59 protein-coding genes (2 of these 59 only partly in view) are annotated in these 54,524 nt (G+C 63.1%); 26 read left to right on the top strand and 33 right to left on the bottom strand.

Annotated features, from left to right (window positions below; all coding sequences use genetic code 11):
* Positions 1–85 carry the 5' portion of a hypothetical protein gene (locus RA25_RS08815; protein ID WP_039171599.1) on the bottom strand. The gene continues 458 nt to the left of window position 1, outside the view, so the window shows 85 of its 543 coding nt (coding positions 1–85); its start codon is at positions 83–85; its stop codon lies beyond the left edge, outside the window.
* 170 nt (positions 86–255) lie between these two features.
* On the opposite strand from RA25_RS08815, the gene RA25_RS08810 reads away from it, so the two are divergent.
* Complete coding sequence (locus tag RA25_RS08810; protein WP_019296687.1) at positions 256–663, top strand: universal stress protein; 408 nt, start codon at positions 256–258, stop codon at positions 661–663.
* Between the two features lie 12 nt (positions 664–675).
* Here the strand turns inward: RA25_RS08810 and RA25_RS08805 are convergent, their stop codons facing one another.
* Positions 676–1,284 carry a hypothetical protein gene (locus RA25_RS08805; RefSeq protein ID WP_039171597.1) on the bottom strand — a complete coding sequence of 203 codons (609 nt, stop codon included), beginning with the start codon at positions 1,282–1,284 and terminating at the stop codon, positions 676–678.
* A gap of 152 nt (positions 1,285–1,436) precedes the next feature.
* Here RA25_RS08805 and RA25_RS08800 point away from each other — a divergent pair, with 152 nt between their 5' ends.
* A complete protein-coding gene (locus RA25_RS08800; protein ID WP_019296685.1) occupies positions 1,437–1,721 on the top strand; it encodes a TFIIB-type zinc ribbon-containing protein in 285 nt (94 codons plus the stop codon).
* Positions 1,722–1,772: 51 nt separating this feature from the next.
* Here the strand turns inward: RA25_RS08800 and RA25_RS08795 are convergent, their stop codons facing one another.
* Positions 1,773–2,240, bottom strand: a complete 468-nt coding sequence (locus RA25_RS08795) for an aminoacyl-tRNA deacylase (protein ID WP_039171595.1) — start codon at positions 2,238–2,240, stop codon at positions 1,773–1,775.
* A 299-nt stretch (positions 2,241–2,539) separates the two neighbouring features.
* On the opposite strand from RA25_RS08795, the gene RA25_RS08790 reads away from it, so the two are divergent.
* Together RA25_RS08790 and RA25_RS22690 are read left to right on the top strand one after the other, a co-directional pair.
* Positions 2,540–2,842 (top strand): hypothetical protein, encoded by a 303-nt coding sequence (locus tag RA25_RS08790; RefSeq protein ID WP_039171593.1) that lies wholly within the window; start codon positions 2,540–2,542, stop codon positions 2,840–2,842.
* A 355-nt stretch (positions 2,843–3,197) separates the two neighbouring features.
* Complete coding sequence (locus tag RA25_RS22690) at positions 3,198–3,974, top strand: SMODS-associated NUDIX domain-containing protein (protein ID WP_152612178.1); 777 nt, start codon at positions 3,198–3,200, stop codon at positions 3,972–3,974.
* Positions 3,975–3,981: 7 nt separating this feature from the next.
* On the opposite strand, the gene uvrB is transcribed toward RA25_RS22690, so the two are convergent.
* Both uvrB and RA25_RS08780 read right to left on the bottom strand, forming a co-directional pair.
* Complete coding sequence (gene uvrB / locus RA25_RS08785) at positions 3,982–6,177, bottom strand: excinuclease ABC subunit UvrB (protein WP_039171590.1); 2,196 nt, start codon at positions 6,175–6,177, stop codon at positions 3,982–3,984.
* Positions 6,178–6,261: 84 nt separating this feature from the next.
* Positions 6,262–6,717 carry a MarR family winged helix-turn-helix transcriptional regulator gene (locus tag RA25_RS08780; protein ID WP_039171588.1) on the bottom strand — a complete coding sequence of 152 codons (456 nt, stop codon included), beginning with the start codon at positions 6,715–6,717 and terminating at the stop codon, positions 6,262–6,264.
* A gap of 86 nt (positions 6,718–6,803) precedes the next feature.
* Between RA25_RS08780 and RA25_RS08775 the strand changes: the two genes are divergently transcribed.
* On the top strand, positions 6,804–7,460 hold the full coding sequence (locus tag RA25_RS08775) for a glutathione S-transferase family protein (RefSeq protein ID WP_039171586.1): 657 nt from the start codon (positions 6,804–6,806) through the stop codon (positions 7,458–7,460).
* Between the two features lie 115 nt (positions 7,461–7,575).
* Positions 7,576–7,887: an ETC complex I subunit gene (locus RA25_RS08770; RefSeq protein WP_039171584.1), complete on the top strand. Its 312-nt coding sequence runs from the start codon at positions 7,576–7,578 to the stop codon at positions 7,885–7,887.
* Between the two features lie 184 nt (positions 7,888–8,071).
* Here RA25_RS08770 and pdxR read toward each other — a convergent pair whose 3' ends face one another.
* Entirely contained in the window at positions 8,072–9,553 is a 1,482-nt protein-coding gene (gene pdxR / locus RA25_RS08765) for a MocR-like pyridoxine biosynthesis transcription factor PdxR (protein ID WP_052254208.1), read from the bottom strand.
* Positions 9,554–9,714: 161 nt separating this feature from the next.
* On the opposite strand from pdxR, the gene RA25_RS08760 reads away from it, so the two are divergent.
* The 3 genes from RA25_RS08760 (at position 9,715) to RA25_RS22115 (ending at position 14,742) form a co-directional block, all read left to right on the top strand.
* A complete protein-coding gene (locus RA25_RS08760; RefSeq protein ID WP_019296676.1) occupies positions 9,715–11,298 on the top strand; it encodes an ABC transporter substrate-binding protein in 1,584 nt (527 codons plus the stop codon).
* Between the two features lie 494 nt (positions 11,299–11,792).
* Positions 11,793–13,928, top strand: a complete 2,136-nt coding sequence (locus tag RA25_RS23420; RefSeq protein WP_052254207.1) for a calcium-binding protein — start codon at positions 11,793–11,795, stop codon at positions 13,926–13,928.
* 88 nt (positions 13,929–14,016) lie between these two features.
* Entirely contained in the window at positions 14,017–14,742 is a 726-nt protein-coding gene (locus RA25_RS22115; protein ID WP_052254206.1) for a hypothetical protein, read from the top strand.
* 22 nt (positions 14,743–14,764) lie between these two features.
* Here the strand turns inward: RA25_RS22115 and maiA are convergent, their stop codons facing one another.
* The 7 genes from maiA to hmgA all read right to left on the bottom strand — a co-directional run bounded on the left by maiA (position 14,765) and on the right by hmgA (position 21,645).
* Entirely contained in the window at positions 14,765–15,397 is a 633-nt protein-coding gene (gene maiA / locus RA25_RS08745; RefSeq protein ID WP_039171582.1) for a maleylacetoacetate isomerase, read from the bottom strand.
* Positions 15,398–15,455: 58 nt separating this feature from the next.
* Positions 15,456–15,998 (bottom strand): VOC family protein, encoded by a 543-nt coding sequence (locus RA25_RS08740; RefSeq protein WP_019296672.1) that lies wholly within the window; start codon positions 15,996–15,998, stop codon positions 15,456–15,458.
* Positions 15,995–16,210, bottom strand: a complete 216-nt coding sequence (locus RA25_RS08735) for a DUF2783 domain-containing protein (protein WP_036762139.1) — start codon at positions 16,208–16,210, stop codon at positions 15,995–15,997. The genes RA25_RS08740 and RA25_RS08735 overlap by 4 nt, the downstream gene beginning before the upstream one ends.
* A gap of 5 nt (positions 16,211–16,215) precedes the next feature.
* Complete coding sequence (locus RA25_RS08730; RefSeq protein ID WP_039171580.1) at positions 16,216–17,826, bottom strand: FAD-dependent oxidoreductase; 1,611 nt, start codon at positions 17,824–17,826, stop codon at positions 16,216–16,218.
* Between the two features lie 139 nt (positions 17,827–17,965).
* Positions 17,966–18,916, bottom strand: a complete 951-nt coding sequence (locus RA25_RS08725) for an MBL fold metallo-hydrolase (RefSeq protein WP_019296669.1) — start codon at positions 18,914–18,916, stop codon at positions 17,966–17,968.
* An 11-nt stretch (positions 18,917–18,927) separates the two neighbouring features.
* The gene (fahA, locus tag RA25_RS08720) at positions 18,928–20,184 is read right to left on the bottom strand and encodes a fumarylacetoacetase (RefSeq protein WP_039171579.1); all 1,257 of its coding nucleotides are present in this window, start codon (positions 20,182–20,184) and stop codon (positions 18,928–18,930) included.
* A gap of 105 nt (positions 20,185–20,289) precedes the next feature.
* A complete protein-coding gene (gene hmgA, locus RA25_RS08715; protein WP_019296667.1) occupies positions 20,290–21,645 on the bottom strand; it encodes a homogentisate 1,2-dioxygenase in 1,356 nt (451 codons plus the stop codon).
* Between the two features lie 71 nt (positions 21,646–21,716).
* Between hmgA and RA25_RS08710 the strand changes: the two genes are divergently transcribed.
* A complete protein-coding gene (locus RA25_RS08710) occupies positions 21,717–22,157 on the top strand; it encodes a MarR family winged helix-turn-helix transcriptional regulator (RefSeq protein WP_019296666.1) in 441 nt (146 codons plus the stop codon).
* A 51-nt stretch (positions 22,158–22,208) separates the two neighbouring features.
* Positions 22,209–23,441, top strand: coding sequence for an adenylate/guanylate cyclase domain-containing protein (locus RA25_RS08705; protein ID WP_019296665.1), 1,233 nt, complete (start codon positions 22,209–22,211; stop codon positions 23,439–23,441).
* Positions 23,442–23,459: 18 nt separating this feature from the next.
* On the opposite strand, the gene RA25_RS08700 is transcribed toward RA25_RS08705, so the two are convergent.
* The 4 genes from RA25_RS08700 to rplS form a co-directional block, all read right to left on the bottom strand.
* Entirely contained in the window at positions 23,460–24,269 is an 810-nt protein-coding gene (locus RA25_RS08700) for a division plane positioning ATPase MipZ (protein WP_019296664.1), read from the bottom strand.
* Positions 24,270–24,380: 111 nt separating this feature from the next.
* Positions 24,381–26,471 carry a DEAD/DEAH box helicase gene (locus RA25_RS08695; RefSeq protein WP_039171577.1) on the bottom strand — a complete coding sequence of 697 codons (2,091 nt, stop codon included), beginning with the start codon at positions 26,469–26,471 and terminating at the stop codon, positions 24,381–24,383.
* 114 nt (positions 26,472–26,585) lie between these two features.
* Positions 26,586–26,807, bottom strand: coding sequence for a 50S ribosomal protein L31 (gene rpmE / locus RA25_RS08690; RefSeq protein ID WP_039147194.1), 222 nt, complete (start codon positions 26,805–26,807; stop codon positions 26,586–26,588).
* Between the two features lie 11 nt (positions 26,808–26,818).
* Positions 26,819–27,193 carry a 50S ribosomal protein L19 gene (gene rplS, locus RA25_RS08685; RefSeq protein WP_019296661.1) on the bottom strand — a complete coding sequence of 125 codons (375 nt, stop codon included), beginning with the start codon at positions 27,191–27,193 and terminating at the stop codon, positions 26,819–26,821.
* 394 nt (positions 27,194–27,587) lie between these two features.
* Here rplS and RA25_RS08680 point away from each other — a divergent pair, with 394 nt between their 5' ends.
* Positions 27,588–29,666 carry a hypothetical protein gene (locus RA25_RS08680; protein WP_039171575.1) on the top strand — a complete coding sequence of 693 codons (2,079 nt, stop codon included), beginning with the start codon at positions 27,588–27,590 and terminating at the stop codon, positions 29,664–29,666.
* Between the two features lie 38 nt (positions 29,667–29,704).
* Here RA25_RS08680 and RA25_RS08675 read toward each other — a convergent pair whose 3' ends face one another.
* The 12 genes from RA25_RS08675 to RA25_RS08620 form a co-directional block, all read right to left on the bottom strand.
* A complete protein-coding gene (locus RA25_RS08675; RefSeq protein ID WP_019296659.1) occupies positions 29,705–30,040 on the bottom strand; it encodes a YegP family protein in 336 nt (111 codons plus the stop codon).
* 106 nt (positions 30,041–30,146) lie between these two features.
* Positions 30,147–30,956, bottom strand: a complete 810-nt coding sequence (gene trmD / locus RA25_RS08670; protein ID WP_039171570.1) for a tRNA (guanosine(37)-N1)-methyltransferase TrmD — start codon at positions 30,954–30,956, stop codon at positions 30,147–30,149.
* Between the two features lie 173 nt (positions 30,957–31,129).
* Positions 31,130–31,633, bottom strand: a complete 504-nt coding sequence (rimM, locus tag RA25_RS08665; RefSeq protein ID WP_039147187.1) for a ribosome maturation factor RimM — start codon at positions 31,631–31,633, stop codon at positions 31,130–31,132.
* Between the two features lie 153 nt (positions 31,634–31,786).
* Positions 31,787–32,425 carry a 5,6-dimethylbenzimidazole synthase gene (gene bluB, locus RA25_RS08660; protein WP_039171567.1) on the bottom strand — a complete coding sequence of 213 codons (639 nt, stop codon included), beginning with the start codon at positions 32,423–32,425 and terminating at the stop codon, positions 31,787–31,789.
* 4 nt (positions 32,426–32,429) lie between these two features.
* Positions 32,430–32,798, bottom strand: coding sequence for a 30S ribosomal protein S16 (gene rpsP / locus RA25_RS08655; protein WP_019296654.1), 369 nt, complete (start codon positions 32,796–32,798; stop codon positions 32,430–32,432).
* A 60-nt stretch (positions 32,799–32,858) separates the two neighbouring features.
* A complete protein-coding gene (locus RA25_RS08650) occupies positions 32,859–33,167 on the bottom strand; it encodes a chorismate mutase (RefSeq protein WP_019296653.1) in 309 nt (102 codons plus the stop codon).
* Between the two features lie 114 nt (positions 33,168–33,281).
* Positions 33,282–33,884, bottom strand: a complete 603-nt coding sequence (locus RA25_RS08645; RefSeq protein ID WP_039147184.1) for a GNAT family N-acetyltransferase — start codon at positions 33,882–33,884, stop codon at positions 33,282–33,284.
* A gap of 61 nt (positions 33,885–33,945) precedes the next feature.
* Complete coding sequence (locus tag RA25_RS08640; RefSeq protein WP_241477384.1) at positions 33,946–34,524, bottom strand: GNAT family N-acetyltransferase; 579 nt, start codon at positions 34,522–34,524, stop codon at positions 33,946–33,948.
* A 128-nt stretch (positions 34,525–34,652) separates the two neighbouring features.
* Positions 34,653–35,198, bottom strand: coding sequence for a GNAT family N-acetyltransferase (locus tag RA25_RS08635; RefSeq protein WP_039171564.1), 546 nt, complete (start codon positions 35,196–35,198; stop codon positions 34,653–34,655).
* Position 35,199: 1 nt separating this feature from the next.
* The gene (ffh, locus tag RA25_RS08630; RefSeq protein WP_019296649.1) at positions 35,200–36,720 is read right to left on the bottom strand and encodes a signal recognition particle protein; all 1,521 of its coding nucleotides are present in this window, start codon (positions 36,718–36,720) and stop codon (positions 35,200–35,202) included.
* A 219-nt stretch (positions 36,721–36,939) separates the two neighbouring features.
* Positions 36,940–37,431, bottom strand: a complete 492-nt coding sequence (locus tag RA25_RS22650; RefSeq protein WP_152610497.1) for a hypothetical protein — start codon at positions 37,429–37,431, stop codon at positions 36,940–36,942.
* A gap of 142 nt (positions 37,432–37,573) precedes the next feature.
* A complete protein-coding gene (locus tag RA25_RS08620) occupies positions 37,574–38,089 on the bottom strand; it encodes a hypothetical protein (protein WP_019296647.1) in 516 nt (171 codons plus the stop codon).
* A gap of 274 nt (positions 38,090–38,363) precedes the next feature.
* Here RA25_RS08620 and RA25_RS08615 point away from each other — a divergent pair, with 274 nt between their 5' ends.
* Both RA25_RS08615 and RA25_RS08610 read left to right on the top strand, forming a co-directional pair.
* Positions 38,364–40,271, top strand: a complete 1,908-nt coding sequence (locus RA25_RS08615; protein WP_039147173.1) for an elongation factor G — start codon at positions 38,364–38,366, stop codon at positions 40,269–40,271.
* A 141-nt stretch (positions 40,272–40,412) separates the two neighbouring features.
* Positions 40,413–40,940 (top strand): prolyl-tRNA synthetase associated domain-containing protein, encoded by a 528-nt coding sequence (locus tag RA25_RS08610; protein ID WP_039171562.1) that lies wholly within the window; start codon positions 40,413–40,415, stop codon positions 40,938–40,940.
* Here RA25_RS08610 and RA25_RS08605 read toward each other — a convergent pair.
* Together RA25_RS08605 and RA25_RS08600 are read right to left on the bottom strand one after the other, a co-directional pair.
* Positions 40,937–41,689 carry an aspartate/glutamate racemase family protein gene (locus RA25_RS08605; RefSeq protein WP_039171560.1) on the bottom strand — a complete coding sequence of 251 codons (753 nt, stop codon included), beginning with the start codon at positions 41,687–41,689 and terminating at the stop codon, positions 40,937–40,939. The two genes, RA25_RS08610 and RA25_RS08605, sit on opposite strands and share 4 nt — an antisense overlap.
* 123 nt (positions 41,690–41,812) lie before the next feature.
* Positions 41,813–42,394, bottom strand: a complete 582-nt coding sequence (locus tag RA25_RS08600; protein ID WP_039171558.1) for an FMN-dependent NADH-azoreductase — start codon at positions 42,392–42,394, stop codon at positions 41,813–41,815.
* A gap of 124 nt (positions 42,395–42,518) precedes the next feature.
* On the opposite strand from RA25_RS08600, the gene RA25_RS08595 reads away from it, so the two are divergent.
* The 3 genes from RA25_RS08595 to RA25_RS08585 all read left to right on the top strand — a co-directional run bounded on the left by RA25_RS08595 (position 42,519) and on the right by RA25_RS08585 (position 44,812).
* A complete protein-coding gene (locus RA25_RS08595; RefSeq protein ID WP_019296642.1) occupies positions 42,519–43,397 on the top strand; it encodes a LysR family transcriptional regulator in 879 nt (292 codons plus the stop codon).
* The gene (locus RA25_RS08590) at positions 43,385–44,290 is read left to right on the top strand and encodes a DMT family transporter (protein ID WP_446720369.1); all 906 of its coding nucleotides are present in this window, start codon (positions 43,385–43,387) and stop codon (positions 44,288–44,290) included. Before RA25_RS08595 ends, RA25_RS08590 begins: the two co-directional genes overlap by 13 nt.
* A 111-nt stretch (positions 44,291–44,401) precedes the next feature.
* Positions 44,402–44,812 (top strand): universal stress protein, encoded by a 411-nt coding sequence (locus RA25_RS08585; RefSeq protein ID WP_039138014.1) that lies wholly within the window; start codon positions 44,402–44,404, stop codon positions 44,810–44,812.
* Positions 44,813–44,824: 12 nt separating this feature from the next.
* Here the strand turns inward: RA25_RS08585 and RA25_RS08580 are convergent, their stop codons facing one another.
* Positions 44,825–45,169: an ArsR/SmtB family transcription factor gene (locus RA25_RS08580; protein ID WP_019296639.1), complete on the bottom strand. Its 345-nt coding sequence runs from the start codon at positions 45,167–45,169 to the stop codon at positions 44,825–44,827.
* A gap of 90 nt (positions 45,170–45,259) precedes the next feature.
* Here RA25_RS08580 and RA25_RS08575 point away from each other — a divergent pair, with 90 nt between their 5' ends.
* The 7 genes from RA25_RS08575 to RA25_RS08545 all read left to right on the top strand — a co-directional run bounded on the left by RA25_RS08575 (position 45,260) and on the right by RA25_RS08545 (position 50,210).
* Positions 45,260–46,156 carry a DMT family transporter gene (locus RA25_RS08575; RefSeq protein WP_039171555.1) on the top strand — a complete coding sequence of 299 codons (897 nt, stop codon included), beginning with the start codon at positions 45,260–45,262 and terminating at the stop codon, positions 46,154–46,156.
* Between the two features lie 195 nt (positions 46,157–46,351).
* Entirely contained in the window at positions 46,352–46,696 is a 345-nt protein-coding gene (locus RA25_RS08570) for an AtpZ/AtpI family protein (protein WP_175392902.1), read from the top strand.
* A gap of 40 nt (positions 46,697–46,736) precedes the next feature.
* A complete protein-coding gene (locus RA25_RS08565) occupies positions 46,737–47,537 on the top strand; it encodes a F0F1 ATP synthase subunit A (RefSeq protein ID WP_039132155.1) in 801 nt (266 codons plus the stop codon).
* Between the two features lie 88 nt (positions 47,538–47,625).
* Positions 47,626–47,862, top strand: coding sequence for a F0F1 ATP synthase subunit C (locus tag RA25_RS08560; protein WP_008553903.1), 237 nt, complete (start codon positions 47,626–47,628; stop codon positions 47,860–47,862).
* Positions 47,863–47,945: 83 nt separating this feature from the next.
* Positions 47,946–48,473 (top strand): F0F1 ATP synthase subunit B', encoded by a 528-nt coding sequence (locus tag RA25_RS08555; protein ID WP_039147162.1) that lies wholly within the window; start codon positions 47,946–47,948, stop codon positions 48,471–48,473.
* Positions 48,474–48,477: 4 nt separating this feature from the next.
* A complete protein-coding gene (locus RA25_RS08550; protein WP_019296634.1) occupies positions 48,478–49,035 on the top strand; it encodes a F0F1 ATP synthase subunit B in 558 nt (185 codons plus the stop codon).
* A 272-nt stretch (positions 49,036–49,307) separates the two neighbouring features.
* Complete coding sequence (locus RA25_RS08545; RefSeq protein WP_152612177.1) at positions 49,308–50,210, top strand: hypothetical protein; 903 nt, start codon at positions 49,308–49,310, stop codon at positions 50,208–50,210.
* 84 nt (positions 50,211–50,294) lie between these two features.
* Here RA25_RS08545 and RA25_RS08540 read toward each other — a convergent pair whose 3' ends face one another.
* Positions 50,295–51,065, bottom strand: a complete 771-nt coding sequence (locus tag RA25_RS08540) for a FadR/GntR family transcriptional regulator (protein WP_039171547.1) — start codon at positions 51,063–51,065, stop codon at positions 50,295–50,297.
* Positions 51,066–51,220: 155 nt separating this feature from the next.
* On the opposite strand from RA25_RS08540, the gene RA25_RS08535 reads away from it, so the two are divergent.
* Both RA25_RS08535 and RA25_RS08530 read left to right on the top strand, forming a co-directional pair.
* Complete coding sequence (locus tag RA25_RS08535; RefSeq protein ID WP_039171545.1) at positions 51,221–52,429, top strand: aminotransferase-like domain-containing protein; 1,209 nt, start codon at positions 51,221–51,223, stop codon at positions 52,427–52,429.
* Between the two features lie 165 nt (positions 52,430–52,594).
* Positions 52,595–54,524, top strand: the 5' portion of a protein-coding gene (locus tag RA25_RS08530; protein ID WP_039171541.1) for a chromosome segregation SMC family protein. 1,526 nt of this gene lie beyond the right edge of the window; 1,930 of the gene's 3,456 nt are visible here — the first part of the coding sequence; it begins with the start codon at positions 52,595–52,597; its stop codon lies beyond the right edge, outside the window.

Genomic DNA, 54,524 nt, shown 5'->3' with positions numbered 1-54,524 from the left:
TGCCCTGCGGTACTGACGGGCTGGCGCCTGCGGGCAGGGCCAGGGCCACGGCCAGACAACCGGCGGAGAGGGATTTCAAAATCATCCGGGTCCCTTTCAAAGACTATCTCAGCGCACCGCCGGGCGGGCCCATGACTGGAACCTTATGCGGTCTGGGGCGTTGCGGACAAGCCTGGGCTCTGCACGCCGCGGATGATCATGGTCAACGCGCCGGGCGGAAAAAGGGTGTAGACTGGCAAAGAAGGGAGAACAGACATGTATCACAATATTCTGGTGCCGATCTCATTTGACCCGGAGCGCGACGTGACTGGGCCGCTCAAGGTGGCGCGGCTGCTGTCGGCGCCGGGGGCCAAAGTGACGCTGCTGCATGTGATCGAACAGGTGCCGGCCTATGCGATTTCCTATATCCCGGCGGACTTTATGGAGGACACCCGTACCGCGCTGCAGGCGGAACTGGACGGGCTGGCCAAGACCCTGCCCGATGCCGAAGGCGTGCTGGTGGAGGGCCACTCCGGCCGCACCATCCTGGACTATGCAGAGCAGAACCAGCCTGACCTGATCATCCTCGCCTCGCACCGTCCGGCGATGCAGGACCTGATCTGGGGATCGACCTCAGGCCACGTGGTGCGCCACGCGGCCTGTGCCGTGCATGTGGTGCGCTGAAGCGCGCTTGCCTTAAGCCGGAACCGCCACTTTCAGCAGGCTCCAGGCCAGCCGGATCATGCCGCCGGGCAGCAGGGCAGAGCGCAGCAGAACCTTGTTCGAGTTCACCGCCTGGGCGATGCGGGTGTAGTGTTCTTGCTTGTTTGACGGCGAGCGCAGCAGGATGGTCTCGGCCTTTTTCATCGCCGATTCCGTCTGCCGCTTGATCTGCGGCACCGCCGCCGGCTTGACCGCGCGGTAAAGGTTCAGACCCTTGCGCTTGGGTTTCTGCGCCGGGTCCAGGTTCTGCTTGACGGCTGTGGTCAGGGTTTCCTCGACCAGCACCAGCGCCTTGTAGGCCTCGGCATAGGCCTGGTTGCCGTTCAGCCGCTGCGCTGCCAGCTTGTAGGTGTGGCGGTAGCAATCGAATTTGTAGACCTGGGGCAGGGTGCCGCAGCGCTCAAAGCCGCTGGTCAGGGTTTTTACAACTGCCTGGGTGGCCTTGGAGCTGAGGCCGCTGCGCTGGCCGCCGCCGCTGTCCATCCCGTCCCGGCTGCCGCCGCCGCCGCCGCCGTCCGCCAAGGCCGGCACGCAGGAGAGGATCAGGGCCAGAAGCCCGGCGAGGATGGTTTTGCTGCTCATGTAAGCCTCCGTGGTTTGGGGCAGCTTACCATGCGTCAGCTGTCTGGAAACGGGCGGAAAGCCGCAAATTGCGGGTTTTTACGCCCCTGTTGTCTTGCGCCGCGGCTGAGCGGTTCCCACGTGAAAGGCTGGAGTTGTGCAAGGAGACGCGAATGCAGTGCCCGATTGACGGAACCGAACTTGTCATGTCCGACCGTGCCGGAGTGGAGATCGACTATTGCCCGCGCTGCCGCGGGGTGTGGCTGGACCGGGGCGAATTGGACAAGATCATCGAACGCTCTGCCCAGCCCGTGCAGCCAGTGCCGCAGCCGCAGCGCTATGACGACCGCAGCCGGGAGTACGGCCGGGAAGATGGCCGGAAGTATGACAAGAAGTACGAAAAGAAGTCCTTCAAGAAGAAATCGAAGAACTTCCTGGAAGATCTGTTCGACTTCTGACCGCCGCCAGCCGGGCCGCCCCGGAATCACGGGGGCGGCTGGCCGCAGGCATCAGTGCATGGTGCAGAAGGAGCCGTGTTTGGCGTCCTTCATCAGGGCGTCGAAATCGGCGCCCTTCATCTCCACCAGCGTCTTGTGATCGCCGGCCTCGAACCAGACCTTGTCGAGCCCGGTGAGGCTGTCGTCGATCACCGTGGGCACCATATAGGCCGCGCCGACGCAAGGCGCCGCGCCCGGGTCGCAATCGTCAAAGACTTGATCGAGCTCAATCTCCGGCGCCAGGCCCAGGCGGCGGTCGACCATCGACTGCAGCTTGTGCAGATCGACCTTCTGGTCAGAGGGGATCACCGCCAGGAAGGGGCCTTCCTCCATGTGAATGAGCACCGATTTGGCCAGATGGCCGCCCGGCACATGGGCGGCTTCGGCGCATTCGGACGCGGTGGCGGTATAGGGGTGGCGGACGGTGGCAAAGGGCAGGCCCTGTGCTTCCAGATGATGTTTCAGGCGTGAGGCAATCATCGAAGGGTCCTCCTGTCTGGGGCGGGACCCCGGCCGCTGGTGGCGCAGGTCATGGGCGCCGCGGGAGCCTGCTGGCTCACTGATCGGGCGGCGGCATCAGATCCGGGCGCGGCAAGCGGCAAGCCGGGGCGCGCAGGTTTCTGGTGCCTGACAGTTTGCGCCCGATGGGGTGAGTCGGGCAAGGGGGGCGGCAAGGCTGGGGCGGAACCGGCGGAAATCTCTTGGGAACCCTTTGCGCCCCCGGGCCGTTATCCCTGCGACGCACCGTTGTGGTGCCAGGTAATCGAGAGGGAAAACCCATGAAGACCGGATCTGCCGTTGCCATCGGAGTGGCCGCCGTTATCGCCATTGCCGCCGCTTTCTACATGATCGACGTCGACCAGACCGAAGAGGCCCGCCTGCCGGATGTGGATGTGAGTGTCGAGGGCGGCAACCTGCCGGAATTCGATGCCGAGGTCGGATCGGTCGAGCTGACCGGGGAATCCGCCACCGTAAAGGTGCCGGATGTCGACGTGGAGATGAAGGACGCCGAGATCACCGTGCCCGGCATCGAGGTGACCCCGCCGGAAGATGCCGGCACCGAGACCGCCGCCGACAACTGATTTAGGCTGTGTGGTGACGAGTGGTCCCCCTCCGGAGTTTCCGGAGGGTTTTTTTGTGGCTTGGGGCGGGGGCGCGGCGGTGCGACGCGGGTGTGAATGAAAAGGTGTTTCTCTGCGAAACCTTGTTTGTTGATAGATGGTTGGTTGATCAATTGTGGGGTATTTTAGGAAGAGTTTCTTTGGCCCAAGCGAGCTGTTCTTAGCTCGGTACAAGGGGATGTTGAAATAACGACTATTTAAAAACCTCTTCGCTAAACTGAGGCAAGTTCTTGGTCAAAGGAAGGTGAGGTTTTTCTTTTCGAGTAGGGTGATTGATGGTATGGGCTCAACCTGATACTTTTGGTGCGAGATTTAGATGGAAGTAAAATATTTGAAAAACCCAATAATGGCGGGTGTTAAGATTCTGATAAAGCACTCAGATCATGTGGGTCCATTCCTAAAAAGTCAAATTTACCGCGGTAAGAGCTTGCGAGTTTCTATTGCGGCGCTGGCAAGAATAGAGATAAACAACAAGTTCCTTCTTGTGCGAAATAGGCATAGGCCTGGTTACTTCTGCCCTCTAGGGGGAGTAATTAAGCACTTCCCAAGTGCAGCGCCGGTGTTGGATCATTTGGATTTTGAATTGGAAAGGAAGGCGGCTGTCGATCAAGATTTGAAAGATGATTTAAGGGGATGGATTCCTGGAGAAAATTTAGGCCCATTATTATTATGGCTGAACGAAGAGAGAGATAGGGAAAGTGCCACGGATGCGCTAAGGCGTGAAATCGAAGAGGAAACGGGTGAGGCTGAAATGAATGAGCGCATTCAGCGCGCCCTTGCGAATCTTCGTTTCCGGCGGATAAGAGCGGTTCATGAAGGTCCGTATACTCCTCACTCTTTGAGTTTTCCTCAATACCGCCGCCTGGAAGTTTTCGCACCAAGTTCGGACATTTGTTTAAAGGAGCTGCAACATCTATTTTCAGAGCAGAGTAATCAGTCGAACCTAAACTACTGCTTGGCGACAAGGGAGGAGATAGAATGTGGAAGGTTATCTCAATGTCATCCAGATACAGTATCTGGGATGGAAGTTTTACCAAACGCTAGTTACTTGTTCCGCTCAAAATTGCAGAAGAATGAGGCGGCAGCGATTTAGGAGAGGTTTATGCTCTATTTTGCGACTTGCCCCTATAGGCCCGCGTCCCGGCCTTGCCCGCGGTTGACCGCCCCCGCGATTTGACCGCCGCCTCCGAGGCCGCCTCCACCGCCGATTGCCGGGCCAGCGGGTCGTCGGAGATGGCGAGGTCCACCGCCTCCAGCCGTTTGACCTCGTCGCGCAGGCGGGCGGCTTCTTCGAACTCCAGGTTCTCCGCCGCCTTGCGCATCTGGTCGCGCAGGCCGTTCAGATGCGCCTCCAGGTTGGCGCCGTGCATCGGTTTATCAATCTGGGCGGTGACGCGGTTCATGTCCACATCGCCCTCGTAGAGGCCGGCCAGAACATCCTCGACGTTTTTCTTGACGGTTTCCGGCGTGATGCCGTGCTCGAGGTTGTAGGCGATCTGCTTTTCGCGGCGGCGGTTGGTTTCGCCCAGGGCGCGCTCCATCGAGCCGGTGATCTTGTCGGCATACATGATGACGCGGCCGTCGGCGTTCCGCGCGGCGCGGCCGATGGTCTGGATCAGCGAGGTCTCGGAGCGCAGGAAGCCTTCCTTGTCGGCGTCCAGAATGGCGACGAGGCCGCATTCGGGGATGTCGAGCCCCTCGCGCAGGAGGTTGATGCCAATCAGCACGTCAAAGGCGCCGAGGCGCAGGTCGCGCAGGATCTCGATCCGTTCCAGCGTGTCGATGTCGGAGTGCATGTAGCGGACCTTGATACCCTGTTCGTGCAGGTATTCGGTCAGGTCCTCGGCCATGCGTTTGGTCAGCGTGGTGACCAGGGTGCGGAAGCCGTTGGCGGTGACTTTGCGCACCTCGTCCAGCAGATCGTCCACCTGCATGTCCACGGGGCGGATTTCGACCTCCGGGTCCAGGAGGCCGGTGGGACGGATCACCTGTTCGGCAAAGACGCCGCCGGATTGCTCAATCTCCCAGGCCGCCGGGGTGGCGGAGACAAACACCGACTGCGGGCGCATGGCGTCCCATTCCTCGAACTTCAGCGGGCGGTTGTCCATGCACGACGGCAGGCGGAAGCCGTGTTCCGCAAGGGTGAACTTGCGCCGGTGGTCGCCCTTGTACATGCCGCCGATCTGCGGGACGGAGACGTGGCTTTCGTCGGCAAAGACGATGGCGTTGTCGGGGATGAATTCGAACAGGGTCGGGGGCGGCTCGCCCGGGGCGCGGCCCGTAAGGTAGCGGGAGTAGTTCTCGATGCCGTTGCAGTGGCCGGTGGCCTCCAGCATTTCGAGGTCGAAGTTGCAGCGCTGTTCCAGCCGCTGCGCTTCCAAGAGTTTGCCGTCGCCCTCCAGCTGGGCCAGCCGCATCTTCAGCTCCTGCTTGATGGAGATGATGGCCTGGTTGAGGGTCGGCTTCGGCGTCACATAGTGGGAGTTCGCATAGACGCGGATCTGGTCGAAGGTGCCGGTCTTTTCGCCGGTGAGCGGGTCAAACTCAGTGATCTGCTCCAGCTCCTCGCCGAAGAAGGAGAGCTTCCAGGCGCGGTCCTCCAGGTGGGCGGGGAAGATTTCCAGAGTGTCGCCTCGGACCCGGAAGGAGCCGCGCTGGAAGGCCTGGTCGTTGCGCTTGTACTGCTGGGCGACCAGATCACCCATGATCTGGCGCTGGTCGTACATTTCGCCTGCTTTCAGGTCCTGGGTCATGGCGGAGTAGGTTTCGACCGAGCCGATGCCGTAGATGCAGGACACAGACGCGATGATGATCACGTCGTCGCGTTCCAAGAGGGCGCGGGTGGCGGAGTGGCGCATCCGGTCGATCTGCTCGTTGATCTGGCTTTCCTTCTCGATATAGGTGTCGGAGCGCGGCACATAGGCCTCCGGCTGGTAGTAGTCGTAGAAGGAGACGAAGTATTCGACCGAGTTCTCCGGGAAGAAGCCCTTGAATTCGCCGTACAATTGCGCCGCCAGCGTCTTGTTGGGGGCAAGGATGATGGCCGGGCGCTGGGTTTCCTCGATCACCTTGGCCATGGTGAAGGTCTTGCCGGTGCCGGTGGCGCCCAACAGCACCTGGTTGCGCTCGCCGTCCAGCACGCCCTCGGACAGTTCCTTGATCGCGGTGGGCTGGTCGCCTGCGGGGTCGAAAGTGGTGTTCATGACAAACCGCTTGCCGCCCTCCAGCTTGGGCCGCTGCTGCGGCGCGCGCTGTGTCATCATCGGCATGGTTTTGTCGGAATGGGCGTAGGGCATCAGGCGACTCCTTAGAACGGCGCCGATTTTGGTCTGTTTTTGTTCCTGTGCAAGGGGGCGGAGGCCGCAATCCGGGATATGGTGTCAGATTTTGTCAGCAGGCAAGGGGCGCAGCAGCTTTCCGAGCAGGTCTGCCAGCCGCCGCGCCTCGCCCGGGCTGAAATGCGGGGTGACGGTCTGCTGCATGGTGTCCGAGTAAACCGCCCAGATCTGCGCGCGGGTTTCGGCGCCTTCGGCGGTGAGCAGCAGCACCTGGCCGCGGCCATCGCCGCTGCAGTCCTGCCGGGTGAGATATCCAGACTTGGCCAGCCGCTCCGCCAGCCGTGAGACACCGTATTGCGGCAGCAGCAGCTTCTCCTGCAGCTCATAGGGACGCAGGCCCGCATCGCCTGCGCATTCCAGCTCCCACAGCAGATCGTACCAGTCGAGGCCGGGCAGCCCCGCCTGTTTCAATGCGGCCTCCACCGCGGTGAGGATGGTCTTGTGCGCGCGTGCCAGCGGCAGCCAGACGGCAAAGGGATCGGGGGCGGACTCGGTCATGGCGGGAATTTAGATGCAAGTGCATTGACATTCAAGGGTGGTTGCCCATCTGATATACATGCAACTGCATCTAATTGGAGAAGCCCATGAGCGACCTGCATCTGATCAGCCACCACCTGTGCCCCTATGTGCAGCGGGCGGTGATTGTGCTGAGCGAGAAATCCATTCCGCACCGGCGCACCTATATCGACCTGGCAGGCAAACCGGACTGGTTCCGGGCGCTGTCGCCGACCGGCCGGGTGCCGCTGCTGGAGACCGGCGGGAGGGTGCTGTTTGAAAGCCAGGTGATTGCGGAATATCTGGATGAGACGACACCCGGCTCCTTGCATCCTGCCGACGCACTGGAGCGGGCGCGGCACCGGGCTTGGATTGAATACGGCTCGGACACGCTGGCGGCCATCGGGAAGCTCTATAATGCACCGGATGAGGCGGCGTTTGCTGAGGCGGCGGAGACCCTGCGCGAACGGCTGGAGCGGATCGCGCCGGAGGTGGCGGGGCCGTATTTTGCCGGGGACAGTTTCCACATGGTGGACGGGGTCTGGGGCACCATTTTCCGTTACTTTGATACCTTCGATGCGATTGGGGACTTTGGGCTGATGCCGGCACAGGGCCGGATGGCGGACTGGCGTGCGGCGATTGCGGCCCGGCCGTCGGTGAGCGAGGCGCCGCCGGAGGGCTACCCGGCGCGGCTGATGGCGTTTCTGGCCACGCGGCAATCCTATCTGGGGATGCTTGCGCGGTAGGCCTGTGGCAGCGCTGCAAAGCCCGGATAACCCTGTTCAAAATGCCACCTTGCCGCAGGCCCGCATCCGGCGCATAAAAGCGCTGGATTTGAGACTCAGGAGCGGGAGACAGCCCATGCAAGCGCGGATTTACCGGCCGGCACGCAACGCCATGACATCCGGCATGGCCAAGACGCGGAAATGGGTGCTGGAGTTTGCGCCTGCCTCGGCCCGTGAAGTGGACCCGCTGATGGGCTGGACGTCCTCCGCTGATACCCAGGTGCAGGTGAAACTGCGGTTCGACAGCAAGGAAGCCGCGGTGGAATACGCCGAGGATCATGGCATCGACGCAGTGATTGTGGAGCCAAAGGAGCGCAAGGCCAATATCCGCCCGGGCGGCTACGGCGACAATTTCGCCACCAACCGCCGCAGCCCCTGGACCCACTGAGGCTGTAAATCATTCACCCGTTCCCGCCAGGAACTGCATGAAAGGCGCCCAGCGGGCGCCTTTGCTGTATCTGGGCTGGCGCAGTATGGCAGAGACCTGGGGCATGCCTGGCCTCGACGGGTGATCTGCTTTCCGTGAGGACCAAGATAGCGCCGCCTTCCATTCATGCGGAAGGATCGCGTCATCAATCCCCCGGATCAAACAGGGAGCAAAGTTTCTCAACGGCTGCAGGAATGCCATCTTCGTGGGTGCAGCCGAATCCAAGCAGCAGCCCGTTCAAGTCCTGCCGCTGCATGCAGTAATAGGACAGCGCATAGGCAGACAGCCCGGCTGCGTCCAGCCTGTCCAGAACATCCATGTCCCGGGTGCCCGGCGGCAGATCGGCAATCACCCGCAGGCCGCTGGTGTTCTGGCGCAGCGACACATGCGGGCTGGCGATGCGGTCAAAACTGCTGATCATCGCCCTGCGGCGGCGGACATAGGCGCTGTGCATGCGGCGCATGTGGGTGCTCAGGTGGCCCTGGCTGATGAACTCTGCCAGCACCGCCTGCAGCCAGGTATTGGGGCCGCGGTCGGTGATCGCGCTCAGCGCCATCAGCGGCCGGGCCAGCGCCGGGGGCGCGATGATGAATCCCAGCCGCAGCGACGGGAACAGCGCGTTGTTGAAGCTGGAGACATAGATCGTGCGGCCCTGATGGTCGTCGCAATAGATCGCCGGATCGGGCCGGCCGCCGAACATGAACTCATTGTCCAGATCGTCCTCGATCAGCCAGGCATCCTTGCGGCGGGCCCAGTCCATCCACTCCAGCCGCTGCGCAATCGGCATCACCGCACCCAGCGGGTACTGGCAGGAGGGGGTCAGATAGGCCAGCCGCGCGCCATCGGTCTGCGGGCCGTCCTGCGGAACTGCGGCGCCGGTTTCCGTTACCCGGACCGGCACGACGGTTCCGCCTTGGGCCTGAAAGCTCAGCCGCACCACCGGGCTGGAGGGATCCTCCATCAGCACCCTGCCGCCGGGGTCGAGCAGCAGCGCGGCAATCAGGTTCAAGGACTGCTGCGAGCCGTTGGTGACAATCACCTGAGCGGGGCTGCATTTCAGGCCGCGCCGGTTCAGCACATGGTCGCAGATCGCCTCGCGCAGCGGCCCGTAGCCGCCTGGCTGGCCATAGGCCATCATGCTGCTGTCCAGCCGGTTGCGGATGCGGTTTTCGATGCGGCCCCAGACCTTGTGCGGAAACAGGTCGATGGCCGGAATATTAGCGAGGAACGGGCGCACCCGGACCGGATTGAAATAGGAGGGATCCAGCCCCTCTGCAGCCGCCCTGCCGCGCTGCGACAGCCGCGGCGGTTGCGGCGCTTCCGCAGCAATACCGCTGCCGGGATGCAGGCCGGGAAATTCCGGGTTCACGAAGGTGCCGGAGCCGGTGCAGCTTTGCAGGTAGCCTTCACTGGCCAGTTGTTCGAAAGCAGCAACCAGGGTGCTGCGGGCAATGCCGTGATGCTCCTTCAGCCAGCGGGTCGACGGCAGTTTCTGTCCGGGTTTGATGCCGCCGTCCCGGATCATCCGCCGCAACTGCTGGACCAGTTGCAGATAAAGCGGCGTGGCCGATGTGCGGTCCAGCTGCAAAAACGGCAGCGGGGCAAAATGCTTGGTCTGCTCCGGCACCGGCGGCCTCCTAAATTGGTTTGCATCATTTAACCAAAATGGACGTAGCGGGCAAAACCATTTTCTGCCACCACATCCTGGCCTGCCCCAGACGGGGCGTTTGAACAGCAACAGGCTGTATTGCCCTGTCCGGGGCGTGGTGCAGCCAGCAGGGAAACAATATGTCCGACATCATCAGCCACTACGTGGAACGGGCGGTCAAAGGCTTCATGACCCGCCGCGAATTCATCGGCCGCCTCGGCGCGCTGGGGGTTGCCGCCGCCAGCGCCAACAGCCTGCTGGCCTCTGCCGCTCGGGCCGAAGGCCCGAAGAAAGGCGGGCTGATCCGGTCCGGCCTGCAGGGCGGCGCCAGCACCGACAGCCTGGATCCGGCCCTGGCAGCCAGTTCGGTCGCCAACAACGTGCTGACCGCCTATGGCGATCTTTTGGTCGAAGTCAGCCCGCAGGGCGAAATCGTGCCGCGCCTGGCGGAAACGGTTGAGGCCAGCGCCGACGCCAAGACCTGGACCTTCAAGATCCGCCAAGGGGTGGAGTTCCACAACGGCAAGACACTGACACCGGAGGACGTGCTGAAGACCATGCAGCGCCACTCCAACGAGGACAGCCAGTCCGGCGCCCTGGGCATCATGCGCGGCATCGAGTCGATGAAGGCGGATGGCGATTACTTCAGCGTCACCCTGGAAACGCCGAATGCGGACCTGCCCTATCTGATGGCGGATTATCACCTGGTGGTGCAGCCGGGTGGCGGTATGGATGCGCCCGCTGCGGGCATTGGCACAGGCCCCTACACGGTTGAGGTCAACGAGCCTGGCGCCCGCCATGCCTTCAAGAAATTCGCGAACTACTGGGACGCGGACCGCGGCCACGCCGATGAGATCGAGATCCTGGTGCTGAACGACGACACCGCCCGCACCGCCGCACTGCAAAGCGGTCAGGTGCATTTCATCAACCGGGTGTCGCCAAAAATCGCCAATCTTCTGGGCCGCGCACCCGGCCTGCGGATCGAGAGCATTTCGGGCCGCGGCCACTACTGCTTTCTCATGCATTGCGACACCGCGCCCTTTGCCTCCAACGACCTGCGGATGGCGCTGAAACTTGCGGTGGACCGGCAGGAGATGGTCGACAAGGTGCTGCGCGGCTATGGCAGCGTGGGCAACGACATGCCGATCAACGCCGCCTATCCGCTGTTCTCCGGCGATATCGAACAGCGCAGCTATGACCCGGATCAGGCCCGCCACTACTATCAGAAGTCCGGCCATGACGGCCCGGTTGTCCTGAAAGTGTCCGACAACGCCTTCCCCGGTGCAGTGGATGCCGCCGCGCTGTTTCAGCAAAGCGCGGCCAAGGCCGGCATCCCGCTGCAGATCGAGCGGGTGCCCAGCGACGGCTACTGGTCCGAGGTCTGGAACAAGGACCCCTTCTGCGCCTCCTACTGGGGCGGGCGCCCGGTGCAGGACCAGATGTTCTCCACCGCCTACAAATCCGATGCCGACTGGAACGACACCCGGTTCAAAAGGGAAGATTTCGACGCGCTGCTGCTGCAGGCCAAGGGAGAGCTCGACACCGCCAAGCGCACCGCGCTCTACCGCGAGATGGGCCTTATGGTGCGCGACGAGGGCGGCGCCATCATCCCGATGTTCAACGACTTCATCGATGGCGTCAGCGAACAGGTCGGCGGCTGGGAGAACGATCCGGGCGGCGGCATGATGTACGATGGCGCGCTGGTGAAAACCTGGCTGCTGTGAGCTGATCTCCCGAATACTGCGGCGGGCGCTCTCTCCGGGCGCCCGCCGTTTTTATTGAATACAGAGCCATTGAACTGGCGGCCTGCAGTATCCGGAATGCGCAGGACGCTGCTGCTGCAAAGTTGCGAGCCGCCGTATCTGCCGGGAGCTGTGCCGTTCATTGGGCTTCGGGCGCGGAGCGTTCTGCCGGTCTTGCTGATCCCTGGACGTGCCACCAGGCTGCCTTTTGCAGCGCATCCGGTGTTTGCGGCAGGCGGCGCGGGAAACAGAACCGACGGCGGGGCCTCTGGCCCCGCGTGCCATTTTTGTATCTAATGCTTGCAGGAAGGCTTCAGCTGGCGAGGCGGTCTGGAGAGCGCTGGAGAACTGAGATAAATTTTCCCGGAGCGGTTGGAGACCTGCCGTCAGTTTCCTTTTAAAGGCAAAGCCCCGGTGAGCCGAGAATTTGACCCGGGCACAAGCGAAACATCTGCATTTTTCTTGATGAGGCCGCGATGGCGACGATTACATTTTACGAACCCTTTGCTATCGGCACCGAAATCGAAGCCGAATTCTTTGTCTCGGGCGAGACCATCCTGTTTACCGGGGAGGACGGCTTTCGTGCAGAGTACAGGTCGGCGCAGGGTGCAGAATTCCAGATGATTGTTGGCTCGGACAACAGTTTCACGGTTACCGGCACAATCGAATCCTACCACCAGTATCAGACCGGCAGCACCACGGAGCTGGTGTATGAGGTGACAGGTCTGGAACTGGAAGCCAGCAGCGTTGTTTCAGACCCTGACATTACCACGGACGAGTTCCTTGCGCTGTTTTACGGCGGGAACGACACATTCAACGGATCCGACGGGAACGATACTCTCAACGGTCTGACCGGTGCGGATCTGCTTTGGGGCAACAGCGGCCATGACCTGCTGAATGGCAATAGCGGTGCGGATACATTGCATGGCGGAGCGGGCAGTGATGAGCTGTACGGCGGCAGCGGTGCAGACACGCTGAACGGCGGTTCAGGTGCGGACACTCTGGCAGGCGGAACCGGCGCTGACTCCCTGACCGGGGGAACCGGCAGCGATCAGCTGTTTGGCGGTGACGCGTCCGACACGCTGGCAGGCGGTGACGGTGCGGATGCCTTGTGGGGCGGTGAGGACGCCGATGTGGCTGGCGGCGGCACTGGCGATGACACCCTGAAGGGCGGCCTGTCGGATGACACTCTTTCCGGCAACGACGGTGCTGATGCGGTCTTTGGCGAATCCGGGGCGGACCTCCTGTACGGAGGGTTTGGCACCGACACCCTGGCTGGCGGCAGCGGCAGCGACACCCTCTTCGGGGGGCGGGACAGCGATGATCTGTTTGGCGGCGGCAGCGCCGATACGCTCAGCGGTGACGACGGCGACGACAGCCTCAGCGGCGGCGGCGGGAATGATGTGCTCAGAGGCGGCGAAGGTGAGGACACGCTGAGCGGCGGTACGGGCAACGACGCGCTTGATGGCGGTGATGACGACGACGTGCTGGAGGGCGGCGACGGTGCTGACACGCTGGTGGGCGGAGAAGATGAAGACACTCTGAGCGGTGGCGCAGGAAACGACGCGCTTGATGGCGGTGACGATGCCGACGTGCTGGAGGGCAATGACGGTGCTGACACGCTGGAAGGCGGCGAAGGCGCAGACACGCTGAGCGGCGGCGCGGGTAACGACGCGCTTGACGGCGGTGAGGATGCCGATGTGCTGGGGGGCGGTGACGGGGCGGACACGCTGGAAGGCGGTGACGGCAGTGACATCTTGGATGGCGACGCAGAAGCCGACGAACTGGCCGGTGGCGGCGGGAACGACCTGCTGAGAGGCGGCGAGGGTGATGACACGCTGCGGGGCAACTTGGGGGATGACACGCTGAAAGGCGGGTTTGGCGAGGACGTGCTGCGGGGCGGTTTCGGCAATGACGTGCTGCGCGGCGACGACGGCGATGACATGCTGTACGGCAAGGCTGGAAACGATACCCTGTATGGCAGCGGCGACGATGACCAGCTGTTCGGGGATGACGGGGACGATGATCTGTTCGGCGGAACCGGAGCAGACAGCCTGAGCGGCGGCGCAGGCCAGGACATCCTGACCGGCGAGTCCGGCCAGGACACGCTGGAGGGCGGCGATGACAGCGATCTGCTGGATGGCGGCGACGGGGCCGATCAGCTTGATGGCGGCGCGGGCGATGACGTGCTGGCTGGGGGAGACGGCGCCGATACACTGACCGGCGGAGTGGGAACCGATATCCTCAGCGGCGGTGCGGATGCGGATGTGTTTGTCTTCAGCAGTTTCGATGACGCCAGTGCCGGGGACGACTTCCTGGACGTGATCACAGACTTCGACGATACGCAGGATCAGATCGACTTCAGCTCTCTCACCTCAGGGGATGCCTATATCGGTATTTCCCTCGACGATGGCGACTTTGAACTGACACCAGCCAATGGCGCCACGTTCTTCGACATCACTCTCTTCATTGATGAACACGATGACGGCCTGTTCATCGGAGCAATTGACAGCAGTGAAACAGAGCTGGATTTCGAGATCCTTCTGCTCGACGCTACAGGGTTGACCTCGGATCACATTATCGGAATTACCGGCGGTCCCTTGGGGATGTAGTGCGAAAAGGTTCGGGCTGGGTTCTCTGTCAGAGGGGGGCACACCGGCAAGAAACCCTGCATCTGCAGGGCAAAGTTAAGAGGGTTCAATGAACAGCAGTAAAAACAAGGCGGTTTGTACATTGCCACTGGCGGCCGCACTTTTGCTTGCGCCGGCACTGGCGGAAGCCGCCGCAGTGACTGGCCGGACAGCATTGCAGGAAAAGGCTGCAGTGTACGTGCACAAGGCGCAGGTGCGCGGCTCCCCGTCGCCGTCCCAGTTTGGCGGCGATGCGGAATCAGGCGGCGATGCAGCGGAAGCGGATGGCGTCAGAAGCTCAAGCACCAGTACCAGCACCGCGGCCCCGGTTGGCCCGGCGTCGGTAACCAACTCTGTCACCACTGCTGTTGTTGCCCAGATCAGCACCGCGTCGGCAGCCTGCGAGGCTGTTGGCACCACCTACCGGACGGACTGTTTGGCCAAGGAACTGAAGGCGCTGGTCAAAAACCTGCCTGCTCAGGGTGAGTACGCGGCCGCACGTGAGGCCCTTGCCACGGCCTCTGACGAACTGGCAAAACTGTCCCGGCAGAACCGTGACTACAGCCAGCCCCGGCTGCAGATCACTGTGCCATCAGACAGCGAGACCAAGCGCCGCCCGGTTGCGGCGGTGAAGCAGGAAACTGTGGCTGAAACCAACGCCAAGGCGCTGGCAATTCTGGAAGACACCACCACGGTTCTGCTGCGCTCGGCGGAGGGCAACAACGATGTGGCGCTGCATTACCAGCGGATCGCCCAGGCGCTGAATTCCAGCAAGGTGCTGCTGCGTTCCTTGTGACGCAGCGGGACGCCCGGACCGGTCAGTTTGGCGGGGCCGGGCTGGCTGCAGCAAAGGCAGGGTGGGCGGCGCAGGCCGCCTCCACTGCGCAGATCCGCGGCAGGTCCGAGAAATCAGCTTCCCAGCGGCGGGCGTTGTAAAGCTGCGGCATCAGGCAGATGTCGGCCAGCCCCGGGGTGTCGCCGGTGCAGTAAGGCGCCTGGCTGAAACCCTCCAGCAGGGTTTCAAACGCCTGCAGACCGGGGCGGATGAAGTGCTGCATCCAGGCCTTGGGCATGTCGTCCGCGCCGCTGCTGAGGGCTGTGGCGTGTTTCGCAACCTGCAGGTTGCAGACCGGATGCACATCCACCGCGACGGAATGCGCCAGTGCCCGTGCCCTGGCACGCTGGCCGGGGTCTGCGGGCAGCAGGCCAAGGCTGCGGGTCTCATCCAGGTAGTCAAGGATCGCCAGCGACTGAGTGAGGCGCAGCCCGTCGATCTCCAGCACCGGCACGAACCCTTGCGGATTGCGGGCCAGGTGTTCCGGGCTCTTGTGTTCGCCCTTAACCAGATCAACCGGCACCGAAGTGTAGCTGATCCCGGCCAGGTTCAGCGCGATGCGCAGCCGGTAGCTGGCTGATGAGCGCCAGTAGTCATAAAGGATCGTGCTGCCCATCGGCGGTCTCCCGTGCTGAGAAGGCAGCCCGCCGGGCTGCCTTGGCTGCTTGAGCCTATCAGGCCTTGTTCAATTCCTTGGCGTGCAGCCATTCGGCATGTTTGGGTGCCTTCTTGGTCTTGGACCATTCCTCCAGCATTTCCCATTTCACCGAGTCGAGCTTTTGCAGCAGCGCCTCTTCCTCCGGGTCGGGGCAGGCCAGCTCCACCCGGTGGCCGTTCGGATCGAAGAAGTAGATCGAGTGGAAGATCGAGTGGTCGGTAACACCCAGCACTTCGACGCCGTTGGCCTCCAGATGCTCCTTGAACTGGATCAGGGTTTCGCGGTCCTTCACCTTGAAGGCGATGTGCTGCACCCAGACCGGTGTGTTGCGGTCGCGGTCCATCTCCGGCTTGGTCGGCAGTTCGAAGAAGGCCAGGACGTTGCCGTTGCCTGCATCCATGAAGATATGCATGTAGGGATCGGGTTCGTGGGTGGAAGGAACATGGTCCTCGGCAATGGCCAGGACAAAGTCCATGTTCAGCATCTTGTTGTACCACTCCACCGTCTGCTTGGCGTCCTTGCAGCGGTAGGCGACGTGGTGGATCTGTTCGATTTTCAAGCGGAGTCCTCCCCGGTTTTCAGCGCGGCAGCGGCCAGCGCCTGTTTCAGGATCGCGCGTTTCCCGATGTGATTTGCCAGCACCAGCACCAAACGCGCGTTCAGCGCATCGCTCTCGTCTTTGCTTAGATCCTCATGCGCGGCCAGCAGGTCGGCATAGAAGTCGTCGGCGCGCTCGAGGTTGGCGGTCAGGATCAGTTGGTCTTCGGTCATCTTGATCACTCCTTGCCGATGGCCCGGCGGATCGCGTGCCGGAACTGGTTTTCGTCGAAGCCGGGGCGGCGGGCGGCCACATGCTGGTCCGGGCGGATCAGGTAGACGCCGCTTTCGGCGCTGCCGAGGTAACGGTCCTTCAGCGCCAGCGTCTTGTCATCCTTGATAGAAAGCGCCAGCCGGGTGACCTTGATGCCGGATTCCTCGATCTCATCGGGGGCGTCGGCGTCGATGGTCAGCAGGGTGAACCTGTCTCCCAGCTTGTCCAGCAGGAACCCGTCGGCCAGCGGCACGTCGGGGCAGGGGGAGCCGGGGCGGGTGCGCTCCGGCCCGTTCAGCGCATCGGCTGAGTTCAGCGGCGAGCCGTCATAGGTGCAGGGCACCGACAGGCGGCCGGAGTTCACCAAGGGACGCGCGAATTCATACTGTTCGGACAGATCCAGAACTGCGTCGCGCAGCACCCGGCTCATCTCCGACTTGGGGGTGATGAAATCGGTGGAGCGCGAGGAGTTCAGGATGTTCTCATCCGCGCCATGGATGCGTTCGATGTCATAGCTGTCCAGCAGGCTTTCCGGTGCGGTGCCGTCCATCACCAGCTGCAGCTTCCAGCACAGGTTGTCGGTGTCCTGCAGGCCGGAGTTGGCACCGCGGGCGCCGAACGGGGAGACCTGATGCGCGGCGTCGCCGGCAAACAGCACCCGGCCATGGCGGAACTGTTCCATCCGGCGGCACTGGAAGGTGTAGATCGAGACCCACTCCAGCTCGAATTTCACGTCTTCGCCCAGCATGGCTTGCAGACGCGGGATCACGTTTTCGGGGCGCTTCTCGCGCTCCTTGTCGATGTCCCAGCCCAGCTGCAGGTCGATGCGCCAGACGCCATCGGGCTGCTTGTGCAGCAGGGCCGACTGGCCCTTGTTGAAGGGCGGGTCGAACCAGAACCAGCGCTCGGTCGGGAAGTCCGCCTCCATGATCACATCGGCGATCAGGAAGTTGTCCTCAAACACCCGGCCGACAAAATCCAGTCCCAGCATCTGCCGGGTGGGGGAGCCGGCGCCGTCGCAGGCGATCAGCCAGTCGGCTTCCAGGTTGTAGGGGCCTTCGGGTGTGTCGACTTCCAGAGTCACATGGCTGGGATGGGTGCCGATGGCCGAGACCTTGTTGCGGCCGCGGATTTCAATCGGTGCGCCCTGCTCCTGCAGTTCGCGGACCCGGTTCACCAGGTATTCTTCGAAATAATACTGCTGCAGATTGATGAAGGCAGGGCGTTTGTGGCCTTCCTCCGGCAGCAGGTTGAAGTCATAGACCTGACGGTCGTCAAAGAACACCTTGCCGACGTTCCACTGCACGCCCTTGTCCACCATGGGCTGGCCGCAGCCGAGCCGGTCGAGGATTTCCAGGGGCCGTTTGGCAAAGCAGATGGCGCGGGAGCCGAAGCTCACCTTGTCGTTGTCATCCAGCACCACCACTTCGGTGCCGGCCTGCGCCAGGTCGATGGCGGCAGCCAGGCCGATGGGGCCTGCCCCGATCACCACTACCTTGCGGCGCACGGGCGCAGGAGCATCCTGATCCGCATGGCGCGCGTAGGGGTACAACGGGACTTCAAAGATCTTGTTCATCAGGTCTCCTCCCAATTTCCGGGTGCCGTCAGGCACAGCTTCACCGTTTCCCGGCATGGGCACGCCGGGAGGATGGTCTAGCGTCTCACAGGTTCTGCCGGGGCGATACGATCTGGATCAAACCGCCCCGGTTGCAAAATCAGCCCTGCAGGGCCTCCCACATCTCCAGATCGCGCTGGGCGGTCCAGATGCGGGGATGCGCAATGCCGCGCGCCTCGTCATAGGCGCGGGCGACGTTGAAGGGCAGGCAATGCTCGTAGATCGCGTAATCCGCGAACTTCGGGTCGCATTCCGCGCGCACCGCATCCCAGGCTTCTTTCAGTGAACCGCCGCGTGCAGCGATGCGCTGAACCGGGCGGTAGGTGCTTTCGACGAAGTCGCGGGTGTTCTCGATGGCGGCATTGACCATCTCTTTGCCAACCAGCGCATCGCCGCGGCCCGGCGCGATGGCGTCGACGTCATAGGCTTTGATGTTGTCGAGCGTCTGGCCCCAATCGGCGAAATGCCCGTCGCCGCAGTAGCAGGCCGAGTGGTATTCGACGATGTCGCCGGTGAACATCACGTTCTGGTCCGGCACATGAATGACAGCGTCGCCGGCAGTGTGGGCGCGGCCGATCTGTTTGATGTCGACCCGGCGGTTGCCGAGGAAGACAGTCATCTGATCGGTGAAGGTTGTGGTGGGGTAGGTCAGCCCCGGGATGCTTTCGTGGCCTTCAAACAGGCGCGGGAAACGCTGGAACTCGCTGTCCCAATCTTCCTGCCCGCGCTCCAGCACCATGTTGTATGCGGCATTTGACATGATCACTTGCTGTGCGCCGAATGCGGAGGCGCCCAGAACCCGCACCGCGTGATAGTGGGTCAGCACCACGTGGGTGATCGGCTTGTCGGTGACCGAACGCACGCATTCGATCACCTTGTTTGCCAGCCGCGGGGTGGCCTGCGCCTCGACGATCATGACGCTGTCATCGCCGATGATCACGCCGGAGTTCGGGTCGCCCTCGGCGGTGAAGGCATAGAGCCCCTCGCCGATCTCATCGAAGGTGATCTTCTTTTCGGTCAGGTCCCCTTGGGACGCAAAAGCTTTTGCCATGGTGGTCTTCCTTATCTTGCGTAGGGGTCTTCAAGCGCAGGCAGCACAGTGCCGGTGCAGTCGCCGAAGCCGATGGTGTAGCCATCGCCCTTGGCCGCGCCTTTCAGGGTCAGCGTGTCGCCATCAGCGATGAAGGAGCGCTCCTCGCCGGTGTCCAGCGTCAGCGGCTCCTTGCCGCCCCAGCTGAGTTCCAGCAGCGAGCCGCGGCTTTCCTTGGTGGGGCCAGAGATGGTGCCGGAGCCCAAGAGGTCGCCTGCGTTCATCGGGCAGCCCGCAGTGGTGTGATGCGCAAGCTGCTGCGCGGCGGAGTAGTACATCTCCTTGTAGTTGGTCCGCGCGATGGTGGTCGCCGCCTTGCCTTCCGGCGCCAGGGTCACTTCAAGGTCGATGTCATAGAGCATCGGGCCGCAGTCCTTCAGGTGGTCCAGCAGCTCCACTTCGCGTTCCGGCGTGTCGCAGCGGAACGGTTCCAGCGCCGGCTTGGTCACGATCCAGGGAGAGATCGTGTTGGCCGTGGCCTTGGCCTGGAACGGTCCCAGCGGCTGGTATTCCCAGGCCTGGATGTCACGCGCCGACCAGTCGTTCAGCAGCACATAGCCAAAGATATTGTCATCCGCTTCCTGCACGGTGATCGGTCCGTCGGAGGGCGTGCCGACAATGGCGCCCATCTCCAGCTCGATATCGAAACGCGCGCAGGGTGCCCACCGCGGCGTGTCGTCGTTCGGGCCTTTCAGCTGGCCCCAGGGGCGGCGCACATCGGTGCCGGAAATCACGACAGACGACGCGCGGCCGTTATAGCCGATCGGGATATGCAGCCAGTTCGGCGGCAGCGCGTTTTCCGGACCGCGGAACATGGTGCCGACATTGAAGGCGTGGTTTTTGCCCGCGTAGAAGTCGGTGTATTCGCTGACCGCAAAGGGCATGTGCAGCTCGGCATCGGCGGCGGCAACCAGCAGGGGCTCCACTTTGTCCTGCTCGGCAGCACCTTCGGACAGCAGCGCGGTCAAACGGTTGCGCAGCGCGGCCCAGACGGCGGGGCCTTCCTCCATCAGGTCGTTCCAGTAGGGAACGTCGAACAGCGGCGCATCGGCCAGCCGGACCAGACCGGCCTCCTCGGCGGCCTGCATGTCCAGGATCATGTCGCCGATCGCAACACCGCAGCGCGGGTCATCGCCCTCAACGGAAAATACACCATAAGGCAGGTTGTTCAGCGGGAACGGGTGGTTCGCATCATTGGCCGAGGCCACCCAGGATTTCAGCAGAGGCATAGTGTCTCCAGTTTCCGGATCCGAAGATCCTTTTCATCTTTCCGGAAGTACTCCGGGGGTGAATGGGCCGGACCGGCCCAGAGGGGGCAGCGCCCCCTCACCGTTTCATTTCAGGCCGGGCGTGCCGTCGAACTTCTTCTCGATGTCGCTCCAGCAGTCGATATAGTCATCCTGCAGCGGCGCGTCCTTGGCTGCAAAGGCGGTCAGATGCTGCGGGAAGCGGGTCTCGAACATGAAGGACATGGTGTTGTCCAGCTTTTCCGGGCCGAGGTTGGAGTTCGAGGCGCCCTCAAAGGCGTTCTTGTCCGGCCCGTGCGGCAGCATCATGTTGTGCAAGGACATCCCGCCCGGCACAAAGCCCTGCGGCTTGGCGTCATACTGGCCGTAGATATTGCCCATCAGCTCCGACATGATGTTCTTGTGGTACCACGGCGGGCGGAAGGTGTTTTCGGCCACCATCCAGCGTTCGCGGAACAGCACAAAGTCGATGTTGGCAGTGCCCGGCACGCCGGACGGTGCAGTCAGCACGGTAAAGATCGACGGGTCCGGGTGATCGAACAGGATCGCCCCGACCGGGCAATAGGTGGTCAGGTCGTACTTATAAGGCGCATAGTTGCCGTGCCAGGCGACAACATCCAGCGGCGAGTGGCCGATCTTGGTCTCATGGAACTGGCCGCACCACTTGATGGTCACGGTGGAGGGCGCCTCGCGGTCCTCGAACGCCGCCACCGGCGCCTTGAAGTCGCGCGGGTTGGCCATGCAGTTGGCGCCGATCGGGCCGCGGCCCGGCAGCTCGAATTTCTGGCCGTAGTTCTCGCAGACAAAGCCGCGGCAGGGGCCTTCCAAAACCTCGACCCGGTAGACCAGCCCGCGCGGGATGATGGCGATTTCCTGCGGTGCCAGGTCGATGATGCCCAGCTCTGTTGCAAAGCGCAGCCGGCCTTCCTGCGGCACTACCAGCAGCTCGGAATCAGCGGAGAAGAAGTAGCTGTCCACCATCGACTCGGTGACCAGATAGATATGGCTCGCCATGCCGACCTGGGTGTTCACATCGCCCGCGGTGGTCATGGTGCGCATGCCGGTGAGCCAGGTGAGGCCTTCATCCGAATGCGGCACCGGGTCCCAGCGGTACTGGCCCAGCGAGATCACGTCCGGATCAACGCAAGGTGCAGACTTCCAATGCGGCAGGTCGGTTTTCTCATAGCGGTGCGAATGCTTGACCGACGGGCGGATGCGGTAGCACCAGGTCCGCTCCGGCACATCGGCGGTAAAGGCGGTGCCGCTCAGCTGTTCGCCGTAAAGGCCATAGTTGCACTTTTGCGGGCTGTTCATGCCCTGCGGCAGCGCACCGGGCAGCGCCTCGGTTTCAAAGTCGTTTGCAAAGCCGGGCATATAGCCCTCGTGCGGCCCCTGAAGAGAGGGGGCCTGGATCATTTCATGGGGATCGGCTGGCCGATTCATCGCGCGTTTCTCCTCTTGCTGCTTGCGGGATATTAGTTGTTTTTGTAACTAACAAGGGAGAGGGGACGAAAATGAACGAAAAAGATGATTTCGCTTTGCAGGATTTCCTGCCCTACCTGCTGAACCGCGCTGCCGAGGAAAGCTCGCTGGGGTTCCAGAAGCACTACAAGAACCGCTACGGAATGCTGCGCACCGAGTGGCGGGTGCTGTTTCATCTGGGCAACTACGGCCAGATGACCGCCAAGGAGATCGGCAGCCGCGCCAAGATCCACAAGACCAAGATCAGCCGCGCGGTGGCCAAGCTGTCGGAGAAGCGGTTCGTGACCCGGACCCGCGATGAAAACGACCGGCGGGCCGAACATCTGGCGCTGACCCCGGCCGGTGAGGCGGCGTATAAGGATCTGCGCGAGCACGCGCTGGAGTTCGACACACGGATCTGCGCCCGCTTCACAACCGGCGAGGTTGCAATTTTGCGGTATATGCTGCGCAATTTAGCAGGGATTGAACCATAGACATTGCAAGGCCCAGCCCCCAGATAAAGCAGCGGGATTGAAGGTGAAGCGATGATACAGATTGATGTCAATTCAGGGCCACTGATTGCCTGGCTGATGGAGCAGGGCCTGCATGGGGCGCCGCAGCAGGATCTTTTGCAGGGGTATTGCCAGCGTCTGGTTGATGCAGGGGTGCCCTTGTGGCGGTTCCATCTGGCGCAGCGGGCTTTTCACCCAAAGTTCGGCGGCATCGGCTTCAACTGGACCCGCGCTGACGGCATTAGCCACGAACACTACGAATACCGCGAATCCCCGCGCGAGGAATGGCTGCGCAGTCCATTCTTCCACATCCTGGAGCACAATCTGGAAGAGTTTCGCGAGCGGCTGGAAGATAATGCGCCGGAACAGTTCCCCCTGCTGCCCGAACTGCGGGAGCGCGGCGCAACGGATTACTTTGCCAAGGGCGTTCGCTTCTCGCCGCCCGATGACGAACCCAATGACCCGCGCCATCCGCGCGAGGGGATGCTGGTCTCCTGGGCCTCTGACCGCCCCGGCGGCTTTTCCGGCCGCGAGCTGGACCTGATCCGCACCACCCTGCCGCATCTGGGGCTGGCACTGAAGTCCTCCTCCAACCGGCAGATGGCCAGCGACTTGCTGCAGGTCTATCTGGGCCGCGATGCCGGGCGCCGGGTGCTGTCCGGGGAGATCCAGCGCGGCTCCTCGCAGCAGATCGACGCTGTGATTTGCCTGTTCGACCTCAAAGGGTTCACCCAGCTGGCCGAACGGCTGCCGGGGACTGAGCTGATCGAGATGCTGAACGGGTACTTCGGCCTGGCGGTCGAAACCATCCAGGCGCATGGCGGCAATATCCTCAAATTCATGGGCGACGGCATGCTGACGATGTTCAATCTTGGCAGCATCGAAGAAGACGCCCACGCAGCGCTGGCCGCGGCCAATGAGCTGTGCGGCAAGGTGCGCGCCTATAACACTGAGCGTGAGGAGCTGGAATTGCCGACTGCCGGCTTCACCCTGGCGCTGCACGCCGGCGATATTCTCTATGGCAATATCGGGGCGGAGAACCGGCTGGATTTCACCGTGATCGGCCAGGCGGTGAACCAGACCGCCAGGATTGCCGGCATGCACCGCTCTGTAGGCCAGAACATCATCATGTCCGAGGATGTGAAAACCGCGGCCCGGGGCACCAATCATGACCTGGTGTCCCTGGGCCGCTACATGCTGCGCGGCGTGGCAGAGCCGATGGAGCTCTACACGATCTACCGCGGCAACTGCGGCTGCGACAGCTAAGCGGCTGCGCAGCCGGGGTCAGATGCTGATCTCGACCCCGGGCAGGTTCACCTCTTTCATCATGTCGCGCAGTTCCTGCCGGGCGGCGATGTTGGAGATGTTCAGCTGCTTGACGCCGATGTCCTTGAGGTCCAGCAGCGTCAGACCGCGCGGGAACAGCTCGCGGAAAATCACCCGCTCTGAAAAACCCGGCGCGATGCGGAAGCCGATCCGTTTGGACAGCATCTTGATGGCGCGTTCCATCTTTTCCTTGTTGACCATGCGCTGGGTGCCGACGCGGTTGCGGATCACGATCCAGTCGATCGGCTTCAGCCCGGCCTGCGCGCGCAGCTGGCGGGCGTTCCAGACCATTTCGGAATAAACGGACGGCCCGGTGATGGTCTCGCCCTTCTGGTCCACATGCGCCAGCAGGTCGAAGTCGACAAAGCTGTCATTCAGCGGCGTGATCAGCGTGTCGGCCAGTGAATGCGCCACCTGGCTGAGGCGGGTGTGCGAGCCGGGGCAGTCAATCAGGATGAAGTCATGGCCCGGCTCCAGCGCCGAGACTGCCGCTGACAGCCGGTGGTCATAGATGTTTTCGCCCGGCTGCAGGCTGGCCGGGTCGATCTCCGGCAGCTCGTGGATTTCCACCATCGGCAGGTCCAGGCCGGATTTGACGCAGAAATCCTTGCGGTTCTCCAGGTAGCGCCCCATCGAGCGCTGCCGCAGATCCAGATCCAGCGCCGCGACCTTGTGGCCCAGACGGGCCAGGGTGGTTGCGACATGCATGGAAACGGTCGATTTGCCCGCGCCGCCCTTCTCGTTGCCGACGACAATGATATGCGCCATGTACAGGTCCCTTCGCTCGTGCTTTTGTGCACGTCTTTCGCTTTGGGCCCCTGTATAGGCTCTGGATTCCGCCAAGAAAAGCGGTGCGGGCAGTCTGGTAAACTTAGTGTATCACCTGTGTTTTGCAGGACCCGCAGGCTTGCGCTTGGGGCGGGCGTCGCCGCCCTTGCCGCCCTTTGCGGACACGGCTGCAGCGGCGCGCGCCTTGTTCTTCTTGCTGTTGGGCTTGCCGACCGGCGGCTTGGGGCCTTTGGCCTTGAACGGCTTGGCCGCGGGCGCGCCGGGCCGGGTCATCCGCTTGGAGGGATCCGATGCGCCTTTGGGCTTGGCGGTCACAGCCGGCTTGGGCTTGCTGGGGCGGTCCTCCTTGCGGGCCGGTTTGCTGTCCCAGTCTTTGCGCGCGGGCTTGCCGCCCCAGTCCTTGCCTGCAGTCTTGTCGCTCCGTTCCTTGCGCTCCGGCTTGTCGGTCCATTCCTTGCGGGGCGGGCGGCTGTCTTCGCGGTGATCGGATTTGGCACGGTAGGGCTTGGCGCCATCGTCCTTGCCGCGATGCGGTTTTCGGTCGCCTTTGAAGCCGCCCTTCGGCCCGCCGGGGCCGCGGCGCGGGGCAGGGGCCAGTTCCGGTGCTTCAGCCAGCTGCGTCAGCACAGCGCCCGGCTCCAGCTCTGTCTTGCCGTCCAGCGCCTTGAGGAAGCCCTCAACCGCGTCTTTGCTGATTTCGGCAAAGGTCTCGTTATCCTGCACCCGGATTGCGCCGATGGCGTCGCGGTCGATATTACCGGCCTTGCACAGCATCGGCAGCACCTTGCGCGGGTCGGCGCCGGCCTCGCGGCCGCCCGACAGGGAGAACCAGACAGAGGGGCCGAAGGCTTTGCGTTCCTTACGCTCCTTGCGCGGCTCCGGCGTGTCTGCCGGGCGCAGGTCCTCAGGCGCCGAGTGGCGGCTGCGGAACAGGCGCAGATAGGTTGCGGCAATCTGTTCGGGCGTAAACGCGTCCAGCAGGGTCTGCACGCCTGCCTGTTCGTTTTCGGCTACCGGCTCCTGCCAGACCGGATCGGCCAGCATCCGCTCTTCGTCGCGGGCCAGCACGTCGTCGGCAGAGGGCGCTTCGCAATGCTCAGCGGTCAGCTTGGCCCATTTCAGCAGGCGCAGGGCCTTGGACCGCGCTTTGGGCGGAGCGATCAGCGCGCTGACGCCCTTGCGGCCCGCGCGGCCGGTGCGGCCGGAGCGGTGCAGCAGGGTTTCGTGGTTCGAGGGCAGCTCCGCATGGACCACCAGTTCCAGCCCCGGCAGGTCAATGCCGCGGGCCGCCACATCGGTGGCCACGCAAACCCGGGCACGCCCGTCGCGCATTGCCTGCAGCGCATGGCTGCGTTCGGTCTGGGACAGCTCGCCCGACAAGGTCACCACCGGCAGGCCGCGGTTGGTCAGGCGCGCGGCCAGACGGTTCACCGCTGCGCGGGTGTTGGCAAAGACGATGGAGCTGGGCGCCTCATAGTAGCGCAGCACGTTGATGATGGCGTTTTCCGCGTCCGCTTGCGCGACGCTCATCAGACGGTATTCGATATCCGCGTGCTGCTTGGTTTCGCCCGCGGTCTTGATCCGCATCGCGTCGCGCTGGAAGGTCTCGGCCAGGCTGGCAATTGCCGGCGGAACGGTGGCGGAGAACAGAAGGGTGCGGCGGTCTTCGGGCGCTTCGCCCAGGATGAACTCCAGATCCTCGCGGAAGCCGAGGTCCAGCATCTCGTCGGCCTCGTCCAGCACCACGCCGCGTACCTGGCTGAGGTCGATGGAGCCGCGCGCGATATGGTCGCGCAGACGGCCCGGAGTGGCCGCCACGATATGGGCGCCGCGTTCCAGCGCCCGGCGCTCATCGCGCATGTCCATGCCGCCGACGCAGGACGCAATCCGTGCGCCTGCCTCGCGGTAGAGCCAGCCAAGTTCGTGTTTCACCTGCAGCGCCAGTTCGCGGGTCGGGGCGATCACCAGCGCCAGCGGTGCCGCGGCCTCGCCGAACGCGTCCTCTTCGCCCAGCAGATCCTGGGCCAGCGCCAGGCCGAAGCCGACAGTTTTGCCCGATCCGGTCTGTGCAGACACCAGCAGGTCGCGCCCTTCCACGTCAGGCTGGGTCACAGCCTCCTGCACTTGGGTCAGGGTTTCATATCCGCGCTCTTGCAGTGCGTTGGCCAGGGCTTGTTTCACGAGGGGGCTGTCTTTCCCGCGGGGCGCACATCCGGCCCCAGCGTCAGGAGAAAAAGAAAGAAGGCTGCCCGTCCGGGGCAGCCTTCGGGAGTTCTGCAAAATACGGCAGGCGGCTTAGAAGCCCAGGCCTTCGTATTTCTTCTTGAACTTGGACACGCGGCCGCCGGCGTCCAGCAGGCGCGAGGTGCCGCCGGTCCAGGCCGGGTGCACGGTCGGGTCGATGTCCAGGGCCAGCTGATCACCCTCAGCACCCCAGGTGGAGCGCATCTTGAGGACGGTGCCGTCGGTCATTTTGACGTCGATGAAGTGGTAATCGGGATGGGTGTCTTTTTTCATGATACCGCTCCTCAGGCTTTCTTGGGCTTGTAGTTCGCATCTTCTGCGATACGGGCCGACTTACCGCGGCGGGCGCGCAGGTAGTACAGCTTGGCGCGGCGGACGCGGCCGCGGCGCACCACTTCGATCGAGTCGATGTTGGTCGAGAACAGCGGGAACACACGCTCCACGCCTTCGCCGAACGAAATCTTGCGGACGGTGAACGAACCGGCAATGCCCGAGCCGTTTTTGCGGCTGATGCAAACGCCTTCGTACATCTGCACGCGCGAACGCGAGCCTTCGGTCACCTTATAGCCGACACGGATGGTGTCACCGGCTTTGAAGTCGGGGATCTCTTTCCCCAGGGCGGCGATCTGTTCCGCCTCCAGCTGTGCGATCAGGTCCATCGCAACTCTCCTAAATTGCCTGCGGTTCATTCCGCAGAGGTTTGTGCCGTCATGAGAGCTCCTGGTCTTCACCGGGTCCCGCCAAAGGCAGCCCGCCAGAGATCACGCCGTCTGTTCCTTGCTGCTGGCGGGTTGGATCCTGAAGGAAACCGAAGAAGATTTCCGGGGCTGATCCAACAGCCAACGGCCCGGGGCCGATTCCCGGCACCAGACGAGCGGCTTTTAGGCCTGCTGCGCCAATGTTTCAAGGGAATTCTGCGGCGGCGCCCGGATCGCAGGCATTGATTTCCTTTTGATCGGCTGCGGATCTGCGGTTACCGTTCAAATACATTTATTTACGCAGCGTCAGCATATGCAGCCGGCCGGGCGCGCCTCACCAGGGAGGGGAGACAGCATGCCATTCAAAAAGATGGATATTTTCAACAGCGAACAATCCTACAAGGCGGAATTGAAGAAAGAGCTCAAGAAGCTGGATGCCACACCGGGCGATTTCTACTTCTATGATGAGGTCACGCTGAACGGTGCAGCCCAGTCCATCCTGATTGTCGGCGAGGCGGCGCCGCCTTTGCTGAAGGAGCTGAAGTCCAAAGCCAAACAGCGGGCGGTGGGGCAGTGTTCTGTCAAGGACGGCACGCTGCGGCTCAGCCTGGTGAAGGGCAGGATGCCTGAAAAGAAGCTGAAGCCGCTGATGAAGGGCACCCAGTTCGGCTATGAGCTTGTGGCCGTGGACCTGGATGCGGGCGGCGAGGCTGATCCGGACAAGCGCTTCCTGAAACGGCTGCAGGCGGTGGAAAGCCGCTTCGACAAGATCAAGGGCAGGATCACGGATGACGAGCGCAAGGAGCTGCGCATCCTGTTCGGGCAGATCGAGGAGCAGAAGGACACGGACCAGGCACAAGCGGCCAAGACCCTGATCGCCCTCAACACCCGGATGGAGGAGCTGATCAAGCTGATCGGCGGCGGCAAGGAGGCCTCCAAGGAAGAAACCAACGCCAAGACCCGGCTCAAGGCCACAACCGCCCGGTTCGACAAGGTCAAGGGCAAGATCATGGATGATGAGCGCAAGGCACTGCGCCAGCATTTCGGGGCTGTGGCCGAACATTTCGAGAAGGGCGAATGGAAGCAGGCCTATGCCCGGCTGGAGGTGCTCGACAAGGAAATGGTCGGATATGTGAAGGCGGCGCTGGCATCGGATGAGCAAGACGCGGAAAAGCGCAGCGAGGAGTTCGCGCAGTCGGATAGCGGCAAAGCAGCCAAGATGCTGGCCAGCCGGATCAAGGAGGAAATCGCGAAGCTGGGCAAGCTGGAAACGGCCGTGACCCGCGAAGCCGGGGTGCTGAAGGACTTGCAGGAGACCTTGTCAGGGCTGACCAAGGCCAAGGATATCAGCAAGAAGCAACAGCAGGTCGACGCCAGCGCCGAGCGGCTGGAGAAGGCCAAACAGGTGCTGGAGCAGTCCCGCGGCCAGCTGCTGAAAAATGTCGAGGAGATGAAGGCCGAGAAGCTGGAGAAGGAAAAAGCCTTTGTCACAGCCTTGGGCAATATCAAGTCCCGCATCACGGCATTGGATGAAATGCTGGACAGCGTGCCGGTGGATCAGGCCCGCAGCCAGATCGAGGCGCTGATCAAGAAGCAGGCCGAGGCACAGCAATGGCAGGAAGAGCGCATCAAGGCGGAGGACGGCGGCGAAGGCCACGGCACCGGCCGCCACGGTGCGCAGACCGGCATGGAACGGCAGGCGATGCGGGCCTCTTCGCAGGACGGGGTGACCCCGGATCAGAGCGGCAATTCCTCCGGCACCGCGCAGGTGACCGAGAAGTGGAACAAGGTGAAAATCACCTATACCGAGGAGGACGGGAAACGGGTGATTGCCAACCGTTCGGAAGTCGAAAAGCAGATCGCAGCCAGCTTTGACCGCAAGCAGTACAGCGGCGGCAATGCCTCAATGTGGGCAACCCCGGTTCTTGAAAAGGAAGCCTTCGACCGGGCAACGACGATCGCGGCAAAGTTCAAGGGGTTCACGCATTATGCCACCGGCAAAAAGACCCAGGCCAATCAGGTGACGGACGAACTGACCTCGCTGACCTTGAAGATGGGGCCGCCGGCCTCGGCGCCGGGCTGGGGCTATGCGCTCAAGCGTGACGGGGCTGCCGTTTCGCTCAACGATATCAAATCCGCGGTTTCCGACTTTGAACAGGGCAAATCCAGCCTGGATGAGATGTTCAAGGCGTTGAACGTGAAACTGGTTGAAAAATCCGGTGGCGGCGGTGTGAAGATGGTGCCCCACTGCCTGGTTGTGCTGACCCGCTCGTCCACGGCTGGCGACTGGAAGTTCAAGACCCACTTCCCGGATGACCGGCTGGGCAGCAGTGATATTGGCTGGGAAACGGAGCGGAACCAGTCCAAGGGCGATGTCACCTTCAAGCAGGGAACAACGCTGACGGTCTGGAAAAACAACAAGATGCCGAACTAGCCGGCTGCGGCCGGGCCCGGACAGGGCCCGGTGCTGTTTCAGGCGGTCTGGTCGTCCAGCGCCGCGTCTGGCGCGTTCTTCTTGACCGACTCGATGCCGTTATCGCGGCCAGAGGCACTGGCGTAGCTTTGCGAGGTGCCGATCACCTGGCCGTTGGTGGCCTTGAGGTTGAACATGTGTTTGCCCGCGGCAGTTTCCTTGCGCTCATAGCGCGCGTCGTCGCCGGCATTCTTGCGGACCGATTCAATACCGTTCTCGGCGCTGGCCTTCTGCTTGTAGCCTTCGCTGGCCAGAATGTTTTCGCCATTGCCTGCCTTCAGGCGGAAGCGGAATTCGCCTGCGTTGTCGGTGTAGAGTTCAAATTTCCCAGCCACCCTGCTGTCTCCTGTCATTTAACTTATGCAGGAGGAGTAAAACACGGGTTCGCCAATGCGGCAACGGCTTGCATTGGGGAAAAGCCAGGCTGGTGCGTCACTTGCGCTATGGCTTGCCGCTGTCCTTGGAGCGGATGTAGGCCTCCCACAGGTCCGGGCGGCGGGCCTTGGTGATCTCTTCGCTCATCCCGTGGCGCCAGTCTGCGATCTTGCCGTGATGGCCGGACATCAGCACATCGGGGATTTCCCGGCCCTTCCATTCGGCAGGGCGGGTGTATTGCGGGTGTTCCAAAAGGCCCGAGGAAAAGCTCTCCTCCTCGGTCGAGGCGTGGTTGCCCAGAACCCCCGGAATCAGCCGGACGGTGGCGTCAATGAGCGCCTGTGCCGCCAGTTCGCCGCCAGTCATCACGAAGTCCCCCAAAGAGACCTCCTGAATGCCGTAATGCTCCAGCACCCGTTCATCGACACCTTCGAACCGCCCGCAAAGCAGGGTGATGCCGTCGCATTGGGCAAAATTGTGCATCATCTGCTGGTTCATCGGCCGCCCGCGCGGGGTCAGGTAGACCAGGGGCCAGTTGCCGCGGGTATCCGCCATCGCGTGTTCGATCGCTTCGCCCAGCACATCGGCGCGCAGCACCATGCCGGCGCCGCCGCCTGCGGGCGTGTCATCGACATTGCGGTGCTTGCCAACGCCGAATTCGCGCAGATCGGTGGTCTCCAGCTGCCAAAGGCCCTCCTGCAGCGCCTTGCCGGTCAGGCTTTCGCCCAGCACACCGGGAAAGGCCGCGGGAAACAGGGTGATGATCTTGGCCTTCCACACGCCTGCCAGGTCCGGCGTCGGCGTCATCAGCTCGCGCGGTTTCAGCGTGGGGCGGATGGCCTTGCGGCCATGGGAGCGGGAGGGCGTGTCTGTCATGGCGTCCTCATAGGCGATGGCGCGCTGCGAAGAAAGCGGAGTTATGCGAGGCTCTGCCTCGCGCTCCGGGATATTTTCGGCCAGATGAACAAGAGATCCAGTCTTCTTCTGGCAGGAAGTATCCTGGGGCTGAGCGCCAATGGCGCGAGGGGGCAAAGCCCCTAATGCACCTTTCAGAACAGCCCTTCGGGCGGGTCGGCGACAATACGGCGCTGGGTCAGATCCACGGTTGGCACCGCTTCCAGGGTGAAGGGCAGCAGCACGGTTGCCTTGAGGCCGGGGCCGTGGATCTCCAGCAGGTCGGAGGCGCCGTGGTTCTGCACCGATTTCACCGTGCCCAGCAGCGTGCCGCCGGTGTCATAGACTTCCAGCCCGATCAGGTCGGTGTGGTAGAACTCGTCATCCGGCAGCTGCGGCAGCTGATCGCGGCGGGCAAACAGCCGCAATCCCTTGATGGCGTCGGCCTCTTCCTTGGTTTCAACACCTTCCAGCAACGCGGCAAAGCCGTTCTTGATCGGGCGGGTGATGGTCAGGGAGTAGGTCTTGCTCCCGTCCTCATTGCTGAGCGGCGAGTAGTCCTCGATCTCTTCCGGGATGGCACAGAAGCTCTTGAGCCGCACCTCGCCGCGCACCCCGAAGGACCCGGAAATGGCGCCTACGCAGATCAGATCGCTCATGCTGTCAGTCCTTTGCACAGAACCCCGCGCGCAGCCATTGGCCGCCGGATTGTTCGCAGAGTTCGCTTTGATGGTTGCGTTCAAAGAAGATGCCCGCGGTAAAGGCCACTGCAACAAAAAACACAAGCCTTATCAACCGTCCCATGACGGGCCTCAGCGGGTTTCAAGCGGCAGGTCCGCCATCCGGCTTTCCCAGCCGGTTTCTTCCAGTTCCGGCGTGTCCGACAGCCGCTCCGGGTAGCCGATGCAGAAATAACCGATCAGCTGCCAGCCCTTGGGCGCGTTCAGGTCGCGGTTCAGCTGCTGGGGGTCCAGCACCGAAACCCAGCCCAGCCCCAGCCCTTCGGCGCGCAGCGCCAGCCAGAACAGGGTGATGGCGGTGACCACCGAATAGCGGCGCATCTCCGGCATGGTGGCGGCGCCCAGGCCGTGGCCCTGGGTGGTCTCATCGTCGCAGTAGACGGCCAACTGCACCGGAGCATCGCGCATGCCGGACAGTTTCAGTTCCGCATAACGCTCAGCCTTTTCGCCGGAATACCCGGTCAGCGCCTGGGCATTGGCGGCTTCGAAATTCTTCAGCGCAGAGGCGCGGGCGGTTTCGCTTTCCACCCGCAGGATGCGCCAGGGTTCGCTCAAGCCCACGGACGGGGCGAGCTGAATGGCAGAGAGGCAGCGCATCAGCACTGCCTCCTCCACCGGATCGCTGCGGAACCGGCGCACGTCGCGCCGGAGCCGCATCAGCAGATCAAGCTGGCTGCGGAACTCTTCGGGAAAAGCGCCCCGCAGCTCCACGGAATTATTCCGCGTCTGCAGCTGCTTCGGCGGCTTCAGCAGCCTTTGCAGCTTTCTCTTCTGCGCGCTCCTGGGCTTTCTTGCCCGGGGTGCCTTTTTTCGGGTTGCTGCGCTCGGCCTTGGCGCGGACGCCTGCGGCTTCCAGCATGCGGGCGATACGGTCGGTCGGCTGCGCGCCCTGGTCCAGCCAGTGCTGCACGCGCTCCAGGTCCATTTTCACGCGGTCTTCCGAATCTTTCGGCAGCAGCGGGTTGTAGGTGCCCAGCTTCTCGATGAAGCGGCCGTCGCGCGGCATGCGGCTGTCAGCAGCCACGATGCGGTAGAAGGGGCGTTTTTTGGAGCCGCCGCGGGCCAAACGGATTTTCATTGCCATGGGTACATCTCCTTTGATGGCGTTGTCCGGGGTATGCCCCGGTTGTCCTGTTGTTGGTTGTTATTCTTGGTGTTTCTTATGGTGGCGGATGACTTCATCAATGATGAAGTTCAGGAATGCCTTGGCGAATTCAGGGTCCAGATCGGCCTGATCCGCCAGGTCTTCGAGCCGTGCGATCTGCGCCGCTTCGCGGGTGGGATCGGACGGGGGAAGGTCGTGTTCGGCCTTGAGCCGGCCCACCGCCTGGGTGTGCTTGAACCGCTCGCCCAGAGTATAGACGAGGATTGCATCCAGACGGTCGATGCTTTCGCGGTGGCCCTTCAGCAGCGCGGCTGCGCGGGCAACGGGATCTTGGATATCTGTTGTCATCGGGGTCTCCGCAATACAGCAGGGCGGGGTGCCGTCGAGGGGGTGCCAGGCGTGCACCGGCTGTGCACCACCTGTGCACCGCCGCAGCGCAGCATCCGGGAAATCGCGCGCACATTAGTCAATGGCCCAGCCCTCCGGTTTGAAGAGCGGGTCGGCGTAATGGCTGATTTCCATGTCGATCCCATGCGCAATCTGGCTGTCCTTCAGGGCGTCCGGCGCGGGGTGGCGGTAGACGGCGTCGTTGCCGTCGATGGTGGCGGCGCCGTGGTCCTTGGCAGCGCCGAGCCGTTCCGCGAGCCGGATCGAGTCGAGATTCTTGGGGTCGATATAGCTGACCGCAGTCTCCCAGCCCAGATTTGAATAGAAATGCTGGCGGGCGGCATGGGCTGCCTCCAGCGCATAGCCCTTGCCAGCGGCACCGGGCCAGATGATCCAGGCGATCTCGCGCTCCGGCCAGCCTGCGGGCTGCCAGCCGCCGGCCATGCCGTAAGTCTCGCCGCTGGCCTTGTCGTGGATCATCCACATGCCGAAGCCGCGCACCTGCCAGTGGCCGATCTCGGCGGCATAGAGCATCCAGGCCTCGTAAGTGTTCAGCGGTCCGCCCATGAAGCGCGAGCGGTAGGAGCTGAAGGTGGCCTTGAAGTCAGGGTAATCCTGCGCTTCGGGGCCGCGCAGCACCAGGCGGCGGGTTTCGATCACCGGGATGTCAAACGGCATCAGCGCGCTCCTTCCAGCGGAAGGGCGCGTCGGCGCCAGGATATGATCCCGCGCAGGCGCATCAGTGCAAAAGCCCCCGGGCGGCTTCAGGGCCGGAGCGGCGGGCGGCGGGCGAGTGGCGCCAGCAGCGCAGGCCGGGGGCCGGCTGCAGCGGGAAGGAGACCAGCCGTTCCGGCTGGGCGCCGGCGCGGCGGGCCAGGGCGATTGAGGCGGTGTTTTCTTCCGGCACGTAGGAAACGATGGTGTCCCAGCCGGCCGCGTTGAACAGCCAGTCCAGCACGCATTGCACGGCTTCGCTGGCATACCCTTTGCCCTCGCCGGTCTCCATCAGGTGCCAGGACAGTTCCGGTTCTGGCCAGCCCTTGGGGAACCAGGGGCCGACCAGGCCCACGGTGTCGCCGGTGCTGCGCTCCACCACGGCAAACAGGCCGTAGCCGTGCAGGTGCCAATGGCCGATGATGGTGGCGATCGACCACCACAGAGAATCGGCGTCATCCGCGACATTGATGAACCGCGGCGCGTCCGGCGCCAGGAAGGCAGCCTGGGCGTCAAAATCCGGATCCGCCGGAGAAATCAGCATCAGCCGCTTGGAAACCAGCCGTGGATACCGCCGTTGCGCGTCTTTCATATCGTACCCCATTGCCCGGGCGGCAGGCCGCCCGGCGTCTTTTTCACCCATCCGGTGAAGGAGTATCGATGAGACTGCGTAATTTTCCGTTAAACGGTTGCGGGCCGCGCCGGGCTGCGCAGTGCGGGACAGATGGGAGGTCATGCGTAGGCCTCCATCCCGCCGTCGCAATCCGGCGCAAAATGGCGGTAAACGATGGTATCTTCCGAGGTCTCACCCAGCGGCAGCGGCGCGGCAAGGTCAGGTTTGCCGCCGAGCCTTTCGGCGACAGAGACCGACCTGCTGTTGCCGGGTGTGATATAGCTGACGAGGCTGCTGGCGCCCATTTCGGACCAGGCCCACAAAAGGGCGGCAGCGGCGGCTTCGGTGATGTAGCCATTGCCTTCGAACCCGCTGCACAGGGTCCAGCCGATCTCCGCCTCGGGGTAGTGGGCCGGTTTATTGATACCGACCTGGCCGACCAGTGCGCCGTCGTCAGCGCGCTCGATGGCCCAGCTGCCATGTCCCAGCAGGGACCAGCTGCCCACTTCAGCGGCAACAGTTTGCCAGCTGTCTTTCAGTGAAAACGGTCCGCCCATATAGCGCGCGCGGTCACTGCCCAGCACATCGTGAAGCGGCGCAAAGTCCGACATCACGTGGTGGCGCAGCGTCAGGCGCGCAGTGGATATGGTGGGCGCAGTGGTCAACTTACTTCTTCTTGCCAAATCCGCTGAGGCCCGCGGGCAGGCCCATGCCGCCGCCGAGACCGGGGAGGCCGCCGGGCAGGCCGCCTTTGCCGCCCATTGCCTTAGCTGCGGCTTCCAGTGCCTTGGGGTCCATCTGGCTGGGGTCCATGCCGCCCATATCCGGCATGCCGCCTTTGCCGAACATGCCCTTCATGGCCTGTTTCAGCATCTTGCCTTTGCCCATCTTGCCCATCTTCTTCATCACATCGGCCATCTGCCGGTGCATCTTCAGAAGCTTGTTGAGGTCGGAGACCTCCATGCCGGAACCGGCCGCGATGCGTTTCTTGCGGGAGGCCTGCAGCAGGGCGGGGTTGGCGCGTTCCTTCTTGGTCATCGACTGGATCATGGCGATCTGGCGCTTGAGCACCTTGTCGTCCATGCCGGCGTCCTGCACCTGCTTAGCCATTTTGCCCATGCCGGGCATCATTTGCATCATGCCCTCCATGCCGCCCATCTGGAGCATCTGTTCAAGCTGCATCTTCAGGTCGTTCATGTTGAACTGACCCTTCATCATGCGCTTCATCATCTTCTCGGCCTGTTCGGCCTCGATGGTTTCCTGGGCCTTTTCGACCAGCGCCACGATGTCGCCCATGCCCAGGATGCGGCCGGCGATCCGGTCCGCCTCGAAAGTCTCCAGCGCGTCCATCTTCTCGCCCAGGCCGACAAAGCGGATCGGTTTGCCGGTGACAGCGCGCATCGACAGCGCCGCACCGCCGCGGCCGTCGCCGTCCATCCGGGTGAGGACCACGCCGGAGATGCCGATCTTGGCGTCGAATTCCTCGGCCACCTCAACGGCGACCTGGCCGGTCAGGCCGTCGACCACCAGCAGGGTCTCGCGCGGGGAGACCACGTTACGGACGTCTTCGACCTCCTGCATCAGGGTCTCGTCGATGTGCAGGCGGCCGGCGGTATCGAGCATGTAGACGTCATAGCCGCCCAGGGTCGCCTGCTGCTTGGCGCGTTTGGCGATGTCGACGGGTTTCTGGCCCGGCACGATGGGCAGGGTGTCGACGCCGATCTGGGTGCCGAGGACGGCCAGCTGGTCCATCGCCGCCGGGCGGTAGACGTCGAGCGAGGCCATCAGGACCTTCTTGCCCTCTTTCTCCTTCAGCCGCTTGGCGAGCTTACCGGTGGTGGTGGTCTTACCGGAGCCCTGCAGGCCGACCATCAGAACGGGGGCGGGCGGGTTGTCGACCTTGAGCTTGCCGGGGTCTTCGTCGCCGCGCAGCACGTCGACCAGCGCGTCGTGGACGATCTTCACGACCTGCTGGCCCGGGGTCACCGATTTGGTGACCGCCTGGCCGGTGGCCTGTTCCTGAACCTTTTTGACGAAATCGCGGGCAACCGGCAGCGAGACGTCGGCCTCCAGCAGGGCGACGCGGACCTCGCGCAGGGCGGATTTGACGTCTTCCTCGTTCAGGGCGCCCTGTTTGGTCAGCCGGTCAAAGACGCCGGAAAGGCGTTCGGATAGATTTTCAAACATGCCTGCGGCCTCCTAATGCCGGTTTCAACGTGTGGCGCCCCCGTATGTAGGGGACAAGCGAACCATGCGCAAATGCCCGCCGGTCCTGGTGTCAGTCGTGGGGGCAAACCAAACGAGTTTGCCCCCACGGGCGTAACACGCTGGTGGGGGGCGATCCCTGGCACGGGCAGGGACCGGAAGACTCAGATCTCCCGGATGTTTGGGCAGGCGATACGCGGATTAGGGGCCGGAGTCAACCTTTGCGGCTTCCAGCCAGTCGTTGACGCGGTTTGCTGTTTCAATATGTGCAGAGGAAGTGCCAGGGCGCGAGATCAGCGGGCGGAAGAAGTAGCCTTCATCCGATTTGATCAGCAGTGAGGGCTGGTATTCCGGCTTGCCCGTTTCTGATGCCGCAATGTCGAGCGTGTAGGTTTCTACCGCAGCTAGTGGGACCTTCAGTTCATCGAATTGGAGGGCTGTCTTTCTGCGATGGGTCATTTGATCACTTTGCCGGTCGAAAATCAGTTGGCTTCGATCCAGGCTCAATGCGGCCAGTCCGAGCAAAACAACTGCTATAGCTGCCAGAACCGCAGCAATTGAGATGTCTCCGTGCCAAGTCCACCTAAGAGAATAAAAGGCCGGGACCAGTGCGATGATGCTCAGCGCAACCGGCGCCAGCCAGTCTTGATACTCTAATATCAATTGATCCGGCGTTTCACGGGTGATCTGCATCTGTAGTTATGCCTTGCTTGGCAGAGGGGAAATGGCTCAGGAGAATTCTGAAATTGTGCGAGCAGGAGTTAGTAGCTCTGACAATAGCGACGGTTTCAACTAAAAAACGTGCCTGGAACGGGATGGCGAAGATGCTTGTCAGTTACTGAGAGTGTTCCTGCATTTGTTCGCTGGCCGGCAGCCAGGCATTGATCGCCTCCGCCAGGTGCTGGGCGCCGCGGCCGTTGGTGTAGGCCTCGACCACCGGGTGGCGGCCGGCGCTCATGCCGCCGTCGAGCACCAGAACCGGGCGGTGGAGCGTGCGGGTGCGGCCCTCGCGGCGGCTGGTGGTGCTTTCCACCTCGGCGTGGGAGAGGTCGGCGAGATGGTGCTCCACCTTGCTGTAGCCGAACACCGACTGGCGCCGGATCACCACGCTGCCGCCGGGGCGGTCGAGGATGACCTGCACCCGGCGCACGAACAGGCAGAAGGCCAGTGCCCCCATGCCGCCGCCAACCAGGGCAAAGACGAGGCCTGGCAGGATCAGGTCGCCGCCCTGGCTGAGCATGCCGAGGCCGGCGCCGGCAAAGACCAGGATGAAAAAGACAAGCATGATGCCGATCAGCCAGGGTGTATCGGACAGGATCAGCTGTTCGGGCGTGTTGCGGGTGATTTTCATGGGGGTAGCTTACCCAAGGGAAGGCCGGGGGAGAGGGGAAAACGGCGGCGGATGCGTCAAAACTGTGCGCGGGGTGCCGCCGCTACGCCCTCTGCGCGCTTGACTCGGGGGCGGACGCTTGGCCAACATCGAGAACGGCCCCTTGCTGTCCACTCACCGGCAGGGGGCGCTCAGAAGAGCACCGAGGCAGATCTTTGGCACAGGCAAGCTGCACGCCCTTGGCGGCTGCGGTCCTAGGCGGGCATTCGCATCAGCTAAGGGAGGATCTGAGAACATGCGCGTTTTCACTATTCTGGGACCGTCGCAGTCCGGCAAATCAACGCTGGCTACGGCGCTGGCCAATCTGGACAGTGCCGCGGGCAAGAGGCAGGAGGTTGCAGGCGTCGCCGCTTTGCAGCCTTTTTCATTTATGGGGGAGGACTGGGCCGCGATCGACATTGCGGGCGGCGCCGATAACCTGGCGCAGGCGGGACCGGCCTTGGCGGCCAGCGATGCTGCCGTCCTCTGCGTTCCGGCTGATGCCGGCGCTGCGGTCCTCAGCGCGCCTTACTTGCGCAAGCTGGAGGAGGCGGGAGTTCCCGCCTTTATTTTTGTCAATCGTATGGACCAGGCAGCGGACCGGGTGGCGGAAATCGTTGCCGCGCTTCAGGCCTATTGCAGCCACAACATCATCCTGCGGCAGGTGCCGATCCGCGAGGATGGTCAGGTTGTGGGTGCTGTGGATCTGATTTCCGAACGCGCATGGCAGTATCAGGAGGGCAAGCCCTCGGCGCTGATCGAGCTGCCGGTGGCGATGTACGCGCGTGAGCAGGAGGCGCGCACTGAGCTTTTGGAGGCGCTGGCGGATTTTGACGACACGCTGCTGGAGGAGCTGATCGAGGATCAGCAGGTGATGGCGGAGGAGGCCTATGAGGTGGCCACCAAGGTGCTGCAGCACAACGACCTGATCCCGGCGCTGATGGGATCGGCAGAGCATAAGAACGGGATTATGCGGCTGATGAAGTCGCTGCGCCATGAGGCCCCGGATGTGGGTGTGGCGCTGGAGCGGCTGTCGCAGGACGGCAAAGTGGTGGCGGTCGGCTGTATGGCGGATCTGGTCAAGCATCTGGGCAAGACGGTGATGGTGCGGGCGCTGGACGGCAGTGTCGGCAACGGCGTGCCGGTTGGCGGTGCGGCGCTGGGATCGCTGACCGGCATGGGATCGGCAGCCAATACCAGCCTGACGCCGGGCGACATGGGGCAGGCGGTGAAGTCTGACCATCTGAACCTGGGCTTTGCCTATGGGCCGGACGGAGCATCGCCGCTGCCGGAGTGGGCGCAGCCGCGGCCCTCGACCTTCCGGCGGGTGATCACCCCGGTGAATGAGCGCGACGATGCGCGCCTGTCCACCGCGCTGGAACGGCTGGCGGAAATCGACCCGGCGCTGGTGCTGGGCCAGGACGAGGCCAGCGGCCATGTGCTCTTGAACCTGCAGGGGCCGCTGCACATGCGCCGGATCAAGCAGGCGCTGAAGGACGAGTTCGGCGTCGAGGTGGAAGAAGGGGCGGTGCCGCCGGCCCTGCGTGAAACCATCAAGAAACCCGTGCAGGTGCATCACCGCCACCGCAAACAGTCCGGCGGGGCCGGCCAATTCGCCGATGTGGTGATCGAGGTGAAGCCCCTGCCGCGCGGCAGCGGGTTTGTGTTCGAGGAAACGGTGAAGGGCGGCGCGGTGCCCAAGAACTACATCCCCTCGGTCGAGGCGGGCGCGCGCGAGGCGCTGGCGCTGGGCCTCAATGGCCATCCGGTGGTGGATGTCTGCGTGACGCTGAAAGATGGCAAGCACCATTCGGTCGACAGCTCCGACTATGCGTTCCGCACCGCGGGCAAGAACGCGGTGAAGGAGGCGCTGGCGGAGGCCGGCGCGGTGCTGCTGCAGCCGATCATGCGGGTGCATATCCATGTGCCGTCGGTGTTCACCGGCGGGCTGGTGCCGGTGGTGAGCGGCATGAAAGGCCAGATCCTGGGCTTCGAGGCCGAAGACGGCGTCGCGGGCTGGGACGTGTTTGAGACGCTGCTGCCGATGTCGGCGCAGGATGATCTGTGCAGTACCCTGGCCAGCGCCACTCGCGGCACCGGCTGGTTCAGCACCGATTTCGACCACTACGAAGAGGCGCGGCGGGCGGATTTCGCCGAGGCGTGATCTGGCCAGGCGGCGGGCGGTCGCGCCCGCCCTTCACAGAGATGGCGCAAAACGGGGCGCAGGGGGCGGAACACCTCTTGCGTCCCGTGGCCGTTTTTTGTGATCTGCGCTGCAAACCGGAACGGCTTGCGGAGTAAGATCATGGATGCGTCATCGGCCTATCAGGATAGCCTGCCCATCTCCTCGGATGCGCTGCTGAAGCAGCTGGACGACTGGGGTATTGCTTATCAGCTGCATACCCATGTGCCGCTGCGCACGGTGGAGGACGCCAAGGGCGTCGAGGAGCAGTTCATGGTGCCGGGTGAAAACGCGCTGCGGCTGAAGAACCTGTACCTGCGGGACAAGAAGAAGCGGAATTATCTGGTGACGCTGCAGCAGGACCGCGAGATCGACCTGAAGGCGCTGGGCGCTGAGCTGGGCATCGGAAACCTGTCCTTCGGCTCAGCCGACCGGCTGCTGGAGAACCTCGGCATCCGTCCCGGCGCGGTCAGCCCGCTGGCAATGATTACCGGCGCGGAGAAAGGCGTCACCTTCTATATGGATGCGCAGGCGCAGGAAGCCGACGTGATCTATATGCACCCGCTGGTCAATGACCGCACGGTGGCGATGAAGCGCGATGATGTGATGGCGTTCTTTGAGCGCACCGGCGTTGAGGTGCGCTGGGTCTAACCGGCCTTTTCGTCCGCCAGCGCCAGATCCAGCGCGGCGGCGACATGGGCGGCGGAGGGGTTCACGAACAGGAAGCCGCCGGCCTCGAAACTGACGTCGTCGACATGATCGGGAAAGGCCAGCGGCAGTTCGGTGCAGGCCAGCAGGATGGCGGTGCCGGGCTGTGCGTGTTTGCTGCAAAACCGCAGCAGGCGGTCCTGTGCGGTGGCGGAAGCGCCGCCGTAGAAGTCTTCGTCGATCATTGCCTGCATCTCGGCGATCTCGTCCTGCGGCAGGGTATCGTTCGCACCGACCCCGTGTGCGGCGAGCACGCTGGCATAGTTGCGGGCCTGCATGGTGACGGCGGTGCCCAGCACAAGCGCGCGTGTGGCGCCGGTTGCGGCGGTGGCTTCTGCGGTGGCGTCGAAGATGCTGAGGATCGGCATCACCACGCCCTCGCGGATCGCGTGCAGGCGGGCGTGCGGGGTGTTGGAGGCGATGAGGGCAAAGTCGCAGCCGGCGCGTTCCAGCGTCAGCATCGCCTCGCGGAAGACGGCATCAAAAGCGGCCCAGCTGGCCTCATCCCCCGGGCGGCCGCGCAAGGCGCGGGTCTGGGCCTGCACTACGGATTCGATGGTGATCGGCGGCACCGGTAGCGGCGAGCCCGCGCCGCGGTCCGCAAAGAACCGCCCGGCGCCTTCGCAGATGGCGCGGTAGTAATCGAGGGTGGAGGCCCAGCCGACGCCGCCGAGAATGCCGATCTTCTTCATGGGAATGCCTGTGGTTTGAAATGCGGATGCGGGCAGAGTGGCACAGGCCCCGCCGCGCTGCCAAACGCAAAAAGGCCGCCAGCCGGGGGTGGCTGGCGGCAGGAGCGCGCGGCAGTGCGGGGATCAGGCCGCCAGCGCTTCGATTTGGTTTTTCGCTTTGGCCAGGGCGCCCTCGGCGTCGATGGACATGGCGTCGGCGGCCACGATCTGGACATCGGTGATGCCGATGAAACCCAGCACATGGCGCAGGTAGGTTGTGGCAAAGTCGATGTCGGACCCGGCCTGGGTGCCGCCAGAGGCCACCGCGATAATGGCGCGCTTGCCGTCCAGCAGGCCGATGGGGCCGGTTTCTTCGTAGCGGAAGGTGACGCCGACGCGGGCCACCAGGTCAATCCAGGCCTTGAGCGTGGAGGGCACCGAGAAATTGTAGATCGGCGCGCCGATCACGATGGTGTCGGCCTGTTTCAGCTCTTCCACCAGCGCATCGGAGAGGGCGAGCAGCTGTTTGTCTGCCTCGCTGCGCTGGTCGGCCGGGGTGAAGTTGGCGCCGATCCAGGCGCCGTCCAGCAGCGGGAGCGGCGCGGCGAGGTCGCGGCGGATCACAGTGTCCGCGTCCAGGCGGCTGACGATCTGTGCGGAGAGGTCCCGGGTCACCGAGCCTTCGGTGCGGGCGGAGGAGTCGAGGTGCAGAACGGTGCGGGTCATTTTGGTGTTCCTGTGCTTGTTGCTGACAGAGATTTGGGTTATTGCATTTGCGAACGCAACGCCGCAAAAGTAACATCGAGTGTGCGCGTGTGCGCATGTCGCGCGGATTGGCAAGGAGGCAGCCATGGACAATTGGGATGAGGTGCGCACCGCCTATCAGGTCGCCCGGATGGGCACGGTCAGCGGTGCTGCCGAAGTGCTGGGCGTGCACCATGCCACGGTGATCCGCCATATCGACGCCATTGAGGCCCGGCTGGGGGTAAAGCTGTTCCAGCGCCACGCCCGCGGTTACACGCCGACGGAGGCTGGGCAGGACCTTTTGCGAGTGGCGCAGGCAACCGATGACCAGTTCAGCCAGCTGGTCGGTCGGCTGAAGGGGCAGGGTGATGATGTCTCCGGTGAGCTGGTGGTGACGTCGCTGGCGTCTTTTGCACCTATGCTGGTGCCGGCGCTGAAGGAATTCCAGGACATGCACCCGGGGCTGATCATCCGCTATCTGACCGGCGACCGCCTGTTCCGGCTGGAATACGGCGAGGCGCATGTGGCGGTGCGGGCGGGCAACGCCCCGGATCAGCCGGACAATGTGGTACAGCCCTTCATCAAGCAGCAGGTCGGGCTTTATGCCTCCAAGGCCTATGCCGAAAAATACGGCGTGCTGCAGGGTGTCGAGGACATGGCCAATCACCGCTTCATCGGCAATGACGATGAAAACAGCCGCGCGCCGTTTTCGCGCTGGCTGCGGACCCATGCGCCGGCTGACGCGATCTCGTTCCGCTGCTCCAACGGGTTCACCATGCAGAACGCGGTGCACAGCGGCGCGGGCATTGGATTCATGGCAGCCTGGGAGGCCCGGCAGAACCCGAACCTGGTGGAAATGATGGCGCCGCAGGAAGAATGGGAGGGCACCCTTTGGCTGGTGACCCATGTGGACCTGCACCGCACCACCAAGGTGCAGGCGTTTTTGAAGTTCCTCAAGGAACAGGCCAAGGAATGGCAGCTGTGAGCGAGGCGCTGCGCGGGCATCTGGCGATGCTGCTGTTCTCGGCGCTGGTGGCGGGGTCGTTCTCGCTGGGCGTGATGGTGGCGAATGAGATTGCGCCGGCGGCGCTGAACGCGGCGCGGTTCGGCATTGCTGCGGTGGTCATTGGCGTTGCCGCCATGGCGACCACTGGAATGCGGCGGGTGCATTTTCAGGCGCCCTGGCGGTTTGCGGTTCTGGGCGGGCTGTTCGGCGGCTACTTCGTGCTGATGTTCTACGGGCTGCAGACCGCGGCGCCGGTCAGCGCGGCGGCGGTGTTCACGCTGGTGCCGGTGATGAGCGCGGGGTTCGGCTGGCTGCTGTTGCGGCAGGTCACCACCCGCTGGATGGCGCTGGCGCTGTCGATCGGGGCCGCGGGCGCGGTCTGGGTGATCGTGCGCGGCGACCTAGGAGCGCTGGCGGCATTTCAGATCGGACAGGGCGAGATCATCTATTTCTGGGGCTGCGTGCTGCACGCGATCTACACGCCGATGGTGCGCAAGCTGAACCGCGGGGAGCCTGCGGTGGTCTTCACCTTCGGCATGCTGCTGGCGGGCGGCGGGCTGCTGGCGGCGTTCGGCTGGCAGGACATTCTGGCGACCGATTGGATGCAGCTGCCGGGCATTGTCTGGATCGGCCTGTTTTATCTGGCGTTTTTTGCCAGTGCCGCCACTTTTGTGCTGCTGCAATACGCCACCCTGCGGCTGCCATCGGCCAAGGTGATGGCCTATACCTATCTGACCCCCAGCTGGGTGATCCTTTGGGAGATCGCGCTGGGCCGCGGCGCGCCGCCGGGCATGGTGCTGATCGGGGTGGTGATGTCGGTGGCCGCACTGGTGATGCTGCTGGAAGGCGACGCCAAGCCGGTGCGCGCCTGAACGCTGCCCGCCTGAGCACTTCCTGCTGGGCGCGCTTGCGGCAGGTCAACCCAAGCCCCTCGTTTTCCTGTATGCTGGCCTTGAGGGACGCGTCAGGAAAAGGAGGTAAAGATGTTCAATCATATCATGGTGCCCGTTGACCTGCACATGCCCCCGGCGGTCAAGAAGGCCTTGAACGTGGCCGCGGATTTTGCCGCCAACCATGGCTCACGCGTGACGCTGGTCCATGTGACGGGCGAGCAGATTGAAGGCGCGCACACCCTGGGGCCGTCCGGCGATGAGCTGGCAGCACTGGCCAGCAAGATGGCCGAAAGCAGCGGTGCAAGGGTAGAGGCGCTGCCTGTGCATTCGGTGGATGTGGGGTCGGAGATGGACTCTATCCTGGCCCGGACCGCCAAGGAGCTGGAGGTGGACCTGATCGTGATTGCGACACATATGCCCGGCATTCTGGACTATGTGTTCTCGTCCCACGCCAGCCATCTGGTGCTGCATTCCGAAATTTCGGTGTTTGTCGTCCGCTAGGGGCCAGTGGCCCTAACTGCCGGTCTGGCTGTCCTCTGACAGGTGCTCTGCCTCCAGGAAGCGCTCGAAGGCATCCAGGTTCACCGGCTCGAACTGGCCGAAGCCCTGCATCCAGACAGAGGCGGCCCGCATTGCGTCGGGCTGCAGCTTGCACCATTTGACCCGGCCGCGCTTTTCCTGCGCGATGAGGCCGGCGCGGGTGAGGATGGTCAGGTGCTTGGAAATGGCCGCCAGTGACATCTCGAACGGCTCTGCCACGTCGGTCACGGCCATGTCGTCCTCCAGCAGCATGGTCAGGATCGCCCTGCGGGTCGGGTCGGCCAAGGCTGCAAAGACGGTGTCGAGGGTGTCGCTCATGCCTGATACTCCTAAAGGGCAAGAAGCGGGTCGACAATCCTGCAAAAACTGCGATGGATCGGTGCAAGGCATTTCGAGAGGGCAGTTGGCATGGCGTTGCGCTATTGGGCGGTGATCTTCATTCTGGGCATCGGCTGGGGCATGTCCTTCATGTTCAACGCCATCCTGTTGCGCGAGCTGGGGCCGCTGTCGGTTTCCATGGGCCGTGTGGGCTTTGGAGCGCTGGGCTGCTGGATCTATGTGCTGGCGGCGCGGAAGACCGTGCCGGTCGATGCACGGCGCTGGCTGGCGCTGTTCGGGTTCGGCGTGCTCAGTTATGCCGGGCCCTTTGCATTCTACGCGCTGGGCCAGCAGCATATCGCCAGCGGCGTGGCGGGGATCGTCAATGCGACCACACCTGCGCTGGCGGTGGTGGTGTCGCATTTCTGGCCCGGCGGTGAGCGCGCGACGGTGCTGAAATCGCTGGGGGTGATCTGCGGGTTCCTCGGGATCGTGCTGCTGTCGCTGCCGATCCTTGAGGGCGGCCAGTCCTCGGAAGCCTGGGCGGTGCTGATCACCCTGTGCGCGCCGCTGTGCTATGCCTTCTCTGTCAATATCGCGCGCAGCTTCAGGGATATGGAGCCGGTGGTGCTGGTGGCGATCGCGCTGACCGGGTCGACCGCCGCGATTGCGCCGCTGGCGTTGTGGAGCGAGGGGCTGCCGGTGATCACGCGTATGGAAACCTGGGCGTCGCTGCTGGTGATCGGCTTTGTGCTGACCTCGGCGGCCTTCATCGCGTTCTACTGGGTGCTGCCCAAGGTGGGGCCGACCAATATCACCATGCCGACGCTGATTGCGCCGGTGTCGGCGCTGTTTCTGGGGACTTACATTCTGGGCGAGACGCTGCTGGCAGAGCACCTGTGGGGCATGGCAGCAATCTTGGCAGGGCTGCTGCTGATTGACGGGCGGATTGTGCGCTGGCGGCTGCCGAAACCGCCCGCCGGCTAAAATCAACCTTTTGGTTGAATATGGATTCCGGTGCAGTTTGGCGCTAACGGCACCTGCGGCAGAGCGGCGCGGCGCATAGGAGTTAGAAAAATACTGCGCATAAACAATGGGATGGGGGTATTTTGAATCTTCAATCCTTGTAATTGACTCCTCGGCTCCGTGGCCTTAGCACCCTCACTAGAAATTCGCGTGAGGATGGCGCCCGTGACCGATGACGACCAAAAGCAGCGCATGGCGCAGCTGGAGGAGAAATTGGCGGCGGCGCGTAAGGCCCAGGAGCCCAAGCCGCGCGCGGATGAGCATTATTCCCTGGCCAATCAGGCCTGGCGGATGGTGATCGAATTGGTGGCCGGTCTCGGGATCGGCTTTGGCATCGGATACGGGCTGGACCATCTGTTTGGAACCCTGCCCATCTTCATGGTGCTGTTCATAATGCTGGGCCTGGCGGCTGGGGTGAAGACAATGCTTCGCACCGCGCAGGAGATCCAGAAAGAGAAACTGGCCGAAGAGGCCGACAAAAATGCGCAAGACCGGGATTGATCCGACGGGATCGGCGACCGGCGACAGGAGAAGCGGACCGATGGGCAAAATTTTCTTTTTCGCAGCTCTGGCACTGGTAGTTGTGTCGGGTCTGATTTTCGCTCCGGCGGAAGCAAAGCTGGCGATCCATCCGATGGATCAGTTCCAGGTGAGCGCGCTGTTCGGCGATCACATCTCCTGGTACACCCCGACCAACGTGACCCTGTGGATGGCGCTGGCTGTTGCCGCCGTGTTCGCGCTGCTGGTTCTGGGCTCCTCGCGCCGCGCCATCGTGCCGGGCCGCGCCCAGTCGGTTGCGGAACTGGCCTATGGCTTCATCTACAAGATGGTTGAGGACGTGGCCGGCAAGGACGGCGTCAAGTTCTTCCCCTACATCATGACCCTGTTCATGTTCATCGTGATGGCCAACTTTCTGGGTCTGATCCCCGGCTCCTTCACCACCACCTCGCACATCGCGGTGACCGCGGTTCTGGCGGCGCTGGTGTTCGTGACCGTGACCGTGGTTGGCTTCGTCAAGAACGGTGTCGGCTTCCTGGGTCTGTTCTGGGTGTCGAGCGCGCCGCTGGCGCTCCGCCCGATCCTGGCCATCATCGAACTGATTTCCTACTTCGTGCGCCCCGTCAGCCACTCCATCCGTCTTGCCGGTAACGTGATGGCCGGCCACGCGGTTCTGAAAGTGTTCGCAGGCTTCGCCGCAGCACTGGGCATGTTCAGCTTCCTGCCGATCTTTGCCATCACCGCGGTTTACGCACTCGAAGTTCTGGTGGCCTTCATTCAGGCCTACGTGTTCACCATCCTGACCTGCGTGTACCTGAAGGACGCACTGCACCCGAGCCACTAAGGCCAGGATCTGAAAGCTTACCGGGCGGCGCCCTGAGCGGTCCCGCCCACCCTAGAAATCACCACATTCCATCGTAAGGAGAGAAATCATGGAAGGCGATATCGCACAACTCGGTCAGTTCGTCGGCGCAGGCCTGGCAGCAATCGGTTCCGGCGCAGCCGCAATCGGTGTGGGCCACGTGGCTGGCAACTTCCTGGCAGGCGCTCTGCGTAACCCGTCGGCAGCTGCCGGCCAGACCGCAACCCTGTTCATCGGCATCGCGTTTGCAGAAGCACTGGGCATCTTCTCGTTCCTGGTCGCTCTGCTGCTGATGTTCGCCGTCTAAGACCTTAGGAACCTATTTCCTTACGGCCGGGCAGTGCAGATCCTGCGCTGCCCGGTGTAACGGCAAGTTCCTGGGAGGACGACATGGCATCAAATACGCAAGAGGCAGCACACGGCGGCGGTTCCGCAATGCCGCAGCTGGACTTCTCGACCTTCGGGAACCAGATCTTCTGGCTCGTGGTCGCCCTGGTCGTGATCTACCTCATCCTGTCGCGCGTCGCGCTGCCCCGCATTGCTGCGGTGCTGGCCGAGCGTCAGGGGACCATCACCAACGACCTCGCCGCGGCTGAAGACCTGAAAGCCAAGGCTGTCGAGGCCGAAAACGCATATAACAAAGCTCTGGCGGATGCCCGTGCGGAAGCGCAGCGCATCGCTGCCGAGACCCGCGCAGAAATTCAGGCCGGGCTGGATGAGGCCATCGCCAAAGCAGACGAACAGATCGCTGCCAAGGCTGCCGAATCCGAGAAGGCTATCGCCGAAATCAAGGCCGGCGCGCTGGAAAGCGTGAAGGCCGTGGCCACCGATACTGCAGAAGCGCTGGTTTCTGCTCTGGGCGGTTCGGCAGACAAAGACGCAGTTGCCGCGGCAGTTGCCGAGCGGACGAAAGGATAAGGACATGCGCAATATTCTCGCTCTTGCCCTGACCCTTGGCGCGGCTTCGCCCGCGTTTGCGGCCGGCGGCGGCATGGACCTGTCCAACACCAACCTGGTTGTTGCGCTGGCGTTCATCCTGTTCATCGGCATCCTGCTGTTTGCCAAGGTGCCGTCGCTGCTGGCTGGCCAGCTCGACAACCGCGCCGAAGGCATCCAGAAGGAACTGGACGAAGCCCGCGCCCTGCGTGAAGAGGCCCAGACCGTTCTGGCGTCTTATGAGCGCAAGCAGCAGGAAGTTCAGGCCCAGGCCGATCAGATCGTGGCTGCCGCCCGTGACGAAGCTGCCCGTGCAGCTGAACAGGCCAAGGCCGATCTGCAAACCTCCATCGCCCGCCGTCTGGCGGCTGCCGAGGAGCAGATCGCTTCGGCAGAGGCTTCGGCTGTGAAAGAAGTGCGCGACCAGGCGATCTCCATCGCTGTTGCCGCTGCGGATCAGGTGATCTCCAAGCAGATGACCGCCGCCGAGGCCAACAAGCTGATCGACGCCGCCATCGCGGATGTGGACGCCAAGCTGCACTAAGCGCTGGCTGATACAGGCAAGTTAAAAGAACCCGGTCCGAGTGGCCGGGTTTTTTGTTTGGGGAAGGGGCGTATTGAGCCCATAGTGACTGATGCTGCGATAGGTTTGAATGTCTACTGCTGTTAACTGCCAAAGTCGCTACACTTGAGTGTGGGGATCAATGGCCTACCCAAATCCCAGGCTGACTTCGGTTTATCGCCTTATTGTTGCCAGCGTTTGGTGTGAAGCAGGTATCAACATTCGCTCCGGCTTACTTCAAAAAGATTATTCACATGAGACTCGACAAACTCCCCATATGGCGGCCCGAAGGTTCACCTTCGAGCAGACATGAAGATGAACCTTACGAAGCCTACGAGACTGCTTGGAGCACAGTAGAAAACTATCGGCGTTTGTATCTTAGCCTAGATGAACTTCCTGACATTCTTGTAGAGGCCAGAGCATTCGCGATTGGTGCAATCAATCGTGAAGATCGCGAACCTGGGTGGTGCTTTTGGCAATTCATGGAACCGCCCGGCGATCTTGAAGACGTGCCGCGTATACGCCGATTTCTAGAACGTTTAGGGTATGACGGCCTCGCAAAGGAGGTACGGGCTGTTGAAGCTGAACTTGCCACTATCGATTCCGCTGACGTGATTGAGTGCTTCGCTGGAAATCAAATATCTGATGGAAAGCATAAGCACATTCTGGAAGCCATGGAAAAAGGTTTTGCATCTCCTGAATTTCGTCAACGCTTTGGAGATACGATTTGGGACGATGCGCTTCGGGACGGGGCAAAGCTGTTAGAAACAGTCGATCCCTACGACCCTCATTTCACCATCGATGACTTGAAAAAGGCGCAGCGGTGCATTGTGGATGCTTTGCCCGAATATGAAGCCCGGGAGCAACAAAGTACCATATGGCGGACGACCCAACCTTTCCACCGCCTCCTCTTAAATGTGGGCGAGCGCTACTTTCGTGACGACAGCCTGAAGGTAACCAGAAACGACGGCACTGTCGCGCTGTACCATGGTGCCGCTCCCTATCAGGAACTGGCAGTCTTCAAAGAAGCTAGCCGGGTTTCCATTTTGACTTCTACTAAACGGGACTGGTTGTGCTGCCAGATTGGAGATAGATCCTGGCTGGTTGATCCTAAGACTGGCGATACGTTAGTTTCTGCGAAGCTAGGGGAACAATAAGGGGTGCCGCCACGAATTGCTGCCCTTAGAGCAAGTGCAGCGAAATGGCGCTTCGTCCCGCTTGGCGATCATTAACCTGTATCGTCAGCCCTTGCCCGTTTCATGCTCCAGCCGCTGCCTTGCCACCTCTGCATTGCGCTCAGCCCGCTGGTGGTCGGTGAGGGCCTGTTTCACATAGTCCAGATGCGCCTCCACCGCGGTGCGGGCTCCTTGCGGGTCTCGGGCCTGCAGGGCGGCGTTGATGGCGCGGTGCTGTTCCAGGAGCGCCTCATAGGTGGTGTGCTGCTGGAACATGATGCGGCGGTTGTAGAACACGCCCTCACGCAGCAGATCGAACATTGAGCGCATCATGTGCAGCATGATCACGTTGTGGCTGGCGTCCATGATGGCGGAGTGGAACTGGGCATCGAGCCGGGCCGCTTCCTCGGACACGGCGGGATTGCCGGCTGCTTCCATCTTGTCGAAGATCGCCTGGATCACCTGCAGGTCGTAGTCCGACCCGAACCGGGCTGCGCGCTCGGCAGCGAGCCCTTCCATGTCGCGGCGGAAGGAGAGGTAGTCGAACACCGCCTCATCATGGGTGGCGAAAAGCTGGATCAGGGCAGGGGAGAAGGCGGAACCTAGAACATCGGCCACAAACACGCCGGAGCCGGCCTTGGACGCCAGCAGGCCGCGGTCTTGCAACTCACCGATGGCATCGCGCAAGGAGGGGCGGGAAACGCCGAGCCGTTCGGCCAGTTCCCGTTCGGCAGGCAGCCGTTCACCGGGCGACAGGATGCCGCGCAGGATCAGCTGCTCGATCTGCTTGACGACGGAGGCGGAGAGTTTCTCGGGCTGGACTTTCTGGAAGGGCATCTGGTCGCTCTGGCGGATTGGTCAATTTATATGACCACGCGGGGCGGGTGGCTGCAAGAGCAACGCATCACGAAGGCTGTAACAATAGGTCAGCATTATTGACTTTATTTTGGAGCCTCCTACCGTGATCATGGAAGCTCAGCGAGGAGAGAGCCATGCAGCTGGACCAGATCTTTGCCACCCGCAACAGCCGGATGAAGGCGTCGGAAATCCGTGAATTGCTGAAACTGCTGGACCAGCCGGACATCATCTCCTTTGCCGGCGGTATCCCCGATCCGGCACTGTTTCCGGCGGATGAATTTGCCGAGGCGTTCAAGACCGCGCTGTCACCGGACCGGCAGGCGCAGGCGCTGCAGTATTCCGTGAGCGAAGGCTACCTGCCGCTGCGCCAATGGATTGTGGCGGAGATGGCGAAGATCGGGATTGTCTGCGGGGCTGAAAACGTGCTGATCACCTCCGGCTCGCAGCAGGCGCTGGATTACCTGGGCAAGCTGTTCCTGTCGCCGGGTGACACTGCTCTGGTCGGCTGGCCGACCTACCTGGGGGCGCTGGCGGCCTTCAACGCCTATGAGCCGCGCTATGACCGGCTGTCGCTGAATGGAAACCGCACCGCGGAAAGCTATGCCGAAGGCGCGGCGGAGGCCGGCAGCGCGGTGAAATTCGCCTATCTGTCGCCGGACTTTGCCAATCCAACCGGCGAGACACTGGACCGTGCCGGGCGGCTGCGGCTGTTGGACATCGCGGGCACGCTGGACTGTGCCATCATCGAAGACGCGGCCTATCAGTCGCTGCGCTATGACGGGGAGCCGGTGCCGCCGGTGCTGGCGCTTGAGATTGAACAGAAGGGCTCGATCGAGGACTGCCGGACGATTTACTGCGGCACCTTCAGCAAGACGCTGGCGCCGGGCGTGCGGATCGGCTGGGCGGTGGCGGCCAAGCCGGTGATTGCGCAGATGGTGCTGCTGAAACAGGCGGCGGACCTGCATACCTCGTCGATCAACCAGATGGCTGTGCATGGCGTGGCAGAGACCTGTTTCGACGCACATGTCGAACAGCTGCGCGCGGTTTATCAGCGCCGCCGCGACGTGATGCTGGCGGCCATGGCGGCACATATGCCGGAGGGCGTGGAGTGGACCCGGCCTGAGGGCGGGATGTTCATCTGGGTGACCCTGCCGGATGGCATGAGCGGCGCAGACCTGCTGGCGCGTTCGCTGGAGACGGAACGGGTGGCCTTTGTCCCCGGCCAGGCGTTTTTTGCCGATGGCAGCGGCCAGAACACGATCCGGTTGAGCTTCTCCAATTCCAACCATACGGCCATCGAGGAAGGCATTGCCCGGCTGGGGCGGTTGTTGCGGTCCCTTTGAGGCCTGACAGGCTGCTGCTTGGCAAAACACCGCCGGATCCTGCGGGTTATCCACAAGATATGGTGTGGTTTGAACAGAATTCGCCCCGATTTGGGGGTGCGAAGCGTTGACTCAACGGGTAGGAACCGCTGAACTTTCTCGATACGGAATCACGAAGGGGCAGCTTTGCGGTTTTCCAAGCTCAGGCTGAACGGCTTCAAAAGCTTTGTCGATCCTACCGAACTGGTCATTGCCGATGGGCTGACAGGGGTTGTGGGTCCAAACGGTTGCGGCAAATCCAATCTTCTGGAGGCATTGCGCTGGGTGATGGGGGAAACCCGCGCCAAGGCGATGCGCGGCGGCGGCATGGAGGACGTGATCTTTGCCGGCACCTCCTCGCGGCCGGCGCGCAACTTTGCTGAGGTGAGCCTCAACATCGACAACTCCGAGCGGCTGGCGCCGTCGGGGTTCAATGATGCCGACGGGTTGGAGATTGTGCGCCGCATCACCCGCGATGTGGGCAGTGCCTATAAATCCAACGGCAAGGACGTGCGGGCGCGCGATGTGCAGATGCTGTTTGCCGATGCGTCTACCGGCGCGCATTCGCCGGCGCTGGTGCGGCAGGGACAGATTGCCGAGCTGATCAACGCGAAGCCCAAGGCGCGCCGCCGCATTCTGGAAGAGGCAGCCGGGATCTCTGGTCTCTATCAGCGGCGCCACGAGGCCGAGCTGAAGCTGAAGAACACCGAGGCCAACCTGCTGCGGGTTGATGACGTGATTGAACAGCTGGCCGCCCAGTTGGCGCAGCTGGCCAAACAGGCGCGGCAGGCGCAGCGCTACCGCGAGATCGGGGAGAAGCTGCGGCTGGCGGAGGGTATGCTGCTGTACCGCCGCTGGCGCGAGGCGGATGAGTTGCGGCTGGCCTCAGAGGATGAGCTGAGGGTGCGCGTCGAGCAGGCCGCCAAGGCGGAGGCGCTGGTGCGTGCCGCTGCCGCTCAGCGCGGCACGTTTGAGGAAAAACTGCCCCCCCTGCGCGAGGAAGAGGCTATTGCGGCCGCTATCCTGCAGCGGCTGGTGGTGCAGCGCGACTCGCTGGGCGATCAGGAGGCGCAGGCGCGCCAGACCATCGAACGGCTCAGCAGCCGGATCGTGCAGCTGGGCAACGACATCGAGCGTGAGGCGGGCCTGAACAAGGACGCTGGCGAAACCATCGAGCGGCTGGAATGGGAGCAGCGGGAGCTGTCCAAGGCTGGCGACGGCCATGACGGCAAGCTGGCCGAGGCCGCGGAGCTGGCGCGCGATGCAGGCTCGATTCTGCAGGCGCGCGAGGACCATCTGACGCAGGTGACTGAGGATGTGGCCCGTCTGGCGGCGCGGCACCAGTCAGCGCGGCGTGCGGTCGAGGACTGCCAGCGCGCCTTGGGCCGTTCCGAGGGCGAGGCAGAGAAGGCCCGCGCTGCCCAAGGCGAGGCGCAGGAGGCGCTGAAGCTGGCGGCGGAGAAGTTTGAGGCGGCTGTCTCGGCTGAGGAAGAGGCGCGTGAAGCCTCTGAGATGGCAGAGGAAGCGCTGGAAGCGGCGGACGAGGCGCGCACCGAAACTCAGGCCCGCGAGGCCGAGGCACGCTCGCAGCGCTCTGAGGCAGAGGGCGAGCTGGGCGCGCTGCGGGCTGAGGTGACGGCGCTGGCCAAGCTGGTGGAGCGCGACACCGCCGAAGGCGGCCAGGTTCTGGATGAGCTGACTGTTTCGCCGGGGTATGAGAAGGCTTTGGGCGCAGCGCTGGCGGATGATCTGCGCGCGCCGCTGGCGGATGCCGACGGGCCGACCGGCTGGCTGTCCCTGCCGGGCTATGACCGCGACGCGGCACTGCCGGAGGGTGCGCAGCCCTTGGCGCTGTTTGTCTCCGGTCCCGATGCCCTGTCGCGCCGGGTGGCGCAGATCGGACTGGTGGATGGCGATGCTGCAGCGGGCCTTCAGGCGCAGTTGCAGCCCGGACAGCGGCTGGTGACGCTGGAAGGCGATCTGTGGCGCTGGGACGGCTACCGCGCCTGGGCCGAAGATGCGCCGAGTGCCGCTGCCTTGCGTCTGGAACAGCTCAATAAGCTGGAAGCGCTGAAGC

Source organism: Leisingera sp. ANG-S5 (assembly GCF_000813925.1).
GTDB lineage: Bacteria > Pseudomonadota > Alphaproteobacteria > Rhodobacterales > Rhodobacteraceae > Leisingera.
The sequence above is the reverse complement of the archived record's forward strand: the minus strand, read 5'-3'. Positions and strand labels throughout refer to the sequence as shown.

Coding starts and splice junctions, on each gene's coding strand:
- RA25_RS08800 (WP_019296685.1), top strand. CDS start 1,437: ATGCAGTGCCCGATTGACGGAACCGAACTTGTCATGTCCGACCGTGCC.
- RA25_RS08620 (WP_019296647.1), bottom strand. CDS start 38,089: ATGAAAATCACCCGCAACACGCCCGAACAGCTGATCCTGTCCGATACA.
- RA25_RS08760 (WP_019296676.1), top strand. CDS start 9,715: ATGTCCGACATCATCAGCCACTACGTGGAACGGGCGGTCAAAGGCTTC.
- RA25_RS08540 (WP_039171547.1), bottom strand. CDS start 51,065: ATGCCCTTCCAGAAAGTCCAGCCCGAGAAACTCTCCGCCTCCGTCGTC.
- hmgA (WP_019296667.1), bottom strand. CDS start 21,645: ATGAATCGGCCAGCCGATCCCCATGAAATGATCCAGGCCCCCTCTCTT.
- rimM (WP_039147187.1), bottom strand. CDS start 31,633: ATGAGCGATCTGATCTGCGTAGGCGCCATTTCCGGGTCCTTCGGGGTG.
- RA25_RS08565 (WP_039132155.1), top strand. CDS start 46,737: ATGGGCAAAATTTTCTTTTTCGCAGCTCTGGCACTGGTAGTTGTGTCG.
- trmD (WP_039171570.1), bottom strand. CDS start 30,956: ATGACAGACACGCCCTCCCGCTCCCATGGCCGCAAGGCCATCCGCCCC.
- rpmE (WP_039147194.1), bottom strand. CDS start 26,807: ATGAAAAAAGACACCCATCCCGATTACCACTTCATCGACGTCAAAATG.
- RA25_RS08575 (WP_039171555.1), top strand. CDS start 45,260: ATGGCGTTGCGCTATTGGGCGGTGATCTTCATTCTGGGCATCGGCTGG.
- RA25_RS08560 (WP_008553903.1), top strand. CDS start 47,626: ATGGAAGGCGATATCGCACAACTCGGTCAGTTCGTCGGCGCAGGCCTG.
- RA25_RS22115 (WP_052254206.1), top strand. CDS start 14,017: ATGAACAGCAGTAAAAACAAGGCGGTTTGTACATTGCCACTGGCGGCC.
- RA25_RS08590 (WP_446720369.1), top strand. CDS start 43,385: ATGGCAGCTGTGAGCGAGGCGCTGCGCGGGCATCTGGCGATGCTGCTG.
- RA25_RS08605 (WP_039171560.1), bottom strand. CDS start 41,689: ATGAAGAAGATCGGCATTCTCGGCGGCGTCGGCTGGGCCTCCACCCTC.
- RA25_RS08610 (WP_039171562.1), top strand. CDS start 40,413: ATGGATGCGTCATCGGCCTATCAGGATAGCCTGCCCATCTCCTCGGAT.
- RA25_RS08710 (WP_019296666.1), top strand. CDS start 21,717: ATGAACGAAAAAGATGATTTCGCTTTGCAGGATTTCCTGCCCTACCTG.
- RA25_RS08595 (WP_019296642.1), top strand. CDS start 42,519: ATGGACAATTGGGATGAGGTGCGCACCGCCTATCAGGTCGCCCGGATG.
- RA25_RS08775 (WP_039171586.1), top strand. CDS start 6,804: ATGAGCGACCTGCATCTGATCAGCCACCACCTGTGCCCCTATGTGCAG.
- RA25_RS08545 (WP_152612177.1), top strand. CDS start 49,308: ATGAGACTCGACAAACTCCCCATATGGCGGCCCGAAGGTTCACCTTCG.
- RA25_RS08615 (WP_039147173.1), top strand. CDS start 38,364: ATGCGCGTTTTCACTATTCTGGGACCGTCGCAGTCCGGCAAATCAACG.
- fahA (WP_039171579.1), bottom strand. CDS start 20,184: ATGCCTCTGCTGAAATCCTGGGTGGCCTCGGCCAATGATGCGAACCAC.
- RA25_RS08550 (WP_019296634.1), top strand. CDS start 48,478: ATGCGCAATATTCTCGCTCTTGCCCTGACCCTTGGCGCGGCTTCGCCC.
- RA25_RS08645 (WP_039147184.1), bottom strand. CDS start 33,884: ATGCCGTTTGACATCCCGGTGATCGAAACCCGCCGCCTGGTGCTGCGC.
- RA25_RS08600 (WP_039171558.1), bottom strand. CDS start 42,394: ATGACCCGCACCGTTCTGCACCTCGACTCCTCCGCCCGCACCGAAGGC.
- RA25_RS08795 (WP_039171595.1), bottom strand. CDS start 2,240: ATGATTGCCTCACGCCTGAAACATCATCTGGAAGCACAGGGCCTGCCC.
- RA25_RS08725 (WP_019296669.1), bottom strand. CDS start 18,916: ATGGCAAAAGCTTTTGCGTCCCAAGGGGACCTGACCGAAAAGAAGATC.
- rpsP (WP_019296654.1), bottom strand. CDS start 32,798: ATGGCAATGAAAATCCGTTTGGCCCGCGGCGGCTCCAAAAAACGCCCC.
- RA25_RS08735 (WP_036762139.1), bottom strand. CDS start 16,210: ATGACCGAAGACCAACTGATCCTGACCGCCAACCTCGAGCGCGCCGAC.
- RA25_RS08535 (WP_039171545.1), top strand. CDS start 51,221: ATGCAGCTGGACCAGATCTTTGCCACCCGCAACAGCCGGATGAAGGCG.
- maiA (WP_039171582.1), bottom strand. CDS start 15,397: ATGGGCAGCACGATCCTTTATGACTACTGGCGCTCATCAGCCAGCTAC.
- RA25_RS08805 (WP_039171597.1), bottom strand. CDS start 1,284: ATGAGCAGCAAAACCATCCTCGCCGGGCTTCTGGCCCTGATCCTCTCC.
- RA25_RS08650 (WP_019296653.1), bottom strand. CDS start 33,167: ATGACAACAGATATCCAAGATCCCGTTGCCCGCGCAGCCGCGCTGCTG.
- RA25_RS08555 (WP_039147162.1), top strand. CDS start 47,946: ATGGCATCAAATACGCAAGAGGCAGCACACGGCGGCGGTTCCGCAATG.
- RA25_RS23420 (WP_052254207.1), top strand. CDS start 11,793: ATGGCGACGATTACATTTTACGAACCCTTTGCTATCGGCACCGAAATC.
- RA25_RS22690 (WP_152612178.1), top strand. CDS start 3,198: ATGGAAGTAAAATATTTGAAAAACCCAATAATGGCGGGTGTTAAGATT.
- RA25_RS08730 (WP_039171580.1), bottom strand. CDS start 17,826: ATGAACAAGATCTTTGAAGTCCCGTTGTACCCCTACGCGCGCCATGCG.
- RA25_RS08580 (WP_019296639.1), bottom strand. CDS start 45,169: ATGAGCGACACCCTCGACACCGTCTTTGCAGCCTTGGCCGACCCGACC.
- RA25_RS22650 (WP_152610497.1), bottom strand. CDS start 37,431: ATGCAGATCACCCGTGAAACGCCGGATCAATTGATATTAGAGTATCAA.
- RA25_RS08705 (WP_019296665.1), top strand. CDS start 22,209: ATGATACAGATTGATGTCAATTCAGGGCCACTGATTGCCTGGCTGATG.
- RA25_RS08790 (WP_039171593.1), top strand. CDS start 2,540: ATGAAGACCGGATCTGCCGTTGCCATCGGAGTGGCCGCCGTTATCGCC.
- RA25_RS08680 (WP_039171575.1), top strand. CDS start 27,588: ATGCCATTCAAAAAGATGGATATTTTCAACAGCGAACAATCCTACAAG.
- uvrB (WP_039171590.1), bottom strand. CDS start 6,177: ATGCCCTACGCCCATTCCGACAAAACCATGCCGATGATGACACAGCGC.
- RA25_RS08780 (WP_039171588.1), bottom strand. CDS start 6,717: ATGACCGAGTCCGCCCCCGATCCCTTTGCCGTCTGGCTGCCGCTGGCA.
- RA25_RS08570 (WP_175392902.1), top strand. CDS start 46,352: ATGGCGCCCGTGACCGATGACGACCAAAAGCAGCGCATGGCGCAGCTG.
- RA25_RS08810 (WP_019296687.1), top strand. CDS start 256: ATGTATCACAATATTCTGGTGCCGATCTCATTTGACCCGGAGCGCGAC.
- RA25_RS08585 (WP_039138014.1), top strand. CDS start 44,402: ATGTTCAATCATATCATGGTGCCCGTTGACCTGCACATGCCCCCGGCG.
- RA25_RS08640 (WP_241477384.1), bottom strand. CDS start 34,524: ATGGGGTACGATATGAAAGACGCGCAACGGCGGTATCCACGGCTGGTT.
- RA25_RS08700 (WP_019296664.1), bottom strand. CDS start 24,269: ATGGCGCATATCATTGTCGTCGGCAACGAGAAGGGCGGCGCGGGCAAA.
- RA25_RS08770 (WP_039171584.1), top strand. CDS start 7,576: ATGCAAGCGCGGATTTACCGGCCGGCACGCAACGCCATGACATCCGGC.
- ffh (WP_019296649.1), bottom strand. CDS start 36,720: ATGTTTGAAAATCTATCCGAACGCCTTTCCGGCGTCTTTGACCGGCTG.
- rplS (WP_019296661.1), bottom strand. CDS start 27,193: ATGGACCTGATCGCACAGCTGGAGGCGGAACAGATCGCCGCCCTGGGG.